Raw genomic sequence first — 41829 nt, 5'->3', positions numbered from 1 at the left:
TCCCCCCCCTCCCCCCCCCCCCCCCCCCCCCCCCCCCCCCCCCCCCCCCCCCCCCCCCCCCCCCCCCCCCCCCCCGGCCCCGCGCCGCGCGGCCTGTCCGGCCTGCGGGCGCGGCTGGCGAACGCCACCCGGACGGCGCCGGGCCGGCTGCGGCTGGCCGGGGCGGTGCTCGCGGTGCTGACCGTGGCCTTCGGCGCGCTGACCGCCTGGCAGTTGGAGACCAAGGCGGAGGCCGCCGACCGGGTGGTCCAGCACAGCCAGCCGCTGAGCAAGGACGCGGCCGACATCCACCGCCTACTGGCCCGCGCCGACACCACGGCGGCCACCGACTTCCTGCTCGCCGGGGCGGAGACGAAGACCGTGCGCGGCGACTACGAGGGCGATCTGGCCTCGGCCACCGACCTGATCACCAAGGCCGCCGCGCAGACCACCATCGGCTCCCCCGCGTACCAGAAGCTCACCGAGCTGAGCGAGCAACTCCCCGTCTACGCCGGCCTGGTGGAGACCGCGCGGGCGAACAACCGGCTGGGCCTGCCGCTCGGCGGCGCCTACCTGCGGTACGCCTCCGAGCAGATGCAGGGCACCCTGCTGCCGCGCGCCGCCGAGCTGACCGCCATCGAGAACGACGAGCTGGACAAGGACTACGCCGAGGCGAAGTCCAGCCCGTGGGCCGCGTACGGCCTGGGGGTGCTCACCCTCGGCGCGCTGGTCTGGGTGCAGCTGACGCTGTTCCGCCGCACCAACCGGGTGTTCAACCCCGGCCTGCTCGGGGCCACCGCCGCCGTCCTGGCCGGGGCGCTCTGGCTGGCCGTCACCGGCCTGACCACCAACGCCGCGCTCCAGCAGAGCTGGAAGCAGGGCGCGCAGCCGCTGCGGGCCCTCAACACCGCCCGGGTGCAGGTGCTTTCCGCCCGGCTGGCGGAGAACCTGAACCTCGTCGCCCGCGGCTCCACCACCGCGTACGCGGACCAGTGGACGACGATCACCCGGCAGCTCGCCGGGGGCGAGCCCGCGAACGTCCCGATGGAGCAGCACTCCGGCTCGCTGCGCCAGGCCCTCGACCTGGCCCCCGCGGACGCCCGGCAGCAGATCGGCGAGGCCGACCGGCAGTACGGGACGTGGCGCACCCGGCACGACGCGGCGCACACCCTGGAGACCCAGCAGGCCGACTACCAGGGCGCGTTGCAGGCGACCGTGACGGCGGACCCGGCCGCCGAGGCGAACACCGCGGACGGCGCCTTCAAGGCCACCGACAAGGCGCTCGACCAGGCCGCCACCACCGAGCAGGACCACTTCGAGCGCTCCGCCAAGGGCACCGAGGGCGACCTCCGGCTCGCCGCCCTCGCGGCCGCGCTGCTCGGCGTGGTGGCCGCAGCCGCCGCACTGCGCGGCCTGGGCCGCCGACTGGCCGAGTACCGGTAGAGGGGGGAACGGACACATGCGCAGGAGAACCGCAGGCACCAGGCCGGCCGCCGTGCTGGCGCTGCTGGCCGCCGGCGCGGCCGTGCTCGGCGGGGGCGGGCCGTCCGGCGCCGCGCCCGCGTCCGCCACGGGCGCACCGCAGGCCGTCCGGTCGACCGGGCAGGACCAGGCCGAGTCCTGCGACCTGACCAGCACCGTGCCGCCGAGCACCGTGGACGGCCCGGCGGTGAAGGCCATCAAGGCCAAGGGCACCCTGATCATCGGCGTGGACCAGAACAGCTACCGCTGGGGCGCCCGCAACCCGAACACCGGTGAGCTCGAAGGCTTCGACATCGACCTCGCGAGGGCGATCGGCGCGGCCGTCATGGGCGACCCGGCCAAGGTGGTGCTCAAGCCGGTGTCGACCGCCGGCCGGGTCGACGCCCTCACGGGCAACCAGGTCGACCTGATCGTCCGCACCATGACGATCAGCTGCGCCAACCTGAAGAAGGTCGCCTTCTCCCGGTCGTACTTCAACATCAAGCAGCGGGTCCTGGTGCCCCGGTCGTCCACGGCCAGGAACCTCGACGAGGCGATCAACGGCAGGACGGTCTGCGCCGCGGACGGCTCGGTGGCCAAGGACGTGCTGAACGCGAAGAAGAGCGCCAAGCAGCTCGTCCTGGTGACCAACCAGCTCGACTGCCTGGTCCGCATGCAGCTCGGCAAGGTCGACGCCACCATGACCGACGACGAACTGGCGGTCGGCCAGGCCGCGCAGGACCAGACGGTGAAGGTGGTGGACGGCTTCGAACAGCCGGAGACGATCGGTGTCGCGATGCGCCAGAACAGCACCGACCTCACCGCCCGGGTCAACCAGGTGATCTCCGACTACTACGCGGACAAGGACAAGGGCTGGCAGAAGTCGTTCGAGCAGTGGGTCCAGCCCTACCTGCCCGAGAACTCCAAGGACCCCGGCCTGTACTGGCCGGCCCGCTGACGCACCGGGCGGCGCACGGGCGTCAGCAGGCCGTTGACGCGGTCTTGACGCCCACCGCCCGCTCCGCCCGAACGGCCACCGGCTAGGGTTCGGGACGATCACCACGGGGAGACCGGTGGTGGGCACGGGGGATGTCGTGGGATCGCACGTCAGGTACGTCGGGATCGCACGCGAGGAAGGAAGGACACGGCGTTGGCGGCTTCGGCTGGCCCGGTACTGAGCCGGGAGGAGGTGGACCGCGCGCTGGCGCGCCTCGGCGCGGAGCGGGACGCGGTCGAGTCGGCGCTGCTCGCCCTCCAGGACCATCCGGGCCTGCGGCTGCTCGACGGCGCCGAACTGGCCGGGCGCACGCTGGAGCGCTGGTCCGTCGCCGGGAAGGGCCTGCCGCTGCTCTGGGCGCTGTTCGACCGCTACGCGGAGGCACTGGCCTCGGCGCGCGCGGTACGGGCCCGCAAGGCCAAGCCCGGCGCGCCCGAACTCGCCGAGCTGAGCGAACTGCTCACCGGCGACGCGGTGACCGTCCCCGGCGGCGCGCTGCCGGACGGCCCGCAGCTGCTCGGCGCGCCCGCCCGGCTGGTCGAGCGGATCAGCCTGGACACGCTGATGACCCGGATGAACTCCTGGTACGCCACCGTGCTGGAGGTGGTCAGCGCCGCCGACGCGGTCTGGTCGGCGCTGCCGGCCCGGATCGACCTGCTGCTGGCCGAACTCCACCGGGTGGGCAACCTCGCCGCCTCGCTCGGCGTGCGGGCCGGCGGCCACCCGCTCGCCGACGACCTGGCCGGGCTGGACGCCGACCTCACCGGGCTGCGCGCCGAGGTGCGCGAGGACCCGCTGGCGCTGTGGCGCCCGGCCCGGGTGCCCGCCCAGCGCGGCACCGTGCCGGAGGGCGGCGCCTTCGCCACCCCCGCCGGGGTGGTGGACACCGAGCGGTTCGACCGGGCCGGGCGGGCGCTGGACGGCGTCCGGCTGGAACTGGAGAACCTGCTGCGGCTGCGCGACGACGCCGAGGAGCGCCTCCAGGGCGTCGGCGACCTGCTCCAGCGGGCCGACGCCACCCTGGCCGAGGCCCGCCGGGCGCGCGGCGAGGTGCTGGCGAAGATAGCCTCCAGCGACGTCCCGGCGGTGCCCGGGCCTGCCTCGGCGCTGCGCGAACGGATCGTGACGGCACTGGAGTTGCGCCAGGGCGGCCAGTGGGGCCGGTTGGCGCCGCTGCTGGACACGCTGGAGGACGCCGCCGCCAAGGAGCTGGCCCGGGCCCGGCAGTCGCTCACCGAGGTGACCCAGCCGCTGGCCGTCCGCGCCGAACTGCGCGGCCGGCTGGACGCGTACAAGGCGATGGCCGCCCGGCTGCGGGTCTCCGAGGACCCGGAAGTGATCGAGCGGTACGAGAAGGCGCGCTGGCTGCTGTGGAGCGCGCCCTGCGACCTGCGGGCGGCGGCCGCCGCGGTGGCCCGCTTCCAGCAGTCGCTGCGGCCGGCGCAGGCCGAGGCCGCACAGGAGACGACCGGCCACACGCCGGTCGACGGACAGGTCCAGGGGGGCTGAGGTTGATGGGCGGGACGTGCGTACGGCCGGAGTGCTCCGGCAACGGCGGGATCGACGCGGACGGCTACTGCGACGAGTGCGGGCTCGCCCCGGCCGCGGTGTCCTCCAAGGCTTCCGGGGCTTCCGGGGCCTCCAAGGCCACCGGGGCGCCGGCCGCCGGCCCCGGCGCGCCCTGCCCGAGGGACTGCTCCGGCGCCATCGACGCCGACGGCTACTGCGACGAGTGCGGCCTCACCCCGCCCGGCGGCGACACCGGCGTCACCCAGCCCTACGTCCCGTCCTCCCGGCTCTCCGCCGACTCGGCGCGCAGCGGCTCGATCCGCTCGACCCGCACCGGCTCGGCCCGCTCGATGTCCGGCCGCTCCCGCTCGCACCGCTCGACCCGCACCGGCAGCAGCCGCTCGGTCTCGGTGCGCAGCACCCGCGGCAGCGTCAGCGCGGGCACCCGCAACCGGCTGGGCGCCGGCCTGGTGACGGTGCCGACCGTCGAGACGGCCGATCCGTCGCTGGCGGTGCTGGAGAACCCGGAGGTCCCGGAGCGCAAGCGGTTCTGCTCCAAGTGCGAGACCCCGGTGGGCCGGGAGAAGAACGGCCGGCCGGGCCGCCCGGACGGCTTCTGCACCAAGTGCGGCACGCCGTACTCGTTCACGCCCAAGCTGCGCCGCGGCGACCTGGTCGGCGGGCAGTACGAGGTGGTGGGCTGCCTGGCGCACGGCGGCCTCGGCTGGATCTACCTGGCGATCGACCGGCGGGTCAACGACAAGTGGGTGGTCCTGAAGGGCCTGCTGGACACCGGGGACGAGGACGCGCTCGCCGTGGCCGTCGCCGAGCGCCGCTTCCTGGCCGAGGTGGACCACCCGAACATCGTCCGGATCATCAACTTCGCCGAGCACCTGGACGTCGGCTCCGGCTCCACCGACGGCTACATCGTGATGGAGTACGTCGGCGGCAAGTCGCTCAAGGACATCGCCAACGACCGCCGCACCCCGGACGGCCGGCGCGAGCCGCTGCCCGTCGAGCAGGCGATCGCGTACGCGCTGGAGGCACTGCCCGCGCTCGGGTACCTGCACAGCCGGGGCCTGATCTACTGCGACTTCAAGATCGACAACGTGATCCAGAGCGGCGACGCGCTCAAGATCATCGACATGGGCGCCGTCTGCCGCCTCGACCACGACGGCCCGATCTACGGCACCGTCGGCTACCAGGCCCCGGAGATCGCCACCCACGGCCCCTCCCCCGCCTCCGACCTCTACACCGTGGCCCGCACCCTCGCGGTGCTCACCTTCGACTTCCAGGGCTACAGCACCACCTACCGGGACACCCTGCCCGGCCCCGAGGACGTCGAGGTCTTCGCCCGCTACGAGTCGTACTACCGCTTCCTGGTCCGCGCCACCGACCCGGACCCGGCCCGCAGGTTCTCCTCCGCCGACGAGATGGCCGACCAGCTCACCGGCGTGCTGCGCGAGATCCTCGCCCTCCAGGACGGCCGGGCCCGGCCCGCCCTGTCCACCCTCTTCGGCCCCGAACTACGCGTCGTGGACACCGAGTTGGTCATGCCCACCGAGCAGCCCGGACAGCTCCTGGTGACCGCCCTCGACCCGGCCGCCGCCGCCCTCGCGCTGCCCGTCCCGCGCGTCGACCCCGGCGACCCCAACGCCGGCTTCCTCGCCACCCTGCTCGCCACCGACCCCGAGGAGGCGCTCGCCGCCCTGTCCGGCGCGCCCGCCCTCTCCATCGAACGGCGGCTGCGCGAACTGCGCGCCCACCTCGAACTCGGCCGCCGCGCCGCCGCCGAGGAGGCCCTCGACGCCCTGGAACGGGAGTACCCGGACGACTGGCGGGTCGTCTGGTACCGCGGCCTGGTCGCCCTGGTCGGCGCCGTGCACGGGCCGGACGGCCCGGACGGCCCTGGCAGCTCGATCGCCCTCGTCGGCGCCGTGCACGGGCCGGACGGCCCGGACGGCCCGGCTTCGCCCGACGAGGCCGGGCTGCGCGCCGCCGCCGAGGCCTTCGACGCGGTCTACGACGCCTTCCCCGGCGAGGCCGCCCCCAAGCTGGCCCTCGCCATCTGCGCCGAGCTCCTCGGCGACGGCGGCGACGCCGCCGAGTTCTACCGACTGGTCTGGACCACCGACCCGGCCTACCTCAGCGCCGCCTTCGGGCTCGCCCGGGTCCGGCTGGCCGAGGACGACCGGCCCGGTGCCGTCCGCGTCCTGGAGTCCGTCCCGGCCACCTCCAACCAGTACACCGCCGCCCGGATCGCGGCCGTCCGCGCCCGGCTGCGCGAACGGCCCGCCACCGACCCGCTCGCCGCCGACCTCGGCGCCAGCTCCGACCAGCTGACCGCGCTGCGCCTGGACGACCGCCGCCGCGAGGAACTGGCCGTCGAACTGCTCGGCGCCGCCCTCGGCTGGGTCACCGCGGGCTCGACCGGCGCCCAGCAGGGCGGCGGCACCACGGTGCTGGGACGACCTGCGGTGGAGCGGGAACTGCGCTTCGCCCTGGAACAGTCCTACCGGGTACTCGCCCGGTTGGCCGACCGGGCCGAGACCAGGATCGAGATGGTGGAGCGGGCCAACCGCGCCCGCCCCAGGACGTGGGTGTAGCCGATGCCGCAGCAGACCGTGTGCCCGAGCTGTTCCGAACCGCTGGAGCCGGAGGACGCCTACTGCGGCGCCTGCGGCGCCAGCCGGGACGGCCGGACCGCCCCGGGCGCGATGCCCGCGAACTGGGCCACCGCCCGGGCCGAGGGCGTCCCGCCCCAGCACGGGCCGGTCTGCGCGCACTGCGGGCTGCCGCAGGTCACCGCGGACGGCTACTGCGAGGCGTGCGGCGGCGCCCAGCCGCGCCCGCGCGACCACATGGAGAAGTCCCTCGCGGGCGTCGCCGGGGTCAGCGACCGCGGCGTGCGCCACCACCGCAACGAGGACTCCTTCACCATCGCCGCCACCTCGCTGCCCGGCGGCGAGCCGGTCGTGGTCGCCGTGGTCTGCGACGGCGTCTCCTCCTCCGACCGGCCGGACGAGGCCTCCGAGACCGCCGTCGACGCCGCCTCCGAGTCGCTGCTGAGCGCCCTGGAGGCGGGCCGCGAACCCACCGCCGCCATGCGCCAGGCCATCGCCGACGCCGCCGGGGCCGTCGCCGACCTCGCCCAGGCCGGCCCCGGGCCCGCCCGGCCCGACCTCAACGCGCCCGCCTGCACCTACGTCAGCGCCATAGCCTCCGGCGGCCGGATCACCATCGGCTGGGTCGGCGACACCCGCGCCTACTGGATCCCGGACGACCGCGCCGGCGCCGAGCCCTTCCGGCTCACCCAGGACGACTCCTGGGCGGCCCGGATGGTCGAGGCCGGGCTGATGAGCGAGGCCGAGGCGTACGCCGACCCGCGCGCCCACGCGATCACCGGGTGGCTCGGCGCCGACGCCGAGGAGGTCGTCCCGCACACCCTCGACTTCACGCCGCACGTCCCCGGGGTGCTGCTGATCTGCACCGACGGGCTGTGGAACTACGCCGAGGCCGCCACCGACCTGGCGTACTTCGTCCGGCCGGACGCCCGCACCGAACCGCTCGCGGCGGCACAGACCCTGGTGAAGTTCGCGATCGCCGCCGGCGGCCACGACAACATCACCGTCGCCGTCCTGCCGATCGACCCGCCGGCCGCGGGCGCCGCTGCCGGCGTCGGTGCCGGTGCCGAGGACCAGGGCGAGGACGAGGACGACCCCCGGACCGCCACCGCGCTCGACCTGCCGCTGATCACCGCGGCGGGTGCCAGGCGCGCCGCCGAGGAGGACGAGGACTACGAGCCGACCCTGCCGGACCTCCCGGTGATCGGCTCCCCCGCCGCCCCGCTGCCCCCCGCCGCCCCGCCGGCGCCCCCCGCACCGCCCACCGCTCCCGCCGCACCCACCGTCCCCCCGCAGCCGCCGCACCCGCCGACGGCCTGACCGGACGCCGCCCGCCCGGGGCCGACCCCGGCGGTCACCCGGCCCGCCGGCCCGCCCCCGACGCGGCCGGCCCCCACCGACCGATCCGTACCGACGACCCTTCCGACGGGAGCCACCGGCCCATGGCAACACTGGCGAAGCCGAACCTGCCCAGGTTCGACGTGGAGATCTTCCAGAACGAGTACCTTGCCGACGGCGCCCGCGAGGTCAACGCCATCGTCACGGTCACCGCGACCGGCGGCGGCACCTCCGGCGGCCGCCCGCTCGGCATCGCCGACGCGGGCGGCCCGCAGAGCGCCGACACCGCCGCGGCCGTGGTGATCCTGGTGGACTGCTCGGGCTCGATGGACTACCCCAAGACCAAGATCAACGGCGCCCGCGAGGCCACCGCCGCCGCCATCGACGCGCTGCGCGACGGCACCGCCTTCGCCGTGGTCGCCGGCACCCACGAGGCCCGCGACATCTACCCCGGCGACGGCACCCTCGCCACCGCCTCCGCCACCACCCGCGGCCACGCCAAGGAGTCCCTGCGCCGCCTCACCGCCGCCGGCGGCACCGCGATGGGCACCTGGCTGGCCAAGGCCGACAAGCTCTTCCTGACCCGCCGCGACATCGCCATCCGGCACGCCGTCCTGCTCACCGACGGCAACAACGAGCACGAGTCGGCGGTCGACCTGGAACGCGCCATCGAGCGGGTCACCGGACACTTCACCGCCGACTGCCGCGGCGTCGGCACCGACTGGCGGATCGACGAGCTGCGCAAGATCTCCTCGGCGCTGCTCGGCACCGTCGACATCGTCGCCGAACCCTCCGGCCTGGCCGAGGACTTCCGCTCGATGATGGCCGGCGCCATGGGCAAGCAGGTCGCCGACGTCGCGCTGCGGATCTGGACCCCGGCCAACGCCGCGGTCAAGTTCGTCAAGCAGGTCGCGCCCGCGGTCGAGGACCTCACCGCCCGGCGCGCCGAGGCCGGCCCCCGGGCCGGCGACTACCCCACCGGCTCCTGGGGCGACGAGAGCCGCGACTACCACGTCTGCGTCGAGGTCCCGGCCGCCTCCATCGGCAACGAGATGCTCGCCGCCCGGATCAGCCTGGTGCTGCCCCCGCAGGTCGGCAGCGGCACCCCCGAGGTGCTCTCCCAGGGCCTGGTCAAGGCGGTGTGGACCGACGACCTGGCCTCCTCCACCCGGATCAGCCCGCAGGTCGCCCACTACACCGGGCAGGCCGAGCTGGCCTCCTCCATCCAGGAGGGCCTGGAGGCCCACCGGGCCGGGGACGTCGACACCGCCACGTCCAAGCTGGGCGCCGCCGTCCGGATCGCGCACGCGACCGGCAACGAGGGCACCTACAAACTGCTGCAGAAGGTGGTGGACGTGGTGGACCCGAAGGAGGGTACGGTTCGGTTCCGTAAGAACGTGAGCGAGGCCGACTCGATGACCCTTGAGACCCGGTCGACCAAGACGGTGCGTGTGAAGAAGTGACCGCTGAAGACGTGACCGGGCCGACGACCCGGTGCGACGCCGCCCCAAGCCGGCTCGATGTGAGGGGGAACTGATGCCGATCTGCCCGAGGGGCCACGAGTCGCAGGCCGAGGACTGGTGCGACTTCTGCGGCTTCCCGATGACTCCGCCGGCCCCGACGCCGCCCGGAGCCCACCCGGGAGCCCACGGGGCCCACGGGGCCCACCCGGGGGCGTACGGCTCCCACCCGGTGCCCGGGGCACCCGCCTCGCCCGAGGCACCCGACTCGTTCGAGCAGTCCAGGCACCCGGACCACCGCGGCACGCCCTACGGCGCGCCGCTGTCGCCTCCGCCGATGCCGCCGGGGAGCGTCCCGCCGCAGCCCGGCGCGATGCCGCCGCCACCGGCCCAGGGCCACCCCAACCTGACCGAGGGCCTGACGGTCTGCCCGATCTGCCGCAGCCCGCAGACCGGACGGTTCTGCGAGGAGTGCGGGTACGACTACGAGCTCTCCACCCCCTCGCGCCGCCAGCCGCCGCTGAACATCCCGGCGGCGTACGGCGGCGCGCCGGCCGCACAGCCGCCGTTCGGCCAACCGCCGTACGGCCAACCGCCCCTCCCGCAGCAGCCGCAGCCGCAGCACACCCAGCACCCGCAGCAGGCCCCCGCGCCCGCGCACACCTACGGCTACCCTCCCTCCCTGCCCGCCAACGGGCAGGAGGGGCCCACGCCGGAGGGCGCGTTCCCCGAGGCCCCCGTCCGCGAGGACTCCGGCCCGGTGTACGCCGAGCCCCCCGGCCCGAACAACCGCGGCGGCGACTTCGGCACCTCGTTCCACCTCGCCCCGCCGCATCAGCAGCAGCCGCCGCAGCAACCCCAGCAGCCGCAACCGACGGCCGCCCCCGCGAAGCCGCTCCGGGCCAACTGGATCGCGGTGGTCTCGGCCGACCGCGAGTACTTCACCGAGATGATGGCCCGCAGCGGCCCCGAGGCGGCCGGCCTGTTCTTCCCGCCGTACTGCCCCGAGCGGCGCATCCCGCTGACCGGCCGCGGCCAGCTGCGGATCGGGCGGCGCAGCCAGCACCGCGGCACCGTGCCGGAGATCGACCTGTCGGTGCCGCCGGAGGACCCGGGCGCCTCGCACCAGCACGCGATGCTCGCCGAACAGGCGGACGGCAGCTGGGTCCTGGTGGACCAGGACTCGACCAACGGCACCACCGTGAACGGCGGCGCGGAGCCGATCGCCCCGCACACCGCCGTGCCGCTGAACGACGGCGACCGGATCCACATCGGAGCCTGGACGACGATCACGGTGCACCGCGCCTGAAAGGCCGTCGGCAATAACTCCGGCCGGGCCGGGCGGAATTCAACTTCCGCCCGGCCCGGCTTGTTCCCGATTCCTCAAACGATCCACAAATTCGTCGCCACCGACGTGCACAGGGACCTTCGCAAGCCCTAGGCTCAGGCCACATGACTGCAGCTATATCCGCCGACGGCATCCGTCAGCGGTACGGGGACGTGCAGGCCGTCGACGGGGTGTCCCTCACCGTCGAGGCCGGCGAATTCTATGGAATCCTGGGCCCCAACGGCGCCGGGAAGACCACCACGATGGAGATCCTGGAAGGCGTCCGCAAGCCGGACGAGGGCCGGGTCGAGCTGCTGGGACTGGCGCCCTGGCCGCGCAATCCGAAACTGCTGCCGCGCATCGGCGTGCAGTTCCAGGCCTCCGCCTTCTTCCGGAAACTGACGGCCCGGGAGACCATCCGCACCTTCGCGTCGTTCTACGGGGTCGGCCCCAAGCGGGCCGACGCGATGCTGGAGCGGGTCGGCCTGACCGACAAGGCCGACGTCATGACCGACCAGATGTCGGGCGGTCAGGCGCAGCGCCTGTCGATCGCCTGCGCGCTGGCCCACGACCCGGAGATCGTCTTCCTGGACGAGCCCACCACCGGCCTCGACCCGCAGGCCCGGCGCAACCTCTGGGACCTCCTGCGGGACATCAACGGCGAGGGCCGCACGGTCGTCCTGACCACCCACTACCTGGACGAGGCCGAGGTGCTCTGCGACCGGGTCTCGATCATGGACCACGGGAAGATCCTGCACACCGGCGCCCCGGCGACGCTGATCCGCGAGATCGACGACACCGTCCGGATCAGCATCGCGTCCGGCCAGCTGTCCGTCGAGCGCGCCCGTGACCTGCTCACCACGGCCGGCGCCGACATCGCCGCCCTGGAGGACGACAGCGTCTCGCTCTCCGTCTCCACCCGCCTCCCGGCCCCGGTCCTGAGCGTCCTGGCCGAGCAGAACGCGCTGCGCGGCCTCGAAGTGCGCGGCGCCACCCTGGAGGACGTCTTCCTCCAGCTGACCGGACGGGAGTACCGCGCATGACCGCCAGCACGTCCACCGAGCCGAAGACCCCCGCCCGGCGCGACGGGTCGAGCGGCGGCGCGAGCGCCGAGCGGGAGCGGGTCAGCGCGTTCTGGAGCCTGTCCCGCGCGATGCTGCTCGGCATGAAGCGCGACCGCACCGCGACCTTCTTCATCCTGCTCTTCCCGCTGGTGTTCCTGGTGTTCTTCGGCACCGTGGGCAAGGGCTCCGGCAGCCCGCACGCCAAGGTGGCGCAGGTCGGCGCGGTGAAGCTGTTCGACTCGATCCAGGGCGAGGGCCGGGTCGACCTGGACAAGGTCCTCACCATCACCAGGACCGACGACGCGGCCGCCACACTGGAGAAGGTCCGCAAGGGCGACTTCGACGCGATGATCGAGCAGGGCCCGGACGGCAAGGTCGAGCTGCGCTTCAGCGCCGCCGACACGGTCCGTGCCGGCGCGCTCCAGGGCATCGTCAACTCGGTGGTCCAGAGCGCCAACCAGGCCGCCACCGGCCAGAAGCCGGCCTACGTGCTGGACGCCCAACAGGTAGAGGACCAGTCGCTCAAGCCGATCCAGTTCCTCACCCCCGGCCTGCTCGGCTGGGCCGTCGCCACCGGCGCGGTGTTCGGTGCCGCGCTGACCCTGGTCGGGTGGCGCAAGAGCAAGGTGCTGCGCCGGCTGCGGCTGGCCCCGGTGAGTGCGGGCACGGTCATCAGCTCCAGGATCCTGGTCTCGCTGCTGACCTCGCTCCTCCAGACCACCGTCTTCCTGACGGTCGCCACCAACTTCTTCGGGCTCAAGCTCACCGGCAACTGGTGGCTGGTCATCCCGCTGGTGGCCTGCGCGACGCTCGCCTTCATGTCGATCGGCCTGCTGGCCGGTTCGGTCGCCAAGACCGAGGAGGCGGCCAACGGCATCTCGCAGATCATCGTGCTGCCGATGTCCTTCCTGTCCGGCGCGTTCATCCCGCTGGACAGCGCGCCCGGCTGGCTGGAGACCATCTCCAAGGTCATGCCGCTGCGCTACCTGGTGACGGCCGCCCAGTCGGTGCTGACCCGCGGCGGCGGCGTCATGGACGCCCTGCCCACCATGGGCGGGCTGCTGCTCTTCGCGGCCGTGCTGACCGGCGTCGCCTGGAAGCTGTTCAAGTGGGAGGACGTGTGACCGCCGCCCCGGTCGCCTGAGCCCCGACACACGCCCTGCGGGGTCGTACGCCTTTGGTCCCGGTGTACGACCCCGTCGGCGTCTGCGACCATGGTCGGGTGAAAGAGATCCGGCGAGGAACGTTCAGCGAGGAGACCTTCTTCGACCAGGTCGGCGGCGAACCGACCTTCCGGCGACTGGTCCACCGGTTCTACCAGGGCGTCGCCGAGGACGAGTTGCTCCGGCCGATGTACCCCGAGGAGGACCTCGGCCCGGCCGAGGAGCGGATGGCCCTGTTCCTGATGCAGTACTGGGGCGGCCCGCGCACCTACAGCGAGCAGCGCGGCCACCCCCGGCTGCGGATGCGGCACGTGCCGTTCAAGGTCGACCGCGCCGCGCACGACGCCTGGCTCAGGAACATGCGGGCCGCCGTGGACGACCTGGCCCTGCCGGCCGAGGCCGAGCAGCAGCTCTGGGAATACCTCACCTACGCCGCCGCCTCGATGATCAACACCCCGGGCTGAGCCCCGGGCCGGGCCCGGTTACCGGATCGGGCTGAGCCCCCGGCTGGGTTACCGGAGCGCGCTGAGCCCCAGCCCCGCGCCGGGCGCGGCCGCCGTCCGGACCGCCACCGAACCGGCCGGGGCGCTCAGCCGCAGCCAGCCGCCCGCCCGGTGCACGGTGAGCGGGGCCCCGGGCTTCAGGAAGCCGATCACGTACGCCGCGTGCACCGCCCGCAGCGGCAGCTCCGGCAGCACGGAGACCGGGCGGGACCAGATCTCGTCGGCCAGCGCGTCCAGCACCGCACGGCCGCGGTGGTGCGCCGGGACGGCCTCGCTGCGCTCACGGAACTCCCGCACCCCGGCCATCAGTTCCGGGTACACCTCGGCCGCCGGCGGCGCCCCGACCGGCCGCCAGCCGGTGCGCGGCGGCAGCAGCCCGGCCCAGGCCGGTCCGGTCACCGGGGCGGGCAGCTCGACGGCACCCGTCCCGGCGTCCACGCCGTCCAGCAGCTGGCCCGCCGAGACCGTCAGATCGGTCGGCTCGGCCGGCCCGGTCAGCCGGGCGGTGCGGATCGCCAGCGCGCCCGAACCGCCCAGCGGCAGCCGGCCGAAGACCGCCAGCACGCCGTCCTCCCCGGCCGGGGCCACCGCCTGCAACCGGACGGCCGCCGCCTTGTCGAAGCGCAGCAGGCGCAGCAGGAACGCGGAGAGGTCGGCGGCCTCCCCGGCGTCGGTGAGGGCGAGGCGGGCGGTGATGGTCAACGCGGGTCAGCTCGAATCGTCGGAGGTGGGTGCTCAGGCGGCGACTACGGCGGGCTCCTCGTCCATGAAGCGGGACAGGAACTCCCGCTCCACGGGCGAGATCCGGCGCGGCCGGCCCTCCGCCAGGTCGTAGGGCACGACCACGGTGGACGCCTGGACGTACACCGTCTCGGTGCCGTCCTCGGCGACGTCCTTGATCTCGTAGGACACGGTCAGCGAGGCGCCGCCGATGCGGGTCACCCTGGTCTCGACGGTGACCGGCTCCGGCCGGTGCACCAGCGGGCGCTTGTAGTCGATCTCGTGGCGGGCCACCACCGAGCCGCCCGCGAACTCCCCCGCCCCGGCCTCGGCGGCCTGGGTGAACATGAAGTCGATCCGGGCCTCCTCCAGGTAGCGCAGGAAGACCACGTTGTTGACGTGGCCGAACGCGTCCATGTCGGACCAGCGCAGCGGGCAGGCGTAGATGTGGCGGGCCACAGGTGTTCTCCTCGACGTCCGGTCGCCCGCCGCCGTGCGGTGGCGGCGGGCCGGCGGCCGGCAGGCCGCCCCGAGGGGCAGTCTGCCGGGCCGCCGTGACGGCTGGGTGTCAGCCGCGGGTCAGCTTCTTGTACGTGGCCCGGTGCGGGCGGGCCGCGTCGGCGCCGAGCCGCTCGATCTTGTTCTTCTCGTACGACTCGAAGTTGCCCTCGAACCAGAACCACTTGCTCTCGCCCTCGTAGGCGAGGATGTGGGTGGCCACCCGGTCCAGGAACCAGCGGTCGTGGGAGATGACCACGGCGCAGCCGGGGAACTCCAGCAGGGCGTTCTCCAGCGAGGAGAGCGTCTCGACGTCGAGGTCGTTGGTGGGCTCGTCGAGGAGCAGCAGGTTGCCGCCCTGCTTGAGGGTGAGCGCCAGGTTCAGGCGGTTGCGCTCACCGCCGGACAGCACGCCGGCCGGCTTCTGCTGGTCCGGGCCCTTGAAGCCGAAGGCCGACACGTAGGCGCGGGACGGCATCTCGACCTGGCCGACGTTGATCCAGTCCAGACCGTCGGAGACGACCTCCCAGAGGGTCTTCTTCGGGTCGATGTTGGCACGGCTCTGGTCGACGTAGCTGATCTTGACGGTCTCGCCGACCTTGACCACGCCGGAGTCCGGGGTCTCCATGTCCTGGAGCATCTTGAACAGCGTGGTCTTGCCGGCGCCGTTGGGACCGATGATGCCGACGATGCCGTTGCGCGGCAGGGTGAAGCTGAGGTCGTCGATCAGGATCTTCTCGCCGAAGGCCTTGGAGAGGTTCTCCACCTCGATGACGATGCTGCCCAGACGCGGGCCCGGCGGGATCTGGATCTCCTCGAAGTCCAGCTTCCGCATCTTGTCCGCCTCGGCCGCCATCTCCTCGTAGCGGGCCAGACGGGCCTTGGACTTCGCCTGGCGGCCCTTGGCGTTGGAGCGGACCCACTCCAGCTCCTCGCGGAGCCGCTTGGCGCGCTTGGCGTCCTTCTGGCCCTCGACCTTGAGGCGGGACTGCTTGGACTCCAGGTAGGTGGAGTAGTTGCCCTCGTAGCCGATGGCGCGGCCGCGGTCGAGCTCCAGGATCCAGCCGGCCACGTTGTCCAGGAAGTACCGGTCGTGGGTGACGGCGACGACGGTGCCGGGGTACTTGGCCAGGTGCTGCTCCAGCCAGTTCACCGACTCGGCGTCCAGGTGGTTGGTGGGCTCGTCGAGGAGCAGCAGGTCGGGGGACTCCAGCAGCAGCTTGCAGAGCGCCACGCGGCGCTTCTCGCCACCGGAGAGCTTGGTGACCGGCCAGTCGCCGGGCGGGCAGCCCAGCGCGTCCATGGCCTGCTCCAGCTGGGCCTCCAGGTCCCACGCGTTGGCGTGGTCCAGGTCCTCCTGGAGCTTGCCCATCTCGTCCAGCAGGGCGTCCGAGTAGTCGGTCGCCATCAGCTCGGCGATCTCGTTGAAGCGGTTGAGCTTCCCCTTGATCTCCTTGACGCCGTCCTCGACGTTCTCCAGGACGGTCTTGGTCTCGTCGAGCGGCGGCTCCTGGAGCAGCATGCCGACGGTGAAACCGGGCGAGAGGAAGGCGTCGCCGTTGGAGGGGTGCTCCAGGCCGGCCATCATCTTCAGCACGGTGGACTTGCCCGCGCCGTTGGGGCCCACGACGCCGATCTTCGCCCCGGGGAGGAAGCTGAGCGTCACGTCGTCAAGGATGACCTTGTCTCCGTGCGCCTTGCGCACCTTGCGCATCGTGTAGATGTATTCCGCCACGTGAGATCGCTCCGGCGTCGTCGGGAGTATTCGGCTTGCAGCCTTCCATTGTGCCGCACCCGGCCGGGAGCCCCGAACGCCCGGTGTGCCCCACGGGGGTATCCGCAGCGCGGGGTTGAACGGCGAAGGCCCGGCCCCCGCAGCGGGTGCGGGGGCCGGGCCGGGTGCCGTCAGGGCCTCAGGAGGTCAGCGCCTCCGGGCCTGCGGGGCGGTTCAGGCGGCGGTGCGACCGTGGCGGCCACGGCGGCGCAGGACGAAGACCGCGGCGCCACCGGCCAGGACCAGGCCACCGGCGACGGCGGCGAGGATCGGGGTCGAGTCACTGGCACCGGTCTGGGCCAGGCCACCGGTGCCCGGGGCGGAGCTGGTCGCGGCCGGGCTCGGGTGCGCGCCGGCGGCGGTGCTGGCACCGGCCGACGGGGTGCCGGCCTGGCTCGGGGTGCCACTCGGGGTGCCGGTCGGGGCGGTGCTCGGGGCGGTGCTCGGGGTGCCGGTCGCGGCCGGGGTCGACGGGCCGGAGGTCGGCGGGGTCACACCGGTCTTGCAGTCCAGGACACCCTTGAACTCCTTGGCGAAGCCGTTCGGGCCGGTGACGTTGATGTCGTAGGCGGCCTTCTCGGCGACCGGGACGAGCACGTTCTCGGTCTTGCCCGGCTGGACGGTCAGCTGCTTGCCCGGCTTGACCGTGACGGTGGCGGCCTCGTCACCGCCGTTGGTGACGGTGACGCGCACGCCGTTGTTCTCGCACTCGACCTGGGCGGTGCTGTCGACCAGCGCGCCCGCGCCCTGCTTCCAGGTGGCCTTGGCGCCGGCGGAGACGCTGAGCTTGCTGGAACCGGCCAGGATCATGCTCTGGCTGTGCCGCTTCGGGTCGTAGCCCTCGCTGAGGAAGACCCGGCCGCTGGGCACGACGGTGTCGGCGGCGGCGGCGAGGGCGACCGAGCCGTCCGGGGTGCCGGCCGGCACGTCCAGGAACAGCTGGGTGTCCTTGATCGGACCGGTCAGGGTGGCGCCGACCGGCTTGCCGTCCTTGTCCACCACCTTGACCTTGTCGGCGGCGTCACCGGTGACGGTGAGCTTCACCTCGGCCGCGCTGGACTTGAGGGTGAAGGGGCCGAGCTTGTTGCCGGACTTGCCGGAGACGGAGTCCGGGTTGAGGGTCAACGAGGGGTTGGGCTCGGCGGCGATGCCCTTGTTGGCGTCGCCGAGCAGGTAGTCGCGCAGCTTCTTGGCCTTGGCGTTGCGCGGGGTGGCGTTCTTGTTGTCCGAGAACTTCCAGATCGCGGCCTGGGTGCCCGCGGCGGCGTCCTCGGCGGTCAGGCCGTCGACGCCGACGGTCTTGCCGAGCGCCGTCAGGTCCTTGACCTGCGGGTAGGAGTTCTCCAGGATCCAGCGGATCTTGGAGGCCGCCTCGACCTTGTTCTTGCCGCCGAGGGAGCTCGACTTCCAGTCCGACTCCTGGTACTTCGCGGCGCTGTCCAGGTAGACCGGGTTGTCGAAGTCGATGCAGTAGGTCTGGATCTCGCCGTTGGACGTCTTGAGGGTGAACAGACCGCCGTCGACGGTCCCCTTGCCCTCGACGTCGATCTTCTCGCCCAACATCGTGTTCTGGAGGACGGCCTTGACGCCCGCACCCGGGGTGTCCGCCGCGGCCGCCGCACCGGCCGCGAACAGGCCCCCGCCCAACACCAGGCTGGTCGTGAGCATGACAGTGATTATGCGGGGGAGACTCCGCGCCTGCCTCTGGAACATCTGGGATCCCTCCGGGCCGGGCCGCACCGATGGACAGCCCGCCGACTTGCCGTGCCGCGCGCGCCCCCTGTGGCGCTGCTGCGGGTATGAACCAGACGAATCCTATTGAGCCCCGCAGGCCCCGAAACCCCCATGCGAAATCAGGACGATTCCGTATCTGGATCGTTATCAACCCCCTCAGTTTCGACACAAGCTGACGATCAGCCAGAATCTCCTCGCGACTTTTCGTTATCCGGGCGAGATTGCGCGTGCGGGAGCAACAACAGTCTCGATCAACATATTTGTCGACAGTTAAGGTCATCGACCCGTCAGATCAGCGCAGCCTGCTCGCCACCTCCCCGCTCCCCCTCGGCCACCCGCCCCCGCTCCCCCGCCTCCGCCTCCGCCGCCCCACCCGACACCGGCCGCACCGGCGGCGGGGGCTCCGGCGGGCGCGGCGCCGAGGCCACCGCCGAGGCCTTCCGCGCCTCCAGCGCGTCGGCGATCCACCCCGGCACCACCCCTCCGCCAGCCTGCGCCCCGGCCGGCCCGGCGGCGCCCGGCGGCTGCCCGCGCACCCCCGCCGCCCAACGGAACGCCGAGGTACCACGGGTGAGGTCGTGTCCGACCGATCGGGCGTCGATCTCGGCCCCGGTGCGCTTCACCTCGCCGTCGATCCACTCCCGCAGCCGCAGCCGACCACTCACCAGCACCGGATCCCCCTTGGCGAGCGAACCGATCAGGTTGACCGCGAGCCCCCGCCAGGCCGTCACCGTCAGCCACTGCGTCTCGCCGTCCGCCCAGCACTCGCGCTGCCGGTCATACCGGCGCTCGGTGCAGCCGAGCCGGAACTTGGCCATCGGCACCCCGCTGCCCGTTTCGCCGTAGGTCACCTCCGTCGCGACAATGCCGACGATCGTCACCTGCATCTCGTTCACAGCGCACTCTCCGTTCTCGCCGATGCATCGTACGGAATCGACCGGCGCGCGTTGAGAGTGTGCTTCGCGGGAAATCCCCGCCAGGGAGTTCTGAAATCCTGTGGACAACTCGATGCCTCGGAAAACCGACGTCACTCGCAGGGGTGAATTTCGGCCTTTCGGCACCCCTTCGCGCCCATCTCATCGCGGCCATGACAACAAACCGACTGCTCGTCGCCCCCAACCGACACGCCCCGGAACAGCGCCGGCCGACCGTCCGCGCACGTCATCCGACCGGAGGAAGCCGAATACGGCCCCCCACCCGCACCGGTGACGACACATTCTCCGTGCCGAATCCATAACGGGTGGGGCGGCAGCCCCGTAACGACTGCACAACGTCCGGCTCGGAACACTCCCAGACCGCTGCACTCACGGCGTTCACCTGCGATTATCGGACCGCTCCACCGAACCGACACACCAACGGCGGTGTCGTCACACTCGGCCGAGGAACTGGGCACCCTTATCCTGTCCCCGACAGGGCGAGGGCCCACCGACCCCCACCCCCACCCTCACGGTACGGGGCCGGACACGCGCGCCCCCAGCGCTCGTCGCCCGACCCGGCCACGGTCACGCCCGCCCGGGCGCAGCCCGTCCCGCCCCCATAGCTCAGCGGATAGAGCACCCGCCTTCTAAGCGGTAGGTCGCAGGTTCGAATCCTGCTGGGGGCACCACCTCGCCATTCCCGCAGGCCGCCAGGCCGGCGGCCGCATTGCCCGGCCGCCACGGGCTCCCGGAAATCCCGTCCGCACGCCGCCCGATTGCCCGTACCCACCGCACCTAACCCGTGACTATCCGTGTCATGGCCACTGCGATAACCGGCCGATCCGGATGACCGCCACTACGGACCGGATGCGGGAGAAGACCCGAACAACCGAAATTCCGGGCGAATCACGCCCCGGGGACGATCCGCCCCACCGACCCGGCCGGGAACCGCTCGGTCGCGAACCCGGCCGGCCGCCCGGCCCGTGATCGCGAACCCGGCCGGCCGCTCGGCCGGTGGCGGCGAGCCTGCCGGCGGTGGCGAGTCAGCCGGCGGTGGCGAGCCCGGCCAGGTAGGCGTCCAGCAGAGCGGTCTGCCGCTCGGGCGGGAACTCCGCCGGGGCGAACAGCACCTGCACCACCAGGCCGAGCGCGAAGGCCTGCGCGCCGGTCGCGAGCGCGGCGGCGTCGGCCCCGGCCGGGAGCTCCCCGAGCCGCTGAGCGTCCGCGACGTGCACCGCGAGGGCCTCGCGCGAGCGGGCGTAGCGACCCGCGTGCGCGGCCGCGAGCGCGGGGTCCGACAGGGCGACGTCCCAGGAGCCGACCCAGATCCGGTTGCCGGCCACCGCCGCCCCGTCCAGCGGCAGGACGTCGAGCAGCGCGGCCCGCAGCCGGGCCAGTCCGGGGGGCGGCGGCGGGGTGCCGTCGGCGGGGGCGGTGCGCCGGGGCCGGGAGCCGGAGCGCCGGTCGAGCTCGTCCAGCGCGTGGCTCAGCAGGGCCCGTTTGTTGGGGAAGTAGTGCGTCAACAGGCCGGTGGAGGCGCCCAGTTCGGTGGCCACGGCACGCAGGGTCAGCCCTTCGAAGCCGCGACTGGAGAGCACCCGCCACACGCCCTCGGACACTTCCAGGCGGCGGGCGTCATGGTCTCCACGGGCCGGTGTCATGGGGGTCATCGTACATACCAAACGTTTGTTATGTATGGTTCCCAGCACACCGCGCATCCCGTGAACCGTGCATCCCGTGAAAGGCCAGCCCATGTTTGCCGTACCGCTCGCCGAGAACGCCGAACTGCGCCCGCTGGAGCCGTGGCAGGCGACCGAGTTCCTGGCCCACATCGACCGCGCCCGCGCCCACACCGACCCGTGGATCCCCTGGGCCACCCGCTCCACCGACCTCGACTCCGCCCGCGCCACCCTCCAGCGCTACGCCGACCAGCAGGCCGCCGACAGCGGCCGGATCTACGGTATCTGGCGGGACGGCACGCTGGTCGGCGGCGTGATGTTCGTGAGCTTCAACGCCCAGAGCGGCGTCTGCGAGATCGGCGCCTGGACCGAGCCCGCCGGCGAGGGCGGCGGACTGATCACCGCCGGCGTCCGGCGGCTGCTCGACTACGCCTTCACCACCCGCGGCCTGCACCGCGCCGAGTGGTGGTGCTCCGCCGGCAACGCCCGCAGCCGGGCCGTCGCCGAGCGGGTCGGCATGACCCTGGACGGCACCCTGCGCGAGTGGTACCCGCACAACGGGGTCCGCCACGACAAGCAGATCTGGTCGATCCTGGCCCCGGAGTGGACGCCCGGGGCCTGACCGGACGCGGCGGGGTCCGGTGGACACCCCCGTGTCCCACCGGACCCCGCCGCTCCCCGGGCCGTCGCCCCCGGGCCCCAGCCCCTCAGGCCGCTCAGGCCCCTCAGGCCGCCAGCACCGGCGGCTCCGCCGCCGCCACCGTCCTGGGCACCCGCAGCGCGAGCAGCAGGACCAGCACCAGCAGGCCGCCGGCCGACAGGAACACCACGTCGACCGCGTCCGTGAAGCTGCGCAGCGCGTGCTCGCGGGCCGCGCCGCCGAGCGTCCGGACGGCGCCGAGCGGCAGGCCGGGCTCGCCGTCCGCGAAGGCCCGGGCCAGCACGGTGCCGAAGAGCGCCGCGCCGAGCGCACTGCCGAGGGTCTGGAAGAAGCGGATCCCGGTGGTCGCGACGCCGAGCTGGTGCCGGGGGACGGACTCCTGCACCACCGCGACCAGCTGGCCGATCAGCTGGCCCATCCCGAAGCCCAGCAGGACGAGTTCGCCGCAGACCGCCCAGAGCCCGGTGGTCGGGCCGCTGAGGCCGAGCAGGAGCAGGGCGATCGCCGCACAGCCCGCGCCGGCCACCAGGAAGGTGCGCTCCGCATGGCCGCGGGCGGTGAGCCGGCCGGCCAGCAGGCCGACCGCCGTCATCCCGCCCGCCATCGGGATCAGGTAGAGGCTGGCCGAGGTGGGGTCGATGCCGCGGGCGATCTGCAGGTAGAGCATCACGTAGACGATCGAGCCGGTCATGCCCATCCCGACCAGGCCCTGGATCGCGAAGCCGAGGCGCACCACGCTGATCCGGAACAGCGACAGCGGCAGCACCGGCTCGGCGGCGGTGGCCTGGCGCCACACGAAGAGGCCGAGCGCGGCCAGGGTGGCGGCGACGAGCCCGAGGATCACCGGGGAGGTCCAGGCGTAGTCCTTGCCGCCCCACTCGGTGACCAGCAGCAGCCCGGTCGCGAAGGCGGCGGCGAGGGCCGCACCGAGGAAGTCCAGGCTGCGGCGGCCGGCCGCCGGCGGCAGCTTGATCACCAGGGCGGTGCCGACCAGGACGAGCAGGCCGAGCGGCAGGTTGATGTAGAAGATCCAGCGCCAGCTGAGGTGGTCGGTGAACAGCGCCCCGATCAGCGGGCCGACCGCCATGCCGATGCCCGCGACGACCCCGCCCATCGCGCCGCCCTTGCCGCTGCCGCGCTCGGCCGGGTCCTTGAGGTGGGCGATGACCACCATGGTGACGCTCATCAGCCCGCCGCCGCCGATGCCCTGGACGGCCCGGAAGGCGATCAGCTGGCCCATCGACTGCGCGAACCCGCAGAGCGCCGAGCCGACCAGGAAGGTGCCGACCGCGCCGAGCAGCACGCGCTTGGCGCCGTACAGGTCGCAGAGCTTGCCGTAGAGCGGCAGCAGCGCGGTCGCGGCGAGAGCGAACGAGCTGATCAGCCAGGGCAGTCGGTCGATGCCGTGGACGGGGTCGAGCTCCCGGACGATCGGCACGGTGGCCGCGGACACGATGTTCATGTCGAGCACGGCCAGCACGATCGTGACCAGGCAGAGCAGCATGCCCAGGTTGCGCTGGGCCGGTGTCATCAGGGCAGCGGGTGCCATCGGTAAGTCCCCCCAGGGTCGGTGGAGTTCGGGCCGGGCCGGTGCGGCCGGCGGCACGTCCTCACCATGGCAGTTTTTTTATACCTGGTCAATTCTTAAGCTCGGCTCAATCTTTATCCTGGTCGATCTTTGATCCTGGTACAGTCGAACCATGGCGACGCACACCGGCTTCAGCCCCGACGACGACCGCGACCTCGACGCCCTTCCGCTGCGCGAGCGCAAGAAGATCCAGACCGGCATCCGGATCTGGCGCACCGCCATCGGGCTGTTCGCCGAGCGGGACTTCGACCAGGTCTCGGTGGCCGAGATCGCGGCCGCCGCCGAGGTGTCCAAGATGACCGTCTTCAACTACTTCCCCACCAAGGAAGACCTGGTCATGGCCCCCATGGAGCAGCACCTCGACGAGCCGGCCCGGGTGGTCCGCGAACGCGCCCCCGGCACCTCGGCGGTGGCGGCGCTGCGCGAGCAGTACCTCGCCGCGCTGGAGCAGCACGACCCGGCCACCGGGTTGAGCGACGAACCGCTCGTGCTCGACGTGGTCCGGCTGATCCACCGCACACCGGCCCTGGCGATGCGCGCCACCGCCGGCTTCGGCCGGCACGCGCAGGGCCTGCTGACCACCGAACTCCTCGCCCAGGACCCGGCCCACGACGAGCTCACCGCACAGATCGCCGCCGCCCAACTGCTCGCCGCCCGACTGGCCCTGACCACCGAGAACCAGCGCCGGATGCTGGCCGGCGAACGCGCCACGGCCGCCCTGCCCGCCGCCCTCGACCGGGCCGCGCGCGCCTTCGCCCTGGTCGAGGGCGGCCTCGGAGACTACTGCGCCGTCGCCTCCTGAGAGAGTGGGCGCACCACGACCGCCCGGAGGTGCGCATGGACCAGCCGCTGCTCACGCGGGACCGCTCCGCCCTGCCAGCCCACGCCGAGGGCCTGCACGCGTACGTCGGCGAGGACGGCGTCGCCGTCCTGGAGTTCGCCCGACCGCACCGGCGCAACGCGGTGACCCTGGAGATCTGGCAGGCGCTGCCGAAGGTGCTGCTGCGCCTCGCCGAGCAGCCGGGGGTGCGCGCCCTGCTGGTCACCGGCGCCGGCGGCACCTTCAGCGCGGGCGCGGACATCGCCGAACTCGCCGAGGTGTACGGCGATCCGGAGTGCGCGGACGCCTACCACGCGGTCAACGTCGCCGCCGAGGAGGCGCTGGCGGCCTTCCCGCACCCGACCGTCGCCGTGGTGCAGGGCGCCTGCGTGGGCGGCGGCTGCCAGCTGGCCGTCGCGTGCGACCTGCGGTTCGTCGCCGAGGACGCCCGGCTGGGGATCACCCCGGCCAAGCTCGGCGTGGTCTACCCGGCGGTACCGACCGTGCGGCTGGCCCGGCTGGTCGGCCCGGCCCGCGCCAAGTACCTGCTGTTCTCCGGCGAGTTGGTGACGGGCCGCGACGCGCTGCCGCTGGGCCTGGCGGAGCGCGTCCTGCCGGGTGCCGAACTGGACGCCGCGGCACTGGAGTTCGCCCGGCTGCTGACCCGGCGCTCGGCCCAGACCATCGGCGCGGTGAAGGCCGCGCTGGCCGTCCCGGCGGAGCGGGCGGCACAGGCGCTGGCGCCCTGGGAGCGCCGTTCCCGGGAGACCTCGGACGTGTCCGAGGGGCTGGCCGCTTTCCTGGAGGGCCGCCCGGCGCGGTTCTGACCGGGGCCGGGCGCCGGGTCCGGACGTCGACTCCGACCGGGACCGGGCCCCGGGTCCGGGCACCGGCCGCGAGGACGGGCTCGCGTACGATCATCCGATCGGTGCCGGGCCGTCCCGACACCCCCGCCCTGACGCCCCCGTCACGCCGACCCGTCACGCCGATCCCTCGCACCGCCCCTTCACGCCGACCCCTTTGCGCACCCGGAGCACACACCCCGATGACCACCGAGGCCACGACCGCCCCCACCAGCCGGACGATCTGGGCCCGCCGGGTCACCGACGGCGTCGAGCCGAAGAACGTCATCATCGCGATGCTCCCGCTGATGGGCGTCATCCGCTACGGCTGGACGGGCCTCGGCTGGGCGGCCTTCGCGGCCCTGTTCGCGGCCGTCATCCCGACCATGTTCATCCAGCGCGGCATCCGCAAGGGCACCCTGGAGGACCGCCACGTCGGCCATCGGCAGCGCCGGCTGACCGTCATCCCGTTCATCATGGGCTCGGTCGCGACCAGCTTCGCCGTGATGCTCTGGCTGGACGCCCCGGCCGACCTGACCGCGATGGTGCTGGCGATGTTCGCCTCGCTGGTCCCGATCCTGGTGATCACCGTCTGGTGGAAGGTCTCCGTGCACACCGCCGTCGCCGCCGGCGCGGTGGTCTGCCTCGGGATCGCGCTCGGCCCGCTGTGGCTGCTGCTCGCCCCGCTGGTCGCGGCGATCGGCTGGTCCCGGGTGGTGCTGCGGGACCACACCACCGCGCAGACCATCGTCGGCGCGGCGGTGGGCGCGCTCACCGCCGGACTCGCCTTCTGGGCGGCCCGGTAGCCCGACGGGCCGCCGGCCCGACAGCCCGGTAGCCCAGCGGGCTCAGCAGGCTCGACGGACCCAGCGGGCTCAGCGGATCGGCATCCCCGAGATCGCCCGCGCGATCACCAGCCGCTGGATCTCGCTGGTCCCCTCGAAGATCGAGTAGATCGCGCTGTCCCGGTGCATCCGCTCCACCGGGTACTCCCGGGTGAAGCCGTTGCCGCCGAGGATCTGCATCGCCTGCGCGGTGACCCACTTGGCCGTCTCGCCCGCGTACAGCTTGGACATCGAGCCCTCGGCCGCGGTGAACGGCTGGTTGTTGGCCGCCATCCAGGAGGCCCGCCACACCAGCAGGCGGGAGGCGTCGATCCGGGTCTTCATGTCGGCGAGCTGGAAGGCCACGCCCTGGTTGTCGATGATCGGGCGGCCGAACTGCTCGCGGGTCCTCGCGTAGTCCAGCGCCACCTCGTACGCGGCCCGGGCGATGCCGATCGCCTGCGCGCCGACGGCCGGCCGGGAGGCCTCGAAGGTGGCCATCGCCGCGTTGCCCCTGCCCCCCGGGCGCTTGACCCCCTCGCGGGCCCGGGCCAGCCGCTCGTCCAGCTTCTCCTTGCCGCCGAGCAGGCAACTGCCGGGCACCCGGACGTCGTCCAGCACCACCTCGGCGGTGTGCGAGGCGCGGATGCCGTGCTTCTTGAACTTCTGGCCCTGGCTCAGTCCGGGGGTGCCCGGCGGGACGACGAAGGAGGCCTGGCCCTTCGCCCCCAGCTCCGGGTCGACGGTGGCGACGACGACGTGGACGGCGGCGATCCCGCCGTTGGTGGCCCAGGTCTTGGTGCCGTTGAGCACCCACTCGTCCTTGGCCCCGTCGTACACCGCCCGGGTGCGCAGCGCGGAGACGTCGGAGCCGGCGTCGGGCTCGGAGGAGCAGAACGCGGCCACCTTGAGGTCGTCCGGGGTGCCGAACATCTGCGGGGTCCAGGTGCCGATCTGCTCGTCGGTGCCGTTGGCGAGCACCGCGACGGCGGCCAGCGTGGTGCCGACGATGGACAGCCCGATGCCCGCGTCGCCCCAGAACAGCTCCTCCATGGCGATCGGGATGCCGACGCCGGAGGGGTCGAAGTACTGCTGGGCGTAGAAGTCCAGCGAGTAGATGCCCAGCTTGGCGGCCTCCTGGATGATCGGCCAGGGGGTCTCCTCGCGCTCGTCCCACTCGGCCGCGGCGGGGCGGACGACGTCGGCGGCGAAGCCGTGCAGCCAGTCGCGTACGGCGAGCTGGTCCGCGCCCGGGTCCAGCGAGAACGTGCTGCTCATGGTGCTTGCCTCCGAAGAAGGGGTACGGCCGACCAGGGGGGTTACCTCGGGTAACATCGTCGGAGTCTGCTACTGATTGGTAACTGGTGTCAACGCCCGGTCAGACCCCGACCCCGAGGAGCAGCACATGTCCCGAGAGCCCCGCCGCGAGCAGCTGCTCAACGCCGCCGACCGGGTCATCCAGCGGGACGGCCCGACCGCCAGCATGAACGCCATCGCCGCCGAGGCCGGCATCACCAAACCGATCCTCTACCGCCACTTCGGCGACCGGAACGGCCTGATCACAGCCCTCACCGAGCGCCACACCGGCGGCCTGCTGGCCGCCGTCCGGGCCGCCCTCGCCGCACCGCTGGAGCGCCGCGACCGGGTCGAACACGTCCTGGACACCTACCTGGCCGGGATCGAGGCCCGCCCGCAGGTCTACCGGCTGCTCACCCACCCCGAACCGGGCGACCCGAGCGGCGCCGGCACCGCGCTCGCCCCCGCGCTGCGGCAGATCGCCGCAGAGATCACCCGGGCCGTGCAGAGCCAGGTCGACCTCGGCGCGGACCGCGAGCTGCTCGCCGAGGCCTGGGGTCGGGGCATCACCGGCATGGTGCTGGCGGCCGGCGACTGGTGGCTGGAGACCAGACCCTGCTCACGCACCCGCATGGTGCAGGCGCTCGCCGACCTGCTCTGGGGCCGCCTGGCCGCCGCCGCGGACCTGCCCACCCCCGCCACCCCGGCCCCGACCCCGGCCTCGACCCCGGACGCCGACTGAACTCCCCTTCCGTGCAGGGCCCTTGTGCGACACGTGGCACCGCGGGCATCATCGGGCCCCCACCCCCGCGCCGTACGAGGTCCCGATGCGCCTGCGCCGCACCGCCGCCGCCCTGTTGCTCGCCGCCACCACGGCCCTCACCGCGGCCCCCGCCACCCCCGCCGCCGCGCACACCGGCCCGCCCGCGCGGTTCCCCGCCGCGACGGCCACCGGCCCCGACGGCCGCACCGCCTTCACCGACGCCCAGGGCCGCCGCCTCCAACTGCGCGGCTTCAACCTCGACAAGTACGCCGAGACCACCGAGGCCGACCTCAAGTCCCTGGCCGCACAGGGCTTCACCCTGATCCGGGTGGCGGTCTCCTGGAACAGGCTGGAGCCCGTCCGCGGCCGCCTCGACCCGGCCGAACTGCACCGGCTGCGCCAACTCCTCGGCTGGGCCGACCGGTACGGCCTGCTCGCCCTGATCGACCTGCACCAGGACGTCTACGGGCCGGCGTTCGGCGGCGGCGACCGCGGCATCCCGCCCTGGGCCACCCGGGACGACGGCCTGCCGTTCACCCCCGACCCGAACGACTGGTTCGCTGGCTACTTCCAGCCCGCCGTCCAGGCCGCCTTCCGCCACCTCTACGACGACCCCGACCTGCGCGCCTGGCAGGCCGACTTCTACACCCGGCTCGCCCTCGAACTGCGCGGCCACCGCTCGCTGCTGGGCTACGACCTGTTCAACGAGCCGTTCGGCCCGGTGGACGGCGACCCGAGCGACCCGGCCGTGCTCGCCGCCGCCTCCGCCGCCCTCGAACAGGGCCGGCTCGCCGACATGTACCGCCGCCTGATCGCCGCCGTGCGCCGGGTCGACCATCGCGCCTGGCTGTTCGTCGAACCCACCGTCCTGGTCGGCCAGGGCGTGCCCACCCGGCTGCCCGGCTTCGACGACCCGCGCCCCGGCCCGCCCCGGCTCGGCTACGCACCGCACTTCTACGACACCGCGGTCGAGAACGGCGCCGACTGGGACCCGGCCGACGGCTTCGTCGAGCGCTACACCGCCGCCGTCACCGCCTACCCCGCCGCCCACCGCCTGCCCGTCCTGGTCGGCGAATGGGGCCCGCCCGACTCCCGCAGGCCGGGCAACACCCTGCTGGTCCGCCGGCAGGTCGCCGCGATGGACGGCTTCGCCGAGGGCTGGACCATGTGGTACTGGTGCCGCGGCACCGGCGGCTACTGCGCGCTCGACCCGGCCGGGCGCCCCGCCCCCGGCGACGAGCCCGCCTTCGGCCCGTACCCGGCGGCCGTCGCCGGGACGGACGTGCGCACCGACGCCGCCACCGTCCGCTGGAGCGCCGACGGCACCCGGCACGGCAGCGAACTCGTCCTGCCCCCGGCGGCGTTCCCGCACGGCGCCGAGGTCACCGTCACCCCCGCCGCCGCCCGCGTCGACGTCGAGCAGCCGGCCGGCGGGCGGGCCGGCACCGTCCGGATCCGCCTCCCGCACGCCCGCCCGGGCACCCCGGTGACGGTCACGGTCACACCGCGCTGACCGCCACCGGGGCCGCCCGGGAGGCGCCTAGAGCAGGCCCCGCCGCGCCAGCAGCGGACCGGTCTCCGGCGCCCGGCCGACCACCGCGCGGAAGGACTCCAGCGGGTCCCGGCCGTAGCCGCGCGCCAGCAGCTCGCGCCGGAACAGCTCGCCGCTCTCCCGCACCGCGCGCCCGTTGCCCTCGAACCACTGCACGGTGTCGGCGTCCAGCACCTCCGACCAGATGTACGCGTAGTACCCGGCGCTGTAGCCGCTGGCGAAGACGTGCTGGAAGTACGCCGTCCGGTAGCGCGGCGGGATCGCCGGCACCGCGATCCCGGCCTCCGCCAGCGCCCGTGCCTCGAACTCCTCGGCGTCCGCGATCTCCCGGCCCTGCGGCACGGTGTGCCAGGCCCAGTCCAGCAGCGTCGCCGCGAGGTACTCCACCGTCCGGAAGCCCTCCCCGAAGCCCTCGGCCGCCACCATCCGCTCGACCAGATCGGCCGGCAGCGGCTCCCCGGTCACGTGGTGGCGCGCGTAGTTGGCCAGCACCTCCGGCCGGACCATCCACATCTCGTTGACCTGCGAGGGGAACTCGACGAAGTCCCGGGGCACCGAGGTGCCCGCGAACAGCGGGTACCGCACGTCCGAGAACAAGCCGTGCAGCGCGTGCCCGAACTCGTGGAAGAGCGTGCGCACCTCGTCCCAGGCCAGCAGCACCGGCTCGCCCGGCGCCGGGCGGGCGATGTTCAGGTTGTTGAGCACCACCGGCCGCCGACCGGTCAGCCCCGACTGGCTCACCAGCTCGTCCATCCAGGCACCGCCGCGCTTGGACGCCCGGGCGTGGAAGTCGCCGATGAACAGGCCCAGCGAACCGCCGTCCTCCTCGAACACCTCGAAGACCCGCGCGTCCGGGTGGTGGGCCGTCAGGTCCGGCCGCTCGGTGAAGGTCAGCCCGTACGCCAGCCCCGCCGCGAAGAACACGCCGTCCCGGAGCACCCGCTCCAGCTCGAAGTACGGGCGCAGCACCGCCGCGTCCACCTGGTAGGAGCTCTGCCGGACCTTCTCCGAGTAGTACGCCCAGTCGTGCGCGGCGATCTCCTCGATCCCGTCCGCCGCCGCCAGCTTGGCCAGCTCGGCGGCCTCCCGGCGGGCATTGGCCACCGCCGGACCCACCAGCCGGGCCAGCAGCCCGGACACCGCCTCCACCGTGCCCGCGGTCTCGTCCTCCACCACGTACGCGGCGTGGCTCGGGTGCCCCAGCAGCGCGGCCCGCTCGGCGCGCAGCCCGGCCATCCTGATCGCCAGCGGGCCGTTGGCCGCCAGGCCCCGGTCGAGCGAGGCCGCCAGCAGCCGCTCGCGCACCGACCGGTCGGTCAGCCGGGCCAGTTCGGGCTGGCCGGAGGTGCTCTTCAGGGACAGCGCGAACCGGCCCTCGTACCCGAGCACCCGGGCGTTCTCCGCAGCGGCGGCGACCTCGTCCGCGGACAGCCCGTCCAGTTCCTCGGCCGCGTCCACGACCAGCGCGGCGGCCTTGGTGGCGGCGTTGACGTTCTGCTGGAACGTCGTGCCGAGCGCGGCGAGTTCGGCGTTCAGCTCGCGCAGCCGGGCCTGCTCGGCCTCGCCCAGCCGGGCGCCGGAGCGGACGAAACGGGTGTGCCGGGTCTCCAGCAGCCGCAACGACTCCGCGTCCAGACCCAGCTCGGCGCGGCGCCCGTACAGCTCCTCGATCCGCGCGAACAGGGCGCGGTCCAGGTGGATCGCGTCGTGGTGCGCGGCCAGCAGCGGGCTCACCTCGGTCTCCACCTCGTCGACCAGCTCGCTGGTGTCCGAGGCCGACTGGTTGCGGAACACCGCGTCCACCCGGCGCAGCAGCTCCCCGGAACGCTCCAGGGCGACCAGGGTGTTGTCCGGCGTCGGCGGCCGCGGATCCGCGGTGATCGCCGCGATCTCGGCCAGCTGCTCCGCCATCCCGCGCTCGTACGCGGGCAGGAAGTGCTCCGGCCGGATCTCGGCGAAGGGCGGCAGTTCGTAGACCAGGGGGCTGGGCTTGAAGAACGGGTTCTCGGTCATTTCGCCGACCCTACGCGGTGTCACCCACCCTGCCTATGCGCCCCCGCCCCCGTTGTCGTACCCACCCGTTAACGTCGAGCCCGGACACCCGAACGACCGCACACCCGTGCCCGTACCCGCACGCCAGAACAGCGCGCCGGAGAGGAGACGCCCCCGTGGCACCCAGGACGGCCCTCGCCCCCGACCCGCACGGCCCCGGCGGCCGGCTCCAGCCGCTCGACGACGCCGGCACCCCGCTCGGCCCGCCCGAGAAGGTCCCCGACCTCGCCGCCGCCGTCGCCGCCCGGGAGGCCGCCGGAAGCGATGTGCCGGGGCCCCGCTGGGTGTGGGCCGCCACCGACAGCGCCTACGCGCCGCTGCTGCCCCGGCTGCCCGACCGGCTCGCCCGCTGCCACGACCTGCGCCTGGTCGAGGCCCTGCTGCTGGCGCACGAGGGCCGGTTCGGCGCGCCGCGCTCGCTCGGCGCCGCCTGGTCCCGGCTGCGCGGCCTGCCCGTCCCGGACGACCTGCCCGAGCCCGGCTCCGCCGAGGCCGACGACGGGCAGGACACCCTGTTCGCGCCCGACCGGCTGCAACTGCCGCCCGGCGCGGACCCGCTGACCGCCGTCGTCGCCGTCCACGCCGAGCAGCAGCGCCGGATCGCCGCGATCGCCGACCCGGCCGCCCGGCACCGGTTCCGGCTGCTGGTCGCCGCCGAGTCCGCCGGCGCGCTGGTCGCCGCCGAGATGGCGCACGACGGGCTGCCCTGGCGCGCCGACGTCCACGACCAGCTGCTCACCGAACTCCTCGGCCCCCGCCCGACCGTCCCCGGCGCCCAGCCGAGACTGCTCGCCGACCTCGCCGCCGAACTCCAACAGGCCCTCGGCGGGCGCCCCTTCAACCCCGACTCGCACACCCAGGTGCTGCGCGCCTTCGCCGAGAACGGCATCCAGCTCGGCTCCACCCGCTCCTGGGAGCTCAAGGGCGTCACCCACCCGGCCGCCGCGCTGCTGATCCGCTACAAGGAGCTGTCCCGCATCCACGCCGCGCACGGCTGGGCCTGGCAGGACGCCTGGGCCCGCGGCGGCCGGTTCCGGCCCGAGTACGTGGTCGGCGGCGTGGTCTCCGGGCGCTGGGCCAGCCGCGGCGGCGGCGCGCTGCAGATCCCGCGCATCCTGCGCCGCGCCGTCGTCGCCGACCCGGGCTGGCTGCTGGTCGTCGCCGACGCCGCCCAACTGGAGCCCCGGGTGCTCGCCGCCCTCTCCCAGGACGCCGGGCTGGCCCGCACCGCCGCCGGCGGCGACCTGTACGAGGCGCTGGCCGCCAACGCCTTCCAGGGCGACCGCGACAAGGCCAAGCTCGGCCTGCTCGGCGCCATGTACGGGCAGACCAGCGGCGACATCGGCCCGCTGCTGAACACCCTGCGCCACCGCTACCCCGCCGCGATGGGCTACGTCGAGGCCGCCGCCCGCACCGGCGAGGACGGCGGGGTGGTCGCCTCCCGGCTGGGCCGGGTCTGCCCGCCCGCCTCCGCCGAGTTCCTCGACCTCACCGAGTCCCCCGACACGGCCGGCGAGGCCGGCGGCCGGCAGGCCCGCGCCCGCGGCCGCTTCACCCGCAACTTCGTCATCCAGGCCAGCGCCGCCGACTGGGCGCTCGCCCTGCTCGCCGCCCTGCGCCGCCGGCTGGGCGAGCTTCCGGTGGCCGGCCCGGCGGAGCGCCCGCACCTGGTGTTCTTCCAGCACGACGAGGTGATCGTGCACACCCCGGCCAACCTCGCCGACGAGGTGGCCGCCGCGGTCGCCGAGGCGGCCGACGAGGCCCGCCGCCTGGTGTTCGGCGACACCCCGGTCCGCTTCCCGCTCACCACGGCGGTGGTGGACTGCTACGCCGACGCCAAGTAGCCGCCCCGGCGTCACGGCCGCGGCATCACCGCTGTGGCCTTCACGACCGCGGCCTCACCACAACGGCTTCACCATGACGGCCACACCACGACGGCCTCACAGCTGCGGCCTCACAGCTTCCGGAACGAGCGGGCCTCCTCGGCCGCCGCGACCACCTCCGCCAGCGCCGCCCCGGTCGAGGCGGTGACGGCGGCCGCCACCGCGCCCTCCACGAACGGCGCATCCACCAGCCGCACGCCCGGGCGCGGCTCGTCCTCCAGCACCGTGACGGCGGTGAGCACCGAGCTGCCGAGGTCCGGCAGCACGACCACGCCCGCCCCGCCGTCCGCCTCGGCGACGGCCCGCGCGATCAGGTCGTAGCTGGTGCCGAGCCCGCCGTCCTCCGTCCCCGCCGCGCACACCACCTGCACGCCGCCCGAGGCGAGTTCGGCGAGCAGCTCGCGCAGCCCGGCGGCCAGTCGGGCGCTGTGCGAGACCAGGACGATTCCCACGTGTTCGCTCATGCGACCGACCCTACGACCGACCCCGCGGCCGACGCCGCTACTCCGGGAGAGTGACTCGAATCCCGCGTGTCGCACCCCGTGCCCGCCGCCCCCGTCTGGCGTAGCGTCGGGGCAGCAGCGTCCACGGCCGACGACCCGCACAAGGGAGCGAAGAGCGTTGAAGAAGCTGATCAACACCCCGGAGAGCGTCCTGGAGGACGCGTTGGCCGGAGTGGCCGCCGCCCACCCCGAGCTGACGGTGGACATCCCCAACCGGGTGATCACCCGGGCCACCCGCCCGGCCGGGCCCAAGGTCGCGGTGATCTCCGGCGGCGGCTCCGGCCACGAGCCGCTGCACGGCGGCTTCGTCGGCCCCGGCATGCTGGACGCCGCCTGTCCCGGCGAGGTCTTCACCTCCCCGGTACCGGACCAGATGCTGGCCGCCGCCAAGGCCGTGGAGAGCGGCGCCGGCGTCGTCTTCATCGTGAAGAACTACACCGGCGACGTGATGAACTTCGAGCTCGCCGCCGAACTCGCCGCCGAGGAGGGCCTCGCGGTCCGCACCGTCCTGATCGATGACGACGTCGCGGTCGAGGACTCCACCTGGACGGCCGGCCGCCGCGGCACCGGGGCGACCGTCCTGGTCGAGAAGGCCACCGGAGCGCTGGCCGAACGCGGCGCCCCGCTCGACGAGGTGGCCGCCCTGGGCGAGCGGGTCAACGCCGCCTCCCGCTCCTTCGCCATCGCACTCACCGCGGCCACCACCCCGGCCGCCGGCAAGCCCGGCTTCGACCTGCCCGAGGACGAGATCGAGGTCGGCGTCGGCATCCACGGCGAGCCCGGCCGCCGCCGCGAGAAGCTGCGCCCGGCCCGCGCGCTGGCCGCCGAGGTGGTCGACACCGTCCTCGCCGACCACCACCTGGCCCCGGGTGACGAGGTGATCGCCCTGCTCAACGGCCTCGGCGCGACCCCCCTGCTGGAGCTGTACATCGCCTACGGCGAGGTCGCCGCCCGGCTCGCCGAGCGCGGCATCACGGTGGCCCGCAGCCTGGTCGGCAACTACGTCACCAGCCTGGACATGGCGGGCTTCTCGCTCACCCTCACCAAGGTCGACCCGCAGCTGCTGGAGCTGTGGGACGCGCCCGTCGACACCCCCGCCCTCAAGCGGGCCTGAGCCGGGAGACGTCATGGAATTCGACACCCCCCTCGCCGAGGCCTGGGTCCGCGCGATCGCCGCGGCCGTCGAGAAGGAGCAGGACCGGCTCACCGAGCTGGACTCGGCGATCGGCGACGGCGACCACGGCAGCAACCTCCGGCGCGGCTTCTCCGCCGCCCTGGCAGCCCTCGACGGCCTCCAGCCGGCCGGCCCGGGCGCCGTGCTCACCAAGGTGGGCAGCACGCTGATCTCCAAGGTCGGCGGCGCCTCCGGCCCGCTCTACGGCAAGGCCTTCCGCGCCATCGGCGCCGCCCTGCCCGATCCCGCCCCGCCCGGCTCCGCCGACCCCGTCGGCCCGGCCGCCGTCGCCGAGGCACTGGCGGCCGGCCTGGACGCCGTCCGCGCCCTCGGCAAGGCCGTGCCCGGGGACAAGACCATCGTCGACGCCTACACCCCGGCAGTCGCCGCCTTCCGTGCCGCGGCCGGCGCCGGGGCCGCCCTCCCCGAGGCGGCGTCGGCGGCCGCCGACGCCGCCGACCAGGGCGCCCGCGACACCGTCCCCCTCCAGGCCCGCAAGGGCCGCGCCTCCTACCTCGGCGAGCGCAGCATCGGCCACCAGGACCCGGGCGCCACCTCCACCGCCCTGCTCTTCCGCGCCCTCGCCGACGTCACCGCATCCTGAGAGACCCTCTCTCCTCGCGCGGGCGCCCGCGCGAGGAGAGAGGGTCTCTGGCCCTCAGCCGTCCGGCCCTCAGCCGCCTGGCCGTCAGCCGTCCGTCCTGGTGATCAGCAGCAGCAGGGCGTCGTCCCGCAGTTCCCCGCCCGTGTGCGCGAGCAGGTCCGCGTACACCCGCCCCACCGCCGCCTCCAGATCCCCTTCCGACCGTGTGGCGCCCCGCACCAGCGGCCCGACCCGCTCCGCCAGCGGGTAGAACTCCCCGCTCTTGCGGTGCCGCGCCTCGACCACCCCGTCCGTGCAGAGCACCAGGACGTCCTCCGCCCCGAACGGCTGGTCCCAGCTGGCCGGTTCGCCGGTCGCCAGCCGTCCGAGACCGAGCGGCACCCAGGGGTCGGGGGCGTCCAGCACGTGCGCCCGCCCGTCGCCGTCGACCCGGATCGGCGGAACGTGCCCGTACTGCAGCAGTTCCATCACCCCGGGCGTGCGGAACTCCGCGAACAGCGCGGTGGTGAACTCCCCGTCCGGGACGTGCCGCTCGACGCTGGCCTCGATCCGCGCCGCGACGCCCCGCAGCCCGGCCTCGTCGTACGCGGCCTCCCGGAACGCGCCCAGCACCACGGCCGCGGTCTGCACGGCGGAGAGCCCCTTGCCCCGGACGTCCCCGACCGCGACCCGGGTGCCGTGCGGTGTCTCCAGCACCGAGTACAGGTCCCCGCCGATCCGTGAGGCGTCGGCCGCCGACACGTACCGGACGGCCAGCCGCAGCGGCCCGACGGCCGGCCCGGGCAGCCGCAGCAGGGCCCGCTGGGCGGCCTCGGCGACGGAGCTGACGGCCGCGAAGGCCGCCGCGCGCCGCATCCGGATCTTGGCGACCCAGGCGGAGAAGACCGTCAGCACGGCGTAGCTGACCATCGCACCGTAAAGGAAGCGTGCGTCGTTGATGTTGTCGACCTGGTCGTAGTGGCTGAGCCCGAAGACCGCGAGCAGACCGAGCGCGCAGACGGCGAGCAGTTCGCCCGGTCTGAGGGTGAGCGCGGCGGCGGCCGGGACGACGGTCATCAGCGGTGCCAGGTAGCGGTCCTTGCCGGAGAGGAGGTCAGCGAGTGCGACCAGGAGCACGGCGAGCAGCGCCGGGCTGGCGCGCCGCCAGAACGGCACGTCCTGGAGGTCGGCGGCCAGCAGGGCGCCGCGCCGCCGGTCCGGCGGCAGCCCGGCGGCGCTGGGGGCCGAGGGGGACTGGGCACGGCGGGTCGGGAACACATACCGAACATAAGGGACGTTCGCGGCGCCCACCCGCCCGCCTACCGCGTTTCCGTCCACCGCGTCCGCCGACCCGCCGCACGAGCGCCCCGATCGCCCCCAAATGCCCCATTTGTCATACAGTTCGACCAAAGCGGCTACCCCGAGGAGGCCCCGTCCGGTGTCCGGCTACCGCAACACCCCCCGCATCTCCGACGCCCCGGCCCGCACGACGGCCACGTCCGACCACTGGCTGAAGGTCTTCGCCGTCGGCCTGCTGCTCTGGGGCGCCACCGTCGTCGTCACGTTCCTCACCGGGAACAGCAACCTCGTCCCGACGATCGTGCTGCTCGGCAGCTTCCTGGTCCCGGCCACCCTGGTGATCTGGGCCTACGAGCGCTACGCCGGCGACCTCGGCCCGGACCGGCTCTTCGCCTGCTTCGGCATCGGCGGCATCATCGGCGTCCTGGGCGCCTCGGTGCTGGAGAGCTACCTGGTCTCGCCCTCGGCCTGGATGTACGTCACCGTCGGCCTGATCGAGGAGGCGGCCAAGCTGGCCGCCCTGGTCATGGTGAGCCGCCGACTGCGGGTCAGCGGGCTGCGGCACGGGCTGGTGCTCGGCGCCACCGTCGGCGCGGGGTTCGCCGCGTTCGAGAGCGCCGGGTACGCGTTCAACGCCGTGCTGAGCATCCAGGGACTCTCGCTCGAGGACCTGGTCGAGACGGAGATCCTGCGCGGGGTGCTCGCGCCGGTCGGCCACATCCTGTGGACGGCGATCATCGGCGGGGTGCTGTTCAGCGAGCGCCGCGGCGGGCGGTTCCGCTTCACCACCCCGGTCGTCGTCACCTACCTGGGCGTATCGGTGCTGCACGCGCTCTGGGACAGCACGAGCGGCATCGCCGTCTGGCTGGTCGCCAAGACCACCGCGAGCTCCTGGCAGCGCGCGCTGTTCGAGCTCGGCCACATGCCCGATCCCACCAGCGAGCAGGTGCACCTGTACACCCTCTACGACACGGCCGGACTGCTCGTGGTCTCCTTGGGCGGGCTGCTCTGGCTGCGGCTGCTGATCCGGCGCGAGCGCGCGCCGATCCCGGCTCAGCTCCCGGCCTCCCCGGCCTGAGGCGGTCCGGCGCATACGCTCGACCGGCGCACGCGTCCGTGACGCGCGCCACTTCACCCGCCCCTCCCGGAAATACCCCTGAGGGGTATGGTGTTGTCAGAGTAGAGCCCGGGCCGACGCCCGGGGCGCCACACCTCCCGGAGGCCCGGATGTCCAGCACCACCACCTACACCGTGACCGGCATGAGCTGCGGCCACTGCGAGAAGGCGATCAGCGAGGAACTCTCCGCCCTCACCGGCGTCACCGAGGTCGCCGCCGACTCCAAGGCCGGCACCGTGACGGTCTCCTCCCTCGCCCCGCTGGACGACGACCAGGTCCGCAGCGCCGTCGACGAGGCCGGCTACGAACTGGTCGGCCGCAGCGCCTAGGCCTCCCTGCACACCCGGTACGGCGGGGCCCGGGCAGCGGACCCCGCCGTACACCCCCACCGAGGAGCTGCCGAGGAGCCGATCCGCATGAGCGAGCGAAGCGAACTGGTCACCACCGCCCCCGGCGTCCAGGGCACCCCCGGGGTCCGGGACCGGGTCGAGCTGTCGATCGGCGGTATGACCTGCGCCTCCTGCGCGACCCGGATCGAGAAGAAGCTCAACCGGATGGACGGCGTCGAAGCCACCGTCAACCTCGCCACCGAGAAGGCCCGGGTCGACTACGGCCCCGGGGTGACGGTCGAGGACCTGATCGCCACCGTCGAGCGCACCGGCTACACCGCCGAGCTCCCGCCGCCCCCGGCCCCCGCCCTCCCGACCGGCGCCGACGCCGACGTCAGTAGCGGTGCCGGTACCGACACCGCCGACCCGCTGTACGACCGACTGCTGATCAGCGCCGTCCTCAGCGTCCCGGTGGTCATGCTGTCGATGATCCCGGCCCTCCAGTTCGCCAACTGGCAGTGGCTCGCCTTCGCCCTCACCGGCCCGGTCGTGGTCTACGGCGGCCTGCCGTTCCACCGCGCCGCCTGGACCAACCTCAAGCACGGCGCCGCGACCATGGACACCCTGGTCTCGCTCGGCACCCTGGCCGCCTTCGGCTGGTCCTTCTGGGCACTGTTCTGGGGCCACGCGGGCCTGCCCGGCATGCACCACGACTTCTCACTGGCGATCGGCGACACCGACGCCTCGTCCACCCTCTACCTGGAGACGGCCGCCGCCGTCACCGTGCTGATCCTGCTCGGCCGCCACCTGGAGGCCCGCTCCAAGCGCCGGGCCGGGGCCGCCCTGCGCGCCCTGCTCGACCTCGGCGCCAAGGACGTCACCGTGCTGCGCGGCGGGGCCGAGGTCCGGATCCCGGTCGGCGGCCTGGCCGTGGGCGACCGGTTCGTGGTCCGGCCGGGCGAGAAGATCGCCACCGACGGCACGGTGGTCGAGGGCGGATCGGCGGTGGACGCCTCGATGCTCACCGGCGAATCCGTACCGGTCGAGGTCTCCGTCAGCGACCAGGTCACCGGCGCCACCGTCAACGCCGGCGGCCGGCTGGTCGTCGAGGCCACCCGGATCGGCGCGGACACCCAGCTGTCCCGGATGGCCCGACTGGTCGAAGAGGCCCAGAACGGCAAGGCCGCCGCCCAGCGCCTCGCCGACCGGATCTCCGCCGTCTTCGTCCCGGTCGTCATCCTGCTCGCGCTCGCCACCCTGGTCGGCTGGCTCCTGGCCGCCGACAGCCCCACCGAGGCGTTCACCGCCGCCGTGGCCGTGCTGATCATCGCCTGCCCGTGCGCCCTGGGCCTGGCCACCCCGACCGCGCTGCTGGTCGGCACCGGCCGCGGCGCCCAGCTGGGCATCCTGATCAAGGGCCCCGAAGTACTGGAGTCCACCCGCAAGGTCGACACCGTCGTCCTGGACAAGACCGGCACCGTCACCACCGGCCGGATGACCCTGCTCGCCGTGCACACCGCCGAGGGCGTCGGCGAGACCGAGGCGCTGCGCCTGGCCGGCGCCCTGGAGCACGCCTCCGAGCACCCGATCGCCGCCGCGATCGCCACCGCCGCCGCGGAGCGGACCGGCGCGCTGCCGCCGGTCGAGGACTTCCGCAACCTCCCCGGAAGGGGCGTGCAGGGCGTCGTCGAGGGCCGGGCGGTGGTGGCCGGGCGCGAGGCCCTGCTCGCCGACCGGGCCCAGCACCTGCCGCCCGTCCTGGCCCGAGCCAAGGCCGCGGCCGAGGCGGCCGGGCGGACCGCGATCGCGGTGGGCTGGGACGGCGAGGCCCGGGCCGTCCTGGAGGTCGCGGACGAGGTCAAGCCGACCAGCGCCGAGGCGATCGCCCGGCTGCGCGCGCTGGGCCTGCGTCCGGTGCTGCTGACCGGCGACAACCGGGCGGTCGCCGAGGCCGTCGCGGCCGAGGTCGGCATCGCCCCGGCGGACGTGGTCGCCGAGGTGCTGCCCGAGGACAAGGTCGCCACCGTCAAGCGGCTCCAGGCCGAGGGCAGGGTCGTGGCGATGGTCGGCGACGGCGTCAACGACGCGGCCGCCCTCGCCCAGGCCGACCTGGGCCTGGCGATGGGCACCGGCACCGACGCCGCGATCGAGGCCGGCGACCTCACCCTGGTCCGCGGCGACCTGCGCTCGGCGGCCGACGCCATCCGGCTCTCCCGCCGCACGCTCGGCACCATCAAGGGCAACCTGTGCTGGGCCTTCGGCTACAACGTGGCAGCGATCCCGCTGGCCGCCGCCGGGCTGCTCAACCCGATGATCGCGGGGGCCGCGATGGCCTTCTCCTCGGTCTTCGTGGTCACCAACAGCCTGCGCCTGCGCCGCTTCCAGCCCGCCTGACCCGCCCACGCGACGCGGAAGGGCCCGGACCGCCCGGTCCGGACCCTTCCCAGCGCCAACGCGCCAACGCGCCAACGCGCCAACGCGTCAGCGCCCGAGCAGCTCGCCGCCGTTGCAGTGCAGGATCTCGCCGGTGATGAACCCGGCCTCGGGCGAGGCCAGGAAGTAGACCGCGGCCGCGACCTCACCGGTCTCCCCGATCCGGCCCAGCAGGGTGCGGGCCGCCCGGCGGGAGACCTCGGCCTCGTCCAGCCGGGGGCCGAAGAACTCGGTGCCGGCCACCGTCCCGGGCGCGACGATGTTGGCGGTGATCCCGGAGGTACCCAACTGGGCGGCCAGGAAGTGGTTCCAGGCGTGCAGCGAGGCCTTCGCCGCGCCGAACGAGCCGGCCCCGCGCAGGGCGGCGATCGAGCTGATGGTGACCACCCGGCCGGCTCCGGGGGTGAGCCGGTCCCGGATCGACTCGGTGAGCAGCACCACGGTCAGCACGTTGCGCTCGAAGTCACCGCGCCAGCGGGCCAGCAGGGCGTGCGGCCCGGCGCCGATCACGGTCTCCCGGCTGCCGGCGTTGTTGACCAGGACGTCGATCCGCTCGGGCAGTTCGGCGAGCGCGGCCTCGACGGCATCGGGGTCGGCGAGATCGCACACCAGCGGGGTGACGTTCGGCCCGAGGTCCGCCGCGGCCTTCTCCAGGACCGCGCGGCGGCGGCCCACGATCACGACCCGTTCGCCCGCCTCGGCGAACCGCCGCGCGACTTCGTACCCGATTCCCGTGCCACCGCCGGTGACAACGACGTTCCTGGCCATCTGCGCACTCCCTCCCCAGCTCCGCCGCCACGCTGCGAGGGTGCGGGACGGTCCGTACCGGAATGCCACGATTCCTATCACGCTCGGTTGCCGTGACTGCGGGGAGGGTGACGTCGCGCGCGCGGGAACGTGTGATATGGGCTCGGCACGACGTGCACACGGAGCGTGGCGAGAGGCAGCTCACACCCCCCGGGCGTAACTTCTCGCACCCTGATACGTCTTAGGTTGGTAGTGCGGCAGTTTTCCGATGGGCGGAGACGCGACGAACGGCAATGCGTCCCCGCGCTTCCACCGACTGCCGCCGACGGGGCTCCGGCGGGCCCCGGGACGGTCGTCGACCTTGACGGCCTTCGCGCACGACGCCGGGGTTGCGGCGGGTCAGGGACGCTTTGAGCGGCCGTCCCCGGCTTCGGCCCGGCCCCGGAGTCGTGCGCCGTACGGTTCCGTCCCCGCGCGGGCGCCCACCCGGGCCCACCGCACGGGGACGCGGGAGGGGGGGGGGGGGGGGGGGGGGGGGGGGGGGCTCTGGGGGGGGGGGGGGGGGGGGGGGGGGCGGGCGGTTTTTTTTTTCTCGGATCTTGTGGAAAGGGGGGGC

General features: G+C 73.9%; 34 protein-coding genes and 1 tRNA gene. 23 read left to right on the top strand and 12 right to left on the bottom strand.

Annotated elements, in window-relative coordinates; all coding sequences use genetic code 11:
• Positions 1-174 precede the first annotated feature (174 nt).
• The 10 genes from AC07AL_RS29475 to AC07AL_RS29430 all read left to right on the top strand — a co-directional run bounded on the left by AC07AL_RS29475 (position 175) and on the right by AC07AL_RS29430 (position 13386).
• Complete coding sequence (locus tag AC07AL_RS29475) at positions 175-1422, top strand: hypothetical protein (protein ID WP_478318800.1); 1248 nt, start codon at positions 175-177, stop codon at positions 1420-1422.
• Positions 1423-1438: 16 nt separating this feature from the next.
• Positions 1439-2398 (top strand): transporter substrate-binding domain-containing protein, encoded by a 960-nt coding sequence (locus AC07AL_RS29470; protein ID WP_363632526.1) that lies wholly within the window; start codon positions 1439-1441, stop codon positions 2396-2398.
• Positions 2399-2590: 192 nt separating this feature from the next.
• Positions 2591-3946: a hypothetical protein gene (locus AC07AL_RS29465; protein ID WP_363588622.1), complete on the top strand. Its 1356-nt coding sequence runs from the start codon at positions 2591-2593 to the stop codon at positions 3944-3946.
• Between the two features lie 5 nt (positions 3947-3951).
• Positions 3952-6552, top strand: a complete 2601-nt coding sequence (locus AC07AL_RS29460; protein WP_363632525.1) for a serine/threonine-protein kinase — start codon at positions 3952-3954, stop codon at positions 6550-6552.
• Positions 6553-6555: 3 nt separating this feature from the next.
• Positions 6556-7890, top strand: coding sequence for a protein phosphatase 2C domain-containing protein (locus AC07AL_RS29455; RefSeq protein WP_363632523.1), 1335 nt, complete (start codon positions 6556-6558; stop codon positions 7888-7890).
• Positions 7891-8012: 122 nt separating this feature from the next.
• Positions 8013-9371 (top strand): vWA domain-containing protein, encoded by a 1359-nt coding sequence (locus AC07AL_RS29450; RefSeq protein ID WP_063349411.1) that lies wholly within the window; start codon positions 8013-8015, stop codon positions 9369-9371.
• A gap of 73 nt (positions 9372-9444) precedes the next feature.
• Positions 9445-10677 carry an FHA domain-containing protein gene (locus AC07AL_RS29445; RefSeq protein WP_478318799.1) on the top strand — a complete coding sequence of 411 codons (1233 nt, stop codon included), beginning with the start codon at positions 9445-9447 and terminating at the stop codon, positions 10675-10677.
• 143 nt (positions 10678-10820) lie between these two features.
• A complete protein-coding gene (locus AC07AL_RS29440) occupies positions 10821-11738 on the top strand; it encodes an ABC transporter ATP-binding protein (RefSeq protein ID WP_363588618.1) in 918 nt (305 codons plus the stop codon).
• Positions 11735-12883, top strand: coding sequence for an ABC transporter permease (locus AC07AL_RS29435; RefSeq protein WP_363588617.1), 1149 nt, complete (start codon positions 11735-11737; stop codon positions 12881-12883). Before AC07AL_RS29440 ends, AC07AL_RS29435 begins: the two co-directional genes overlap by 4 nt.
• A 98-nt stretch (positions 12884-12981) precedes the next feature.
• Positions 12982-13386 (top strand): globin, encoded by a 405-nt coding sequence (locus AC07AL_RS29430; protein ID WP_363588615.1) that lies wholly within the window; start codon positions 12982-12984, stop codon positions 13384-13386.
• Positions 13387-13434: 48 nt separating this feature from the next.
• On the opposite strand, the gene AC07AL_RS29425 is transcribed toward AC07AL_RS29430, so the two are convergent.
• The 5 genes from AC07AL_RS29425 to AC07AL_RS29405 form a co-directional block, all read right to left on the bottom strand.
• Entirely contained in the window at positions 13435-14127 is a 693-nt protein-coding gene (locus AC07AL_RS29425; RefSeq protein WP_363588613.1) for a DUF8185 domain-containing protein, read from the bottom strand.
• Between the two features lie 33 nt (positions 14128-14160).
• A complete protein-coding gene (locus AC07AL_RS29420; protein ID WP_063349408.1) occupies positions 14161-14604 on the bottom strand; it encodes an acyl-CoA thioesterase in 444 nt (147 codons plus the stop codon).
• A 109-nt stretch (positions 14605-14713) separates the two neighbouring features.
• Complete coding sequence (ettA, locus tag AC07AL_RS29415; RefSeq protein ID WP_079135893.1) at positions 14714-16378, bottom strand: energy-dependent translational throttle protein EttA; 1665 nt, start codon at positions 16376-16378, stop codon at positions 14714-14716.
• 213 nt (positions 16379-16591) lie between these two features.
• Positions 16592-18085 (bottom strand): Cys-Gln thioester bond-forming surface protein, encoded by a 1494-nt coding sequence (locus AC07AL_RS29410; RefSeq protein WP_363632518.1) that lies wholly within the window; start codon positions 18083-18085, stop codon positions 16592-16594.
• 353 nt (positions 18086-18438) lie between these two features.
• Positions 18439-19038, bottom strand: coding sequence for a single-stranded DNA-binding protein (locus AC07AL_RS29405; RefSeq protein ID WP_478318817.1), 600 nt, complete (start codon positions 19036-19038; stop codon positions 18439-18441).
• Between the two features lie 643 nt (positions 19039-19681).
• On the opposite strand from AC07AL_RS29405, the gene AC07AL_RS29400 reads away from it, so the two are divergent.
• Positions 19682-19757 (top strand) — tRNA-Arg (locus AC07AL_RS29400).
• 354 nt (positions 19758-20111) lie between these two features.
• Here AC07AL_RS29400 and AC07AL_RS29395 read toward each other — a convergent pair.
• Positions 20112-20729 (bottom strand): TetR/AcrR family transcriptional regulator, encoded by a 618-nt coding sequence (locus AC07AL_RS29395; RefSeq protein WP_363376299.1) that lies wholly within the window; start codon positions 20727-20729, stop codon positions 20112-20114.
• A gap of 91 nt (positions 20730-20820) precedes the next feature.
• Between AC07AL_RS29395 and AC07AL_RS29390 the strand changes: the two genes are divergently transcribed.
• Positions 20821-21369, top strand: coding sequence for a GNAT family N-acetyltransferase (locus tag AC07AL_RS29390; protein ID WP_363588605.1), 549 nt, complete (start codon positions 20821-20823; stop codon positions 21367-21369).
• Between the two features lie 103 nt (positions 21370-21472).
• Here AC07AL_RS29390 and AC07AL_RS29385 read toward each other — a convergent pair whose 3' ends face one another.
• Positions 21473-22957, bottom strand: coding sequence for an MFS transporter (locus tag AC07AL_RS29385; RefSeq protein WP_400812205.1), 1485 nt, complete (start codon positions 22955-22957; stop codon positions 21473-21475).
• Positions 22958-23108: 151 nt separating this feature from the next.
• On the opposite strand from AC07AL_RS29385, the gene AC07AL_RS29380 reads away from it, so the two are divergent.
• The 3 genes from AC07AL_RS29380 (at position 23109) to AC07AL_RS29370 (ending at position 25464) form a co-directional block, all read left to right on the top strand.
• A complete protein-coding gene (locus AC07AL_RS29380; RefSeq protein WP_400812203.1) occupies positions 23109-23798 on the top strand; it encodes a TetR/AcrR family transcriptional regulator in 690 nt (229 codons plus the stop codon).
• A 35-nt stretch (positions 23799-23833) separates the two neighbouring features.
• The gene (locus tag AC07AL_RS29375; protein WP_400812201.1) at positions 23834-24643 is read left to right on the top strand and encodes an enoyl-CoA hydratase/isomerase family protein; all 810 of its coding nucleotides are present in this window, start codon (positions 23834-23836) and stop codon (positions 24641-24643) included.
• A 218-nt stretch (positions 24644-24861) separates the two neighbouring features.
• Positions 24862-25464 (top strand): phosphatase PAP2 family protein, encoded by a 603-nt coding sequence (locus tag AC07AL_RS29370; RefSeq protein WP_063349403.1) that lies wholly within the window; start codon positions 24862-24864, stop codon positions 25462-25464.
• A 69-nt stretch (positions 25465-25533) separates the two neighbouring features.
• On the opposite strand, the gene AC07AL_RS29365 is transcribed toward AC07AL_RS29370, so the two are convergent.
• Positions 25534-26760 (bottom strand): acyl-CoA dehydrogenase family protein, encoded by a 1227-nt coding sequence (locus AC07AL_RS29365; RefSeq protein ID WP_363588595.1) that lies wholly within the window; start codon positions 26758-26760, stop codon positions 25534-25536.
• A 127-nt stretch (positions 26761-26887) separates the two neighbouring features.
• Between AC07AL_RS29365 and AC07AL_RS29360 the strand changes: the two genes are divergently transcribed.
• Together AC07AL_RS29360 and AC07AL_RS29355 are read left to right on the top strand one after the other, a co-directional pair.
• A complete protein-coding gene (locus AC07AL_RS29360) occupies positions 26888-27520 on the top strand; it encodes a TetR/AcrR family transcriptional regulator (RefSeq protein ID WP_363588594.1) in 633 nt (210 codons plus the stop codon).
• A gap of 85 nt (positions 27521-27605) precedes the next feature.
• The gene (locus AC07AL_RS29355; protein WP_478318795.1) at positions 27606-29054 is read left to right on the top strand and encodes a cellulase family glycosylhydrolase; all 1449 of its coding nucleotides are present in this window, start codon (positions 27606-27608) and stop codon (positions 29052-29054) included.
• A gap of 27 nt (positions 29055-29081) precedes the next feature.
• Here the strand turns inward: AC07AL_RS29355 and AC07AL_RS29350 are convergent, their stop codons facing one another.
• On the bottom strand, positions 29082-31106 hold the full coding sequence (locus AC07AL_RS29350) for a M3 family metallopeptidase (protein ID WP_478318794.1): 2025 nt from the start codon (positions 31104-31106) through the stop codon (positions 29082-29084).
• Positions 31107-31261: 155 nt separating this feature from the next.
• Here AC07AL_RS29350 and AC07AL_RS29345 point away from each other — a divergent pair, with 155 nt between their 5' ends.
• The gene (locus AC07AL_RS29345) at positions 31262-32989 is read left to right on the top strand and encodes a bifunctional 3'-5' exonuclease/DNA polymerase (protein WP_478318792.1); all 1728 of its coding nucleotides are present in this window, start codon (positions 31262-31264) and stop codon (positions 32987-32989) included.
• Between the two features lie 110 nt (positions 32990-33099).
• On the opposite strand, the gene dhaM is transcribed toward AC07AL_RS29345, so the two are convergent.
• Entirely contained in the window at positions 33100-33492 is a 393-nt protein-coding gene (dhaM, locus tag AC07AL_RS29340) for a dihydroxyacetone kinase phosphoryl donor subunit DhaM (RefSeq protein WP_478318790.1), read from the bottom strand.
• A 157-nt stretch (positions 33493-33649) separates the two neighbouring features.
• Between dhaM and dhaK the strand changes: the two genes are divergently transcribed.
• Both dhaK and dhaL read left to right on the top strand, forming a co-directional pair.
• Positions 33650-34645 carry a dihydroxyacetone kinase subunit DhaK gene (dhaK, locus tag AC07AL_RS29335; protein WP_363588584.1) on the top strand — a complete coding sequence of 332 codons (996 nt, stop codon included), beginning with the start codon at positions 33650-33652 and terminating at the stop codon, positions 34643-34645.
• A 13-nt stretch (positions 34646-34658) separates the two neighbouring features.
• Complete coding sequence (gene dhaL, locus AC07AL_RS29330) at positions 34659-35309, top strand: dihydroxyacetone kinase subunit DhaL (protein WP_363588582.1); 651 nt, start codon at positions 34659-34661, stop codon at positions 35307-35309.
• Between the two features lie 84 nt (positions 35310-35393).
• On the opposite strand, the gene AC07AL_RS29325 is transcribed toward dhaL, so the two are convergent.
• Positions 35394-36566 (bottom strand): PP2C family protein-serine/threonine phosphatase, encoded by a 1173-nt coding sequence (locus tag AC07AL_RS29325; protein WP_363588580.1) that lies wholly within the window; start codon positions 36564-36566, stop codon positions 35394-35396.
• Positions 36567-36726: 160 nt separating this feature from the next.
• Here AC07AL_RS29325 and AC07AL_RS29320 point away from each other — a divergent pair, with 160 nt between their 5' ends.
• From AC07AL_RS29320 to AC07AL_RS29310, 3 genes are all read left to right on the top strand, one after another.
• Positions 36727-37665: a PrsW family intramembrane metalloprotease gene (locus tag AC07AL_RS29320; RefSeq protein ID WP_363588578.1), complete on the top strand. Its 939-nt coding sequence runs from the start codon at positions 36727-36729 to the stop codon at positions 37663-37665.
• Positions 37666-37703: 38 nt separating this feature from the next.
• The gene (locus AC07AL_RS29315) at positions 37704-38033 is read left to right on the top strand and encodes a heavy-metal-associated domain-containing protein (protein ID WP_363588576.1); all 330 of its coding nucleotides are present in this window, start codon (positions 37704-37706) and stop codon (positions 38031-38033) included.
• 177 nt (positions 38034-38210) lie between these two features.
• On the top strand, positions 38211-40427 hold the full coding sequence (locus tag AC07AL_RS29310; protein ID WP_478318815.1) for a heavy metal translocating P-type ATPase: 2217 nt from the start codon (positions 38211-38213) through the stop codon (positions 40425-40427).
• Positions 40428-40514: 87 nt separating this feature from the next.
• Here the strand turns inward: AC07AL_RS29310 and AC07AL_RS29305 are convergent, their stop codons facing one another.
• Positions 40515-41234 carry an SDR family NAD(P)-dependent oxidoreductase gene (locus tag AC07AL_RS29305; protein WP_063349393.1) on the bottom strand — a complete coding sequence of 240 codons (720 nt, stop codon included), beginning with the start codon at positions 41232-41234 and terminating at the stop codon, positions 40515-40517.
• Positions 41235-41829: the final 595 nt, after the last annotated feature.

It is taken from the genome of Kitasatospora sp. NPDC043949 (genome assembly GCF_056435365.1).
Note: the sequence above shows the minus strand (reverse complement) of the source record. Positions and strands in the feature narration are given on the sequence as shown.

What these genes read in the sequence shown, in the direction of transcription:
- AC07AL_RS29470 (WP_363632526.1), top strand. Translation starts at nt 1,439, where the DNA reads ATGCGCAGGAGAACCGCAGGCACCAGGCCGGCCGCCGTGCTGGCGCTG.
- AC07AL_RS29460 (WP_363632525.1), top strand. Translation starts at nt 3,952, where the DNA reads ATGGGCGGGACGTGCGTACGGCCGGAGTGCTCCGGCAACGGCGGGATC.
- AC07AL_RS29455 (WP_363632523.1), top strand. Translation starts at nt 6,556, where the DNA reads ATGCCGCAGCAGACCGTGTGCCCGAGCTGTTCCGAACCGCTGGAGCCG.
- AC07AL_RS29450 (WP_063349411.1), top strand. Translation starts at nt 8,013, where the DNA reads ATGGCAACACTGGCGAAGCCGAACCTGCCCAGGTTCGACGTGGAGATC.
- AC07AL_RS29445 (WP_478318799.1), top strand. Translation starts at nt 9,445, where the DNA reads ATGCCGATCTGCCCGAGGGGCCACGAGTCGCAGGCCGAGGACTGGTGC.
- AC07AL_RS29440 (WP_363588618.1), top strand. Translation starts at nt 10,821, where the DNA reads ATGACTGCAGCTATATCCGCCGACGGCATCCGTCAGCGGTACGGGGAC.
- AC07AL_RS29435 (WP_363588617.1), top strand. Translation starts at nt 11,735, where the DNA reads ATGACCGCCAGCACGTCCACCGAGCCGAAGACCCCCGCCCGGCGCGAC.
- AC07AL_RS29410 (WP_363632518.1), bottom strand. Translation starts at nt 18,085, where the DNA reads ATGCTCACGACCAGCCTGGTGTTGGGCGGGGGCCTGTTCGCGGCCGGT.
- AC07AL_RS29405 (WP_478318817.1), bottom strand. Translation starts at nt 19,038, where the DNA reads ATGCAGGTGACGATCGTCGGCATTGTCGCGACGGAGGTGACCTACGGC.
- AC07AL_RS29395 (WP_363376299.1), bottom strand. Translation starts at nt 20,729, where the DNA reads ATGACACCGGCCCGTGGAGACCATGACGCCCGCCGCCTGGAAGTGTCC.
- AC07AL_RS29390 (WP_363588605.1), top strand. Translation starts at nt 20,821, where the DNA reads ATGTTTGCCGTACCGCTCGCCGAGAACGCCGAACTGCGCCCGCTGGAG.
- AC07AL_RS29385 (WP_400812205.1), bottom strand. Translation starts at nt 22,957, where the DNA reads ATGGCACCCGCTGCCCTGATGACACCGGCCCAGCGCAACCTGGGCATG.
- AC07AL_RS29380 (WP_400812203.1), top strand. Translation starts at nt 23,109, where the DNA reads ATGGCGACGCACACCGGCTTCAGCCCCGACGACGACCGCGACCTCGAC.
- AC07AL_RS29375 (WP_400812201.1), top strand. Translation starts at nt 23,834, where the DNA reads ATGGACCAGCCGCTGCTCACGCGGGACCGCTCCGCCCTGCCAGCCCAC.
- AC07AL_RS29370 (WP_063349403.1), top strand. Translation starts at nt 24,862, where the DNA reads ATGACCACCGAGGCCACGACCGCCCCCACCAGCCGGACGATCTGGGCC.
- AC07AL_RS29365 (WP_363588595.1), bottom strand. Translation starts at nt 26,760, where the DNA reads ATGAGCAGCACGTTCTCGCTGGACCCGGGCGCGGACCAGCTCGCCGTA.
- AC07AL_RS29360 (WP_363588594.1), top strand. Translation starts at nt 26,888, where the DNA reads ATGTCCCGAGAGCCCCGCCGCGAGCAGCTGCTCAACGCCGCCGACCGG.
- AC07AL_RS29355 (WP_478318795.1), top strand. Translation starts at nt 27,606, where the DNA reads ATGCGCCTGCGCCGCACCGCCGCCGCCCTGTTGCTCGCCGCCACCACG.
- AC07AL_RS29350 (WP_478318794.1), bottom strand. Translation starts at nt 31,106, where the DNA reads ATGACCGAGAACCCGTTCTTCAAGCCCAGCCCCCTGGTCTACGAACTG.
- dhaM (WP_478318790.1), bottom strand. Translation starts at nt 33,492, where the DNA reads ATGAGCGAACACGTGGGAATCGTCCTGGTCTCGCACAGCGCCCGACTG.
- dhaL (WP_363588582.1), top strand. Translation starts at nt 34,659, where the DNA reads ATGGAATTCGACACCCCCCTCGCCGAGGCCTGGGTCCGCGCGATCGCC.
- AC07AL_RS29310 (WP_478318815.1), top strand. Translation starts at nt 38,211, where the DNA reads ATGACCTGCGCCTCCTGCGCGACCCGGATCGAGAAGAAGCTCAACCGG.
- AC07AL_RS29305 (WP_063349393.1), bottom strand. Translation starts at nt 41,234, where the DNA reads ATGGCCAGGAACGTCGTTGTCACCGGCGGTGGCACGGGAATCGGGTAC.